Origin of the sequence: Aeromicrobium phragmitis, assembly GCF_003674095.1 — a bacterium.
Classification (GTDB): domain Bacteria; phylum Actinomycetota; class Actinomycetes; order Propionibacteriales; family Nocardioidaceae; genus Aeromicrobium; species Aeromicrobium phragmitis.
On the sequence record NZ_RDBF01000009.1, the window covers coordinates 57,672 to 110,232 of the forward strand.

Below are 52,561 nucleotides of genomic sequence, written 5' to 3' on the forward strand. Positions count from 1 at the left end.
GCGCGCGTGATCATGCAGGACTTCACCGGCGTCCCCTGCGTGGTCGACCTCGCCACCATGCGAGAGGCGATGGCCGACCTGGGCGGCGATCCGAGCAAGATCAACCCGCTCGCCCCGGCCGAGATGGTCATCGACCACTCCGTTATCGCCGACGTCTTCGGTACCCCCGAAGCGTTCGAGCGCAACGTGGAGATCGAGTACGAGCGCAACGGCGAACGCTACAAGTTCCTCCGCTGGGGCCAGGGCGCCTTCAGCGACTTCAAGGTCGTGCCCCCGGGTACCGGCATCGTGCACCAGGTGAACATCGAGCACCTGGCTCGGGTCGTGTTCACGCGTGAGGCCGATGGCTCGGTCGTGGCGTACCCCGACTCCTGCGTCGGTACCGACTCGCACACCACGATGGTCAACGGCCTCGGCGTCGTCGGCTGGGGCGTGGGCGGCATCGAGGCTGAGGCCGCCATGCTCGGTCAGCCGATCAGCATGCTGATCCCGCGCGTGGTCGGCTTCAAGCTGTCCGGCGAGCTGCCCGAGGGCGCCACCGCCACCGACCTCGTGCTGACGATCACCGAGATGCTGCGCAAGCACGGCGTCGTCGGCAAGTTCGTCGAGTTCTACGGTTCCGGCGTGGGTGCCGTCCCGCTGGCCAACCGCGCCACCATCGGCAACATGAGCCCGGAGTACGGCTCCACCGTCGCCATCTTCCCGATGGACGAGGAGACCACGAAGTACCTCGAGCTGACCGGTCGCAGCCCGGAGCAGATCGCCCTCGTCGAGGCTTACGCCAAGGCGCAGGGACTGTGGCACGACCCCGAGCGCGAGCCGCGCTACTCCGAGTACCTCGAGCTCGACCTCGCCGATGTCGTCCCCTCGATCGCCGGCCCGAAGCGTCCGCAGGACCGCGTCAACCTCTGGGACGCCAAGGCCGGCTTCCGCGGCGCCCTGGCCGACTACGTACAGGCCGACGAGACCGGCGGCGACGCGCGCAAGCCGGGCGTGCCGCAGCAGACGGCGTCGTTCGGGGCGGAGACCGGATACGACGAGGCCGTGGCGGAGACGTTCCCCGCATCCGACCCGGTGTCCAGTCACGATGACGGCAAGAGCGCTCCGAAGGACTACCTGTCCTGCGTCCCGGCTGACGGTGGTCGTCCGAGCGATCCCATCGAGGTGACCCTCGAGGACGGCTCGACCTTCACCCTCGATCACGGCGCGGTGACGATCGCCGCGATCACCTCGTGCACCAACACGTCGAACCCCTCGGTCATGATCGGTGCGGCGCTGCTGGCCAAGAAGGCCGTCGAGAAGGGCCTGCAGCGCAAGCCGTGGGTCAAGACGACGCTGGCTCCCGGTTCGAAGGTGGTCTCGGACTACTACGAGCGTTCGGGCCTGACGCCGTACCTCGACAAGCTCGGCTTCAACCTCGTCGGTTACGGGTGCACGACCTGCATCGGCAACTCGGGGCCGTTGATCCCCGAAGTGAGCGCTGCGGTCAACGAGAACGACCTCGCCGTCGTCTCGGTGCTGTCGGGCAACCGCAACTTCGAGGGCCGCATCAACCCCGACGTCAAGATGAACTACCTCGCCTCGCCGCCGCTCGTCGTGGCGTACGCACTGGCCGGCTCGATGGACGTGGACATCACCACCGAACCCCTCGGTGTCGACACCGAGGGCAACGAGGTGTACCTCAAGGACATCTGGCCGAGTCCGGCCGAGGTCGAGGAGGTCATCGCCTCCGCGATGAGCGCCGACACTTTCAAGTCCGAGTACGCCGACGTCTTCGCCGGTGACGAGCGGTGGAAGAACCTGCCGACTCCCGAGGGCGACACCTTTGCGTGGGACGACGAGTCCACGTACGTGCGCAAGGCGCCGTACTTCGACGGCATGGAGCGTCAGCCCTCGCCGGTCGAGGACGTCTCGGGCGCCCGGGTCCTGCTCAAGCTCGGCGACTCGGTCACGACCGACCACATCAGCCCCGCTGGTGCGATCAAGAAGGACAGCCCGGCCGGCCAGTACCTCATGGAGCACGGCGTGCAGCCGCGCGACTTCAACTCGCTGGGCTCGCGTCGCGGAAACCACGAGGTGATGATCCGCGGCACGTTCGCCAACATCCGCCTGCGCAACCAGATCGCGCCGGGCACCGAGGGCGGCTACACCCGTGACTTCACGGCCGGCGGCGAGGTCACCAGCGTGTTCGAGGCCGCGCAGAACTACCAGGCCGCCGGGACCCCGCTGGTCGTCCTGGCCGGCAAGGAGTACGGCTCCGGCTCGTCGCGCGACTGGGCGGCCAAGGGCACGGCGCTGCTCGGTATCAAGGTCGTCATCGCCGAGTCGTACGAGCGCATCCACCGCTCGAACCTCATCGGCATGGGTGTGCTCCCGCTGCAGTTCCCGCAGGGCGAGAGCGCCGAGTCGCTCGGCCTGACCGGTGAGGAGACCTTCTCGTTCTCCGGTGTGACCGAACTCAACGAGGGCCGCACGCCCACGACGGTCAAGGTCACCGCCGAGGGCGAGAACGGCACGGTCGAGTTCGACGCGGTCGTGCGCATCGACACCCCCGGCGAGGCGAACTACTACCGCCACGGCGGCATCATGCCGTACGTGCTCCGCTCGCTGCTCGACAACTGAGCACCGAACCCCGAAGGCCCCGGCGATCGGTCGCCGGGGCCTTCTGGCGTTCTCGCCACCTCCGCCGACGCTCGGACCGCGGTTAACCTGACGGGGTGACGATCCACAGCGACCACCCCTTCGTGCCGCCCGAGTCCGATCGTGACGTCGTGCGCCGGTTCCGCGGCCGTCTCGCGGCGTCCGTCACCGTGGTCGCCACGGGGGAAGGCCGTGATCGCAGCGGCCTGACGGTCTCGTCACTCGTGATCGTCGACGGGCCGAAGTCCCGGGTCGTCGCGTTCGTCGACCCGGACTCCGAACTGGGCGAGGCGGTGGACGTCGGTACCTGCGTCACCGTCTCGCTGCTCACCGACGGCGACCAGTTCCTGGCGGACGCGTTCGCCGGGCTCGCGCCGGCGCCGGGAGGTGCGTTCCGGCTGGGCGACTGGAACGACACCGCTTGGGGTCCGGTGCACGCGCAGCGATCGTGGCTCGGCGCACGCATCGAGGGCGTGCGCGAACTCGGGTACGCGCTCGAGATCGTCGCCGTCGTCGAGCACGCGGAGATCCATGGCGAGGAGGGGCTCGTTCACGTGCGGGGCCGCTATCGCAGCAGCTAGGGTGCGGCCATGGCCAAGCCGTCGATCGACCCACAGCGCTGGCGGCCACCACCCGCCGACCTGTCCGAGCCGGACGTGGCTCACGTGGCTCGCGTCTACCCGGTGTCCGGAAAGGGACCCGAGGACGTTCTTGTGCTGCCCGACGGGAGCGTGCTCACCGGCCTGGAGGACGGCCGAATCGTGCGCATCGATCCGACGAGCGCTCAGGAGCGCACCGTGGTCGACACCGGCGGCCGGCCGTTCGGTCTGGAACGTCATCCCGACGGCGGCGTCGTCGTGTGCGACGGTTTCCGCGGGCTCCTGCATCTCAGCGAGGACGGCACGCTCACGACGCTGCTGGACCGGGTCGAGGGCGTGCCGCTGAAGTTCTGCAACAACGCCGCCGTCGCCGCGGACGGCACGATCTACCTGAGCGACTCGACGCGCAAGTTCGGTCCGTTCGACTGGCGCGCGGATCTACTGGAGCACCGGCCGACCGGCCGGCTGCTGCGCCGCGACCCTGACGGGAACGTCGAGGTCCTACTCGACGGGCTGGCCTTCGCCAACGGCGTGGCACTCACGCCGGCCGAGGACGCGGTCATCGTCGCCGAGACGGCCGGCTACGTGCTTCGACGCGTCGACCTGTCCACCGGCACGGCCACGCAGTTCGGGCCGGTGCTGACGGGATTCCCCGACAACATCGCACTCGGCGACGACGGTCTCATCTGGGTCACGATCGCCTCCCCGCGCGACGCCGCGCTCGACGCCCTGTTGCCGCGCGCCCCCTGGATGCGATCGCTCGTGTGGGCTTTGCCCGACCGCCTGCAGCCGCAGCCGAAGTCGACGATCCACGTGCAAGCCTACGAACCGGAGACCGGCCAGCGGATCCACGACGTGCACACGTCGCACCCCGACTTCGGCATGGTCACCGGCGTCCGCAAGTGCGGCGACCGGGTGTGGCTCGGCAGCCTGGAGTCGCGCGCCATCGCGGCGTTGTCGTGGTGACGGCGCAAGCGCCGGGCTGACCGGGCGCCGTGGGGTCGGCTCGTTACGATGGAGCAATGGCCAGCGTGCTCCGATCCCTCTCCGGTCCCACGGACCTGCGGCGGCTTGGCGACGCCGAACTCACCGAGCTCGCCACCGAGATCCGGCAGCTGCTGCTGGAGTCGGTCGCCGCCAACGGCGGGCACCTGGGTCCGAATCTGGGAGTCGTCGAACTCACCATCGCCCTGCACCGGGTTTTCGAGTCCCCCCGTGATCGGATCGTCTGGGACACCGGGCACCAGTCGTACGTGCACAAGATGCTGACCGGGCGGGCGGACGGCTTCGCCACGCTGCGCCAGGAGGGCGGTCTCTCCGGCTATCCCTCACGCGGCGAGTCCGACCACGATTGGGTGGAGAACTCCCACGCCTCCACGTCGTTGTCGTACGCGGACGGGCTGGCGCGGGCGTACCAACTCCAGGGTCGCGACGATCACGTCGTCGCCGTGATCGGCGACGGCGCACTGACCGGAGGGATGGCGTGGGAGGCGATCAACAACATCGCCGCGGACCCGCAGCGCCGCGTCGTCATCGTCGTCAACGACAACGGCCGCTCCTACACTCCGACGGTCGGCGGCCTCGCGAACAAGCTGACCGAGATCCGCACCAACCCGCGCTACGAGCCGACCCTGCGGGCCATCCGCGAACGGCTCACCTCCGGGCACCGCGTCGGCGAAGTCGCGTACGAGGCCCTGCACGCGATGAAGAAGGGGATCAAGGACGCCCTCGCGCCTCAGGGCATGTTCGAGGATCTCGGCATCAAGTACATCGGCCCGGTCGACGGCCACGATCGCCGCGCTATGGAGCAGGCGCTGCTGGCCGCGAAGCGATTCGGCGGCCCCGTGCTCGTGCACGCCATCACCACCAAGGGCCAGGGGTACGACATCGCCGTGGCCAACGAGAACGATCAGATGCACCAGTCGCATCCGTTCGACCTCGCCACGGGCGAAGTCACCGACGTCGCCCCGGCGGGGTGGACGTCGGTCTTCCGTGACGAGATCGTGCGGATCGCCGACGAGCGCCCGGACGTCGTCGGCATCACGGCGGCGATGTTGTACCCAGTGGGCCTCGATGCGTTCGCCGACAAGTTCCCCGACCGCGTCTTCGACGTCGGCATCGCCGAGCAGCACGCCGCGACGTGCGCCGCGGGTCTCGCCATGGGCGGGCTGCATCCGGTCGTCGCGGTGTACGCCACCTTCCTCAACCGAGCCTTCGACCAGGTGCTGCTCGACGTCGCGCTGCACCGCTGCGGCGTGACGTTCGTGCTCGACCGCGCCGGCGTCACCGGCGACGACGGCGCAAGCCACAACGGCATGTGGGATCTCTCCCTTCTGCAGTTGGTCCCGGGGCTGCACCTGGCGGCACCCCGCGACGGCGCCCAGCTGCGAGAGTTGCTGCGCGAGGCCGTGGACATCGAGGATGCGCCCAGCGTCGTGCGCTTCGCCAAAGGGGCCGTGGGACCCGACATCGACGCGATCGAACGCCTCGGCACCGTCGACGTGCTGCGCCGCGACGAGTCCGCCGAGGTGCTGTTCGTCGGGGTCGGTCCGTTCGCGCAGGTGGCGCTCGACGCCGCAGCCGACCTCGCCGCCGCCGGCATCGCCAGCACCGTGGTCGATCCGCGATGGGTCAAACCACTTGACCCCGCGATCACCGACCTCGCCCGGCGGCACCGGCTCGTCGTCACGGTCGAGGACAACGGCCGCCAGGGCGGCGTGGGCGCCACCGTGGCACAGACCTTGCACGATGCCGACGTGTCCGCCCCCGTGCGGATCCACGCCATCGCCCAGGAGTTCCTCGACCACGCCAAGCGGGGCGTCATCCTGGAGCGCCTGGGGCTGACGGCCGACACCATCGCGGCCGACGCCCGCGCCGCGTTGTCCGGGGTCGGCACGGGGAATAACTCACAGGAGTGAGAGCGTTGACGCCGAAGTGGTTCTCATCGAATCGTCAATCTCGTGACCGCGCGGCCCGGCGGGAGCCCGGTCCGGTCCTGATCCATGTCCTCGAGGGCTTCCTGAGCGCCGGTTCGTCCGCGACCCTCGCGGCAGCGCAGTTGCGCGGAGACGACAGCGAGGTCGTGCACGAGTTCGACCTCGATCCGATCTACGACTACCGCGCCAGGCGCCCGCCGATCGTGTTCGACGGCGACCACTACCGCGACTACGAAGAGCCGCGACTCGCCATCACCCGCGAGCACGACGTCCAGGGCCGCGAGTTCCTGCTGCTGTCCGGCCCGGAGCCGGACTTCGGGTGGGAGCACTTCGTCGCCGAGGTGATCAGCGTCGTCGAACGCGAGAACGTCTCGCTGACCGTCGGCCTCGGCGCGGTGCCGATGGGCGTCCCGCACACTCGGCCGCCGATGATCACGGCCCACGCCACCCGGCCCGAGCTGGTCGACCGTCGCAACCTGTGGGAGGCCGAGATCACGATTCCGTCGTCCGCGCAGGCGTTGCTGGAGTACCGGCTCGGTCAGCGCGGCCACGACGCGATCGGCTACGTGGTGCACGTCCCGCACTACCTCACTCAGGTGGAGTACCCCACCGCCGCGATCGCGCTGCTCGAAGCGCTCGCCGTCCGACTCGGTCTCACGTTCGACCTCGAGACGCTGCGCGCCGCACAGCCCGAGGCCATCGCGCAGATCGACGAGCAGATCGCGGAGCAGCATGGCGAGGATGTGCTGAACGGGCTCGAGCAGCAGTACGACGCGTTCGCGCGCGGGGCGGCCCGGTCGCTGCTGGAGGACGACGACCGACTCCCCAGCGGCGAGGAGCTCGCGTCCCAGCTGGAGCGGTTCCTGGCGCAACACCGAGGCGACGACCAGGGCTGACCGGCCGATAGGATCGGCCTCGTGCCTGCGTCAGTCAACGAAGTCGTCGAACTGCTGGAGCTCGAACCCTTGGAGGTCGGGCTGTTCCGCGGCGCTCAGCCGCGCAACTCCCGGCTGCGCCGCGTGTTCGGTGGCCAGGTGGCCGCGCAGGCGACGATGGCCGCACAACTCACGGTTCCCGACGACCGGCAGCTGCACTCGCTGCACGCGTACTTCATTCTCGGCGGCGATCCTGCCATCCCGATCGTCTACGACGTCGAGAACGTCCGCGACGGACGGTCGTTCACGACGCGGCGGGTCGCGGCGCGCCAGCACGGCGAGATCATCTTCTACATGACCGCGTCGTTCCAGCGCGAGGAGTCCGGCTGGGATCATCAGGACGCGATGCCGCAGGTGCCGGGCCCGGACGAGGCGACCCCCATGTCGGACCTCGTCAAGCTCATCGACGCCGAGTCGGCGGACCAGTGGCATGCCGAGTGGGGTGGCTACGACATGCGGTACGTCGGCGACAACCGCCCAGCCGACGATCCGGCGCGGGAGGCTGTTCCGGCGGTCCAGCGCATGTGGTTCAAGGCCGCCGGCGAGCTGCCGGACGATGAGGCGATTCACAACGCGGCGTTCACCTACTACAGCGACTTCAGCCTGCTCGGCGCGTCGCTGGTGCCACACGGACTCATCATCAATTCGCCCAAGGTCTCGCCGGCATCGCTCGACCACACCATCTGGTTCCACCGACCGTTCCGGACCGATCAGTGGCTGCTGTACGACCAGACCTCGCCGTCCGCCTCGGGCGCTCGCGGCTTCAGCACGGCCAAGGTGTTCACCGAGGACGGCACCCTCGTCGCCTCCGTCGCCCAAGAAGGCCTCATCCGCCAAGCCAAGAAGTAACCCGGGCGGCCCGAGGTGGTCGAGTAGGCCGGAGCCATTGGTCCCTCGTTCCGGTTCCTGAGTAGCCGCGAGGAACGAGCGGCGTATCGAAGGGCGCCGCTACTCGACCACCAACGACTCGGTGGTCGAGTAGGCGGTCGCTCAGCGACCGACATGGAGCCATCGCAGGAGGGGCGTAGCCGCGATGGAGCGAGACCAGGTTGCGTGGGATGTGGTCTCGATACGCGGCTCGTTCCGGTTCCTGAGTAGCCGCGAGGAACGAGCGGCGTATCGAAGGGCGCCGCTACTCGACCACCAACAACTCGGTGGTCGAGTAGGAGGTCGCTCAGCGACCGACGTATCGAGACGTCCGCCGCTACTCGGCCGCGATCCGCGTCAGTGGGGCTCGATGGTGCCGACGAGGTGCGGCACGGGCTTGCGGGCACCTCGGACGCCGAAGACCATCCGGTCGCCCTGCTGCTCCTGTCCGAACACGACCGTATTGGGGAGCACAATGGGCTTCTTGAACTCGACCGTCACGGTGTAGGCGTCCGGCAGTCGCGGGCTCAGGGCAGCGAGGCACTTGGCCTTGGTCCACATGCCGTGAGCGATGTTCCGGGGGAAGCCGAACGCCTTCGCCGTCAAGGGGTACAGGTGGATCGGGTTCCGGTCGCCGGACACCGCCCCGTAGGTCCGACCGAGGTTGCCCGGCAGTTTCCAGTGCACAGGCCCGGTCGGTGCCTCCACTCCCTCCAGTGGGGGAGTCGTGGGCTCGGGGCCGCTGCCCGAAGAGCCGCGGAAGAAGACCGTCATGCTCTCGTCCCACACCAGATCGTCGCCGACCCTCGCCTCGGAGAGCAGTTCGACGAGCTGACCTTTGGGATGCGGCGTCAGGGCTGCGGCCCGCAGCGAGAGGTCGTACGTCTCTTCGGGTGCGATCGGTCGGTGCTGCGTGATCCGGTTGCGCAGATGTACCGCGCCCATCGGGGTGAACGGGAAAGACGTGTCCGTCATCAGTGTCAGGTGCAGGGTATGTGCCGCCAGATGCGGATACGTAACCGGCAGCGCGGGGGAGAGCGGGAAGCCGCAGACCTCGCGGTAGCGCGCCACGTGGGCGGGGTCCGTCGTGACGCCTCGGCGTACGAGCGTGGTGTCGGGAAGGCCCCCGCGCTCATGGCGAATGCCGGGCAGCTTGCCGACGACGGGGATCGCCGGCAAGGCCGCCTTGAGCATCAGCGGGGCGCCCGCGGGCGGAGAGTCGAACGTCCGGGTCGCCATGTCAGGCCCCGAGGAAGCCCTGGCCGCACACGCGCACGACGTTGCCGGTGATGGCGCCAGAACCCGGGTGGCAGTACCAGGCGATCGCCTCGGCGACGTCGACGGGCTGGCCGCCCTGTGAGAGCGAGCTGAGCCGTCGGCCGGCCTCGCGGATGCCGATCGGCATCGTCTTGACCATGTCGGTCTCGATGAACCCGGGTGCGATCGCGTTGACGGTGATGCGCCGGTCGGTGACCCGCGGCGCCAGGTCCTGGACGAACCCGATCACGCCGGCCTTGGCGGTGCCGTAATTGGTCTGACCGTTGTTGCCCGCGATGCCGGCGATGGAGGAGATGCCGATGATGCGGCCGCCCTCGCGCACCAGTCCGCGGCTCAGGAGCTCCTCGGTGATGCGTTGCGGCGCTCCGACGCTGACGTCGATGACCTTGTCCCAGTTCTCCGGCTTCATGTTCTTGAGCCGCTTGTCGCGAGTGATGCCGGCGTTGTGTACGACGATGTCGACCCCGTCGCCGAGCTGGTCGGCGATCGTCGCAGGCGCGTCCTCGGCGGTGATGTCGGCGATGACCGACGTTCCGCCGAGCTCGGCCATGAGCGAGGCGAGGTCGGTCTGCAACGGCGGGACGTCGAGCCCGATGATGCTCGCGCCGTCGCGGTGGAGCGTGCGCGCCATGGCGGCACCGAGACCACGCGAAGCGCCGGTGACGAGCGCGACCTTGCCGGCCAACGGCTTGGCGGGATCCGCCGGTGCGTCGGCGGCGGTCAGCTCAGTCGTGCCGATGCGCACGACCTGGCCGTCGACGAACGTCGATTTGGGGGAGAGCAGGAACTGCAAGGTCGCATCGACGGCGTCGCGCGACTCGGGGGCGACGTAGACGAGATTCGCGGTGCTGCCGTTGGCGCCGATCTCCTTGCCGAGCGACCGCACGAATCCTTCGAGGCCGCGCTGCGCGATGGCTGCGCCCGTGGTCTCCGTGCGCTCCGGGAGGAGGCCGAGCACCACGATGCGCGCCGAGGGAGCGAGCTGGCGGAGCACCGGCGTGAAGAACTGCTGGATGGCGACGAGGCCCTGCGTGGAGTCGATGCCCGTGGCGTCGAAGACCAGGCCCTTGTACCGGCGGCCCTCGGCGCGCACCGTGGTGGTGTCGACGCCCGCGTTCTTGAGCAGCGTGGGGAGCTCGGGGAGCGCGATGCCGTCGTCGGTTCCGCCGAGCAGCACGGTGCCGTCGACGAGCGGGCCTGAGCCGCGCCACCGCTCGAGCTCCGGCGGATTGGGCAGACCGAGGTTCTTGACGAGGAACTGAGCGATCGGGTTCTGAATCAGCGACTGGTAGCGGTCGGTCATCGCGACATCTGTCCTATCTCTCGGATACCATCGGTATCTGAACGCGTTACAGTGACTGTAGCTTGCCGCCCCCGGTGAGTCCACAGCGAGCATCGCCCCTGCGAAGAAAGGTCCTCGTCATGGCGTCTGCGAAGTCAGCCCCTCAGCCCGCCGCCGTACGCCGCGTCGCGGTGATCGGCGGCAACCGCATCCCGTTCGCCCGCTCCAACACCGTGTATTCCGGTGTCTCCAATCAGGAGATGCTGACGGCGGCCCTCAACGGTCTCGTCGAGCGCTTCGACCTGGAAGGCGAGCGCGCCGGCGAGGTCGTGGCCGGTGCCGTGCTCAAGCACAGCCGCGACTTCAACCTCACCCGCGAGACGGTCCTGGGTTCCAAGCTCTCGCCGGCCACTCCCGCGGTGGACATCCAGCAGGCCTGTGACACGGGTATCCAGGCCACGATCCAGGTGGCGAACAAGATCGCCCTGGGCAAGATCGAGTTCGGCATCGCCGGCGGCGCCGACACCACCAGCGACGCCCCGCTGGCGGTAGGTGACTCCCTGCGCAAGATCCTCATCCAGGTCAACGCCGCCAAGGACACCGCCACGCGGCTCAAGCTGCTCAGCAAGATCCGGCCGCATCACCTCGCCCCGGATCAGCCTCGCAACGAGGAGCCCCGCACCGGTCTGTCGATGGGCGACAGCCAGGCGCTCACCGGTCACGAGTGGGGCGTGACCCGCGAGGCGCAGGACGAGCTCGCCGTCGCCTCTCACCGCAACCTCGCCGCCTCCTACGAGGAGGGCTGGCAGGACGACCTCGTCACGCCGTTCCTCGGCGTCGAGCGCGACACGAACCTGCGTCCCGACTCCAGCGTCGAGAAGCTCGCCAAGCTCAAGCCGGTGTTCGGCAAGCAACTGGGGGACGCCGCGACGATGACGGCCGCCAACTCGACCCCGTTGTCCGACGGCGCGTCGACGGTGCTGCTCGCCTCGGAGGAGGAAGCGGCGCGGCGGGGCTGGGAGCCGCTGGCATACGTGACCGACTACGAGACGGCCGCGGTCGACTACGTCAACGGCGGGGAGGGCCTGCTGATGGCCCCCGTGTACGCCGTGCCGCGCATGCTCGAGCGCAACGGCCGCACGCTTCAGGACTTCGACTTCTACGAGATCCACGAGGCGTTCGCGTCACAGGTCCTGACGACGCTGGCCGCCTGGGAGGACGCCGACTTCTGCAAGCAGCGACTCGGCCTCGACACCCCGCTGGGCTCGATCGACCGCAGCAAGCTCAACGTCAAGGGCTCCTCGCTGGCGGCTGCGCATCCGTTCGCGGCGACCGGCGGCCGGATCGTCGCCAACCTCGCCAAGCTGCTGCACGAGAAGGGATCGGGCCGCGGGCTGATCTCGATCTGTGCGGCCGGCGGCCAGGGCGTCGTCGCGATCCTGGAGCGCTGAGCCCGGTCCTGCCGGCGCGTGCTCAGCGCGTGCCGGCAGGACGGCTGGGGCCGATCGCCATGGCGATCAACGACCGTTTCGCGTGTTCGACGACCTCGTCGAACGGCAGATCGTCCATGAACGGCAGGCCCGAATGCAGCGACCGCACGGACTTCTGGAAGTTCACCAGATTGAGCACGCCGAGGCCCTCCGCGTAAAGGATATTCGACATGAGCTGCGGATCGGTCACGGCGAACTCGCCGGCGGCCGTCCCGTCCTCGAGCGCCCGCACGACACGGTTGAGGCACTGGAACATGGCCTGGCCCAGCTCGATGAGTCGCTCCTGGCTGACCTCGTCGACGAGGTCCCTGCCCCGGAAGCGCAGAAGCGCCTGAGCGCAGTCGACGAACGCGGGGTACTCGGCTCCGTAGGCGAAGAACGCGTCAGCCTGGGCGGAGAGGCGTTCGGTGGGGGAGTTCGCGGCGTCGTCCGCCTCGGCGATGCGCGCCTCGAGCTCGCCGAGGTAGTCGACGAGCGTCATCGCGAACAGCTCCTCCTTCGTCGTGAAGTGGCGGTAGATGATCGCGCGATTGATGCCGACCGCCTTGGCGATGTCCTCGATCTGAGCCGCCCGCACGCCGCGTTCGTCGAACAGGCGGCGGGTGGCCTCCACGATCTCGCGGGTGCGGCGCGCGCGCCGTTCCTCCACAGGCATACGGCTCACTGTATCGGCGTCGTTGTCGGTGGCGGTGCGTACGCTGGAGGGTATGAGGTCAGCGGCAGAGATGACGCGCCAGGTGGCGCCGTTCGAGGTCGTCTCGCAGTACGCTCCCGCGGGCGATCAGCCCGCGGCCATCGCGGAGATCACCCGCCGGATCCGCGACGGCGTCCAAGACGTCGTGCTGATGGGGGCGACCGGCACCGGCAAGACGGCCACGACGGCCTGGATCGCCGAGCAGTTGCAGCGACCGATGCTCGTGCTGCTGCCCAACAAGACGCTCGCGGCGCAGTTCGCCAACGAGCTTCGTGAACTGCTGCCCAACAACGCGGTTGAGTACTTCGTCTCGTACTACGACTACTACCAACCCGAGGCGTACATCGCGCAGTCCGACACCTACATCGAGAAGGACTCCTCGATCAACGAGGAGGTCGAGCGCCTGCGCCACTCGGCCACGTGGTCGTTGCTCACCCGGCGCGACGTCGTCGTCGTCGCCACGGTCTCCTGCATCTACGGACTGGGCTCGGCCCAGGAGTACCTCAACCGGATGATCGGGTTCCGGGTGGGCGAAGAGGTCGACCGAGACGAGCTGCTGCGGACGCTGGTCCAGGCGCAGTACGTCCGTAACGACGTCGCTTCCACCCGCGGCACGTTCCGCGTCAAGGGCGACACCGTGGAGATCTTCCCGGTCTACCAGGAGATGGCCGTCCGCATCGAGTTCTTCGGTGACGAGATCGAGCGGCTCATGACACTGCATCCGCTCACCGGCGAGGTGCTGAGTAACGACCAGGAGCTCTACGTCGGTGCCGCGACGCATTACGCCGCCGGGCAGGACGTCATGACCCGTGCCATCGAGGGCATCAAGTCCGAGCTCGAGCAACGACTCGCGGTTCTCGAGCGCGAGGGCAAGCTGCTGGAGGCGCAGCGCCTGCGGATGCGCACCACCTACGACATCGAGATGATGGAGCAGGTCGGCACGTGCTCGGGCATCGAGAACTACTCGCTGCACATGGACGGGCGCGCCCCAGGCACGGCCCCCAACTGCCTCCTCGACTACTTCCCGGATGACTTCGTGCTGGTCGTGGACGAATCACACGTCACGATCCCGCAGATCGGCGCGATGTATGAGGGCGACATGAGCCGAAAGCGCTCGCTCGTCGAGCACGGCTTCCGGCTGCCCAGTGCGATGGACAACCGCCCCTTGAAGTGGCCCGAGTTCCTCGAGCGGATCGGCCAGACCATCTACCTGTCGGCGACCCCTGGTGATTACGAGCGCGAGAAGGTCCGCGGCGACGTCGTCGAACAGATCATCCGACCCACCGGATTGGTCGACCCGGAAGTCATCGTCAAGCCCACCAAGGGCCAGATCGACGACCTCATCGGCGAGATCCGCACGCGGGTCGAGCGCAACGAGCGCGTGCTGGTCACCACGCTCACCAAGAAGATGTCCGAGGACCTCACCGACTACCTGCTCGAGGCCGGGATCCGCACGCGTTATCTGCACAGCGAGGTCGATACGCTGCGACGGGTCGAGCTCCTGCGCGAGTTGCGACTCGGCGAGTACGACGTGCTGGTCGGCATCAACCTCCTGCGGGAGGGCCTCGACCTTCCCGAAGTGAGCCTGGTGGCGATCCTTGACGCCGACAAGGAGGGCTTCTTGCGCTCCAACCGTTCACTCATCCAGACCATCGGTCGCGCGGCGCGTAACGTGTCCGGCCAGGTCATCATGTACGCCGACACGATCACCGACTCGATGGAATCGGCGATCGAGGAGACCAATCGCCGTCGTGAGAAGCAGATCGCCTACAACGCCGAGCACGGCGTCGATCCGCAGCCGCTGCGCAAGAAGATCGGCGATATCACCGACATGCTCGCCCGCGAGGACGCGGACACCAAGAGCCTGCTCGCCGCCACCGGCGACCACCGGCGCAAGGGCGTGGCGGTTCCCCTCGGGCAGTCAGGCGGGTCGGCGGCCGACATGCCGTCGGGCGAGCTCGCCTCGCTCATCGACCAGCTCAACGAGCAGATGCACCAGGCGGCCGAAGAACTCCAGTTCGAGCTGGCCGCCCGGCTGCGCGACGAGATCTCCGATCTCAAGAAGGAGCTGCGCGGCATGCTCGAGGCCGGCGCCTGAGCCTGCTTTCGGCGAGGCGTACTGTTGGTCCGTTGAACGGAGGGGAGTATTCCCTCGTCGCGGCGCCGTCATCACGAGGCTCAGGGGAGCGCTCCGGTACTGCGAGCCGCCGCGGCGGTGGAAGAGACCTCCGGTACCGATAGCAACCGGAGGAATGTTCGTTGAACGTCACGACGCTCGAGTGGGGCATCACCATCGCGATGACGATCGGCATCTTGCTGGTCGACATCCTCGTCATCGCCCGCAAGCCGCACGAACCGAGCACCCGCGAAACGTCGATCGCGTTGTCGATCTACGTCGGCCTGGCCGTCATCTTCGGCATCTGGGTCTGGATGTTCCACGGGCAGGACTACGGCATCGAGTTCTTCGCCGGTTGGCTGACCGAGTACAGCCTGTCCATCGACAACCTCTTCATCTTCATCATCATCATGGCCAGCTTCGGCGTGCCGCGGAAGTACCAGCAGGAAGCTCTGCTCGTCGGCATCATCCTCGCCCTGATCTTCCGGGCCATCTTCATCGCGGTCGGGGCTGTGGCGATCAACAACTTCGCGTGGGTGTTCTACCTGTTCGGGGCGTTCCTCATCTACACGGCCCTCAAACTGGCCACGAGCCACGACGACGATGACGACGGTGAGAACGCGGTCGTCCGCTTCGCTCGCAAGCGCTTCAACATGACCGACCAGTGGTCGGGTCTCACGCTGGTCCTGCGGGAGAACGGCAAGCGCGTCATCACTCCGATGGCCCTCGTCATCATCGCGCTCGGGACGACCGACATCATGTTCGCTCTGGACTCGATTCCGGCGATCTTCGGCCTGACCCAAGAGCCGTACATCGTGTTCACCGCGAACGTCTTCGCCCTCATGGGCCTGCGTCAGCTGTACTTCCTGCTCGGCGGTCTCCTCCAGCGGCTGGTGTTCCTCTCGTACGGCCTGGCGTTCCTGCTCTTCTACATCGGCGTCAAGCTGCTTCTGCACGCCCTGCACGAGAACGAGCTGCCGTTCATCAACGGTGGTGAGCACGTCCCGGTGCCCGAGATCCCGACGCTCTGGAGCCTCGGCGTCATCGTCGTCACGCTGGCGATCACGGCGGTGGCGAGTCTGTGGTACTCGGCGCGCCATCCCGAGAAGACCGTGGAGGTGCCCGAGCCGCCGCGCGGCAACCGGGAGATCTGAGCCTATGCGGATCCTCCCTGAGGGCCATGGGGGGCGAACCCTGATGTGTCTCTGAACACTGCGCCGGATGTGCCGACACAGGGAGTGCTGCGTGTACCGTCGTGCCGTGTCGTTGTTGAAGACCTATAGTGCGCGGATCGGCGGAGCTTTAGCCCGGCGCCACATCCGCAAACGCGGCATTGATCTCTCCCAGATCTCGTTCATCCCGGAGGAGACCAAAGCCCCGCTGCAGCGCACTGGCACCGACCCGTTGCCGCAGCTCGCCCGCTATCGCGAAGACACGCCGCTGCGCAAACTGGATCTGCCGTTCGCCTTCGACGCCTATCTCCTCACGGGATACGCCGAGACCAGGGAAGTCCTGACGGCCCGCGACACGTACTCCAACGACATCCGGCACCTGTTCCGCGGCGACGGCCCGGCGACGTCTGACGACATCGGCGGTCTGGGCTTCACCGACCCGCCACTGCACACGCGGCTGCGCAAGATCGTCACGCCCGAGTTCACGATGCGGCGGCTCGCACGGCTGGAGCCGATGATCCAGCAGATCGCCGACGACGCCCTCGACGGCCTCGAGTCCGCCGGACCGGGTGCCGATCTCGCCAAACACGTCGCCTTCCCCGTGCCGTTCAACACCATCTGTGCCCTGCTCGGCCTCGACTACGAGGACCGTGAGGCGTTCGCGCGGCTCGGGAGCCAGCGCTTCGACGCGACCAACGGCGCCGCGGCCGCCTTCGGTGCCGTCTCGGCTCAGCGCGAGTTCCTGTTCGATGCCGTGGCCCGCCAGCGCAAGGAACCCGGACCGGGACTCATCGGGCAGATCCTCCAGGCCGAGGGGGACATGATCAGCGATGTCGACCTCGCGGGCCTCGCCGACGGGGTGTTCACCGGCGGTTTCGAGACCACGGCCGGGATGATCGCGCTGAGCACGCTCGTGCTGCATCGCGATCCCGCCTATGCCGACCTGGTGCGGTCCGGCAATCGCGAGACGGTCGACCGGGTCATCGAGGAACTGCTGCGGTACCTGTCGGTGGTGCAGGTGGCGTTTCCGCGCTTCGCCAAGCAGGACATGGAACTGTTCGGCACCAAGCTCAAGGCCGGCGACGTGGTGCTGGCGTCGTTGAGCGCGGCGAATCGGGACCCGAAGGTCGCGGGGGAGCGCCCTGACGAGTTCGACCCCTACCGCATCCCGACCAGTGGCCACCTGGCGTTCGGGCACGGAATTCACCGCTGCATCGGTGCCGAACTCGCGCGGATGGAGCTGCGCATCGTGCTGCCCAAGCTCCTGCAGCGCTTTCCCACGCTCGGCATCGCCGTGCCCGAGCGCGAACTCGAGTTCCGTCAGCTGAGCTTCGTCTTCGGGATCGACCGGCTCCCCGTCACCTGGTGACGACGACCGCGATCCGGTTCAAGGTGTGATCACCAGCCGCGTTGGCGCCACTCGCCGAGATGCGGACGCTCTGCGCCGAGGGTGGTGTCGTCGCCGTGACCGGGGTAGACCCACGTGTCGTCGGGGAAGCGGCCGAAGATCTTGGTCTCGACGTCGCCGATGAGGCTGGCGAAGTCCTCGGGGGACCCCGTCTTGCCGACGCCGCCGGGGAACAGGGAGTCGCCGGTGAACAGGTGCACAATGCCGTCGGGATCGTCGTAGGCGAGGGCGATCGAGCCGGGGGTGTGACCGACGAGTTCGATGACCTCCAGCTCGCACGTTCCGACCCGCACCCGAGCGCCTGTGCGCACCCGCAGATCGACGGGGACCGGCAGTGCATCGGCGTCCCCCTCACCGGCGATCGTCTGCGCTCCCGTCGCCTCGACGACCCGGGGGAGGGCCTGCACGTGATCGTCGTGCCGATGCGTGGTGACCACGCGGGCGATGCCGTCGGCGCCGGCGACCTCCAGGAGCCGCTCGGCTTCGTCGGCGGCGTCGACGAGCGCCTGCTCACCGGTCAGGGTGCACCGGAGCAGGTACGCGTTGTTGCTCATCGGCCCGACCGCGAGCTTGGTGATCTGCAGATCGCCCGCATCCTGCACGTCGGCCGGCCCGCCGACCTCGACTCGTCCGCTGTAGGTCATGAGACCGAGGGTATCGGGCTCGGTGTGGGGCAACTCACCGCCGTGGCGCGCTCGCCACGGGAAACTGTCAGTGCGCCTGGTTACGCTGGAACCCGTGGCTGATCGTCTCGTGATTCGCGGTGCCCGCGAGCATAACCTCAAGGACGTCTCGCTCGACCTGCCCCGCGACGCGCTCATCGTGTTCACGGGATTGTCCGGGTCGGGCAAGTCGTCATTGGCCTTCGACACGATCTTCGCCGAAGGGCAGCGCCGGTACGTCGAGTCGCTCTCGGCCTACGCCCGTCAGTTCCTCGGTCAGATGGACAAGCCCGACGTCGACTTCATCGAGGGGCTGTCCCCAGCCGTCTCGATCGACCAGAAGTCCACGTCGCGCAACCCGCGCTCCACCGTCGGCACCATCACCGAGGTCTACGACTACCTGCGCCTGCTCTACTCGCGGGCGGGCCGTGCGCACTGTCCGACGTGCGGCGAGCCGATTAGCCGGCAGACGCCGCAGCAGATCGTCGATCGCATCATGGAGGGCGAGGAGGGCACCCGGTTCCAGGTGCTCGCTCCGGTCATCCGCGGGCGCAAGGGCGAGTACACCGAGCTCTTCCGCCAACTCCAGCAGCAGGGGTTCAGCCGGGTCGTCGTCGACGGCACCGCCCATCTGCTGGCCGACGAACCGCCCACGCTCGCCAAGCAGAAGAAGCACACGATCGACGTCGTGGTCGACCGGCTCACGGTCAAGGCCAGCGCGCAGCAGCGCCTGACAGAGTCGATCGAGACCGCGTTGTCGCTCGCCGACGGCCTGGTGATCGTCGACTACGTCGACCTTCCCGAGGGCGACCTGGCGCGTCACCGCCGGTTCTCCGAGAAGCTCGCCTGCCCCAACGATCACCCGCTGCAGATCGACGAGCTCGAACCCCGCTCGTTCTCGTTCAACGCCCCCTACGGCGCCTGTCCCGAGTGTCACGGGCTCGGCACCCGCATGGAGGTCGATCCCGAGCTGCTGGTTCCCGACCCGGAGAAGTCGCTCGCCGAAGGGGCCATCGCCGCGTGGGCGTACAACCAGGTCTCGGAGTACTTCCTGCGCCTCACCGAAGCGCTGGCCGAGGAGCTCGGCTTCTCGATCGACACGCCGTACATCGAGCTGCCGGGCGACGTGAAGCACGCGCTCATGCACGGGCACGAGACCAAGGTGCACGTGCGCTACAAGAACCGCTACGGGCGTGAGCGCTCGTACTACTCGCAGTTCGAGGGCGCCATCCCGTTCGTTCAGCGGCGATACGCCGAGACGGATTCGGACACCAACCGCGAGCGGCTCGAGGGCTTCATGCGGGAGGTTCCCTGCCCCACGTGCGGCGGCACCCGCCTGAAGCCGGTGATCCTCTCGGTCACGCTCGAGTCGGCGCGTCGCGGCGAGCTCAACATCGCCGAGCTCTGCCACCTGTCGATCGCCGAGGCCGCGGACTTCCTGTCCGACCTCGTCATGAGCGACCGCGAACGTCAGATCGGCGAGCGGGTGCTCAAGGAGATCCACGAGCGGCTGCGGTTCCTGCTCGATGTCGGCCTCGATTACCTCGCGCTCGACCGCGCGGCCGGGTCGCTGTCCGGCGGCGAGGCGCAGCGCATCCGGCTCGCCACCCAGATCGGCGCGGGACTCGTCGGCGTCCTCTACGTCCTCGACGAGCCGTCGATCGGCCTGCACCAGCGCGACAACCACCGGCTCATCGAGACCCTGGTCCGGCTCAAGAACCTCGGCAACACCCTCATCGTCGTCGAACACGACGAGGACACCATCCGCACGTCCGACTGGGTCGTCGACATCGGCCCGGGCGCCGGTGAGCACGGCGGTCAGGTCATCGTCTCCGGCACCGTCGACGAGTTGCTGTCGCACCCGGATTCGCTGACGGGCAAGTACCTGTCGGGCAAGGAGTCCATCCCGGTTCCCGAGAAGCGTCGGCCGCGGGTCGAGGGCCGCGAGCTCTGCGTCCGCGGCGCGCGCGAGAACAATCTGCGCGACATCGACGTCAGCTTCCCGCTCGGTCAGCTGGTCTCCGTCACCGGCGTCTCGGGGTCGGGCAAGTCGACGCTCGTCAACGACATCCTCTACACGTCGCTGGCACGAGCCCTGTACAAGGCGCGCACGATCCCCGGACGGCACACCGGCATCGACGGGGTCGAGAACATCGACAAGGTCATTCACGTCGATCAGTCGCCGATCGGGCGCACCCCGCGGTCCAATCCGGCCACCTACACCGGTGTCTTCGACCACGTGCGCAAGCTGTTCGCGCAGACCCCCGAGGCCAAGATGCGCGGTTACCAGCCCGGGCGGTTCTCGTTCAATGTCAAGGGCGGCCGCTGCGAGGCGTGCCACGGCGACGGCACCATCAAGATCGAGATGAACTTCCTGCCCGACGTCTACGTTCCGTGCGAGGTCTGCCACGGCGCTCGCTACAACCGCGAGACGCTCGAGGTGCACTACAAGGGCAAGACCATCGCCGAGATCCTCGACATGCCGATCGAGGAGGCCGTCGACTTCTTCGAGGCCATTCCGGCGATCGCCCGGCACCTGCGCACGCTCGTCGACGTCGGCCTGGGGTACGTCCGACTCGGTCAGCCGGCTCCGACGCTGTCCGGCGGCGAGGCGCAGCGCGTCAAGCTCGCCGCAGAGCTGCAGAAACGATCGACCGGACGCACGATCTACGTGCTGGACGAGCCGACCACGGGTCTGCACTTCGAGGACATCCGCAAGCTCCTCGGTGTGCTCCAGCGCCTCGTCGACACCGGTAACTCGGTTCTGGTCATCGAGCACAACCTCGACGTCATCAAGGCCTCGGACTGGATCATCGACATGGGCCCGGAGGGCGGCAGCGGCGGCGGCATGGTCGTCGCCGAAGGCACGCCCGAGGAGGTCGCGGCGAACCCGGACAGCCATACCGGCCGCTTCCTCGCGCCGTTGTTGGCGTGATGCCGCGTGGCTGATCCGGCGACCTACCGCCCTCGGCCCGGTGAGATCCCGACCGATCCGGGCGTCTATCGCTTCCGTGACGCCGAGCGGCGTGTCATCTATGTGGGCAAGGCCAAATCCCTGCGGCCGCGGCTGAGTTCGTACTTCCAGGACATCGCCAATCTGCATCCGCGCACCCAGCAGATGGTGACGACCGCGGCATCGGTCGAGTGGACGGTGGTGGGCACCGAAGTCGAGGCGCTCGCCCTCGAATACTCCTGGATCAAGGAGTTCGACCCGCGCTTCAACGTCAAGTACCGCGACGACAAGTCCTATCCGTGGCTGGCCGTCACCGTGGGGGAGGAGATCCCGCGGGTCCAGGTCATGCGCGGCGCCCAACGCAAGGGGGTGCGGTACTTCGGGCCCTACGGTCACGCCTGGGCGATCCGCGACACGGTCGACACCCTGTTGCGCGTCTTTCCCATGCGCTCGTGCTCGGCGGGCGTCTACCGCCGCGCCAAGGCGATCGGGCGCCCGTGCCTGTTGGGCGACATCGGCAAATGCTCGGCGCCATGCGTGGGCCGCGTCAGTCCTGACGAGCACCGCGAGATCGTCGACGACTTCCTCGCTTTCATGGGCGGTCAGACCGCGGGCTTCACGAGGCGGATCGAGCAGCAGATGCGCGAGGCCGCGGGCCGCCAGGAGTACGAGCTGGCCGCCAAATACCGTGACGACCTCGCCGCGTTGCGGCGGGTGCTCGAGAAGCAGACGGTGGTGCTCGGCGACGGTACGGACGCCGATGTCTTCGGTTTCGTCGACGACCCGCTCGAGGTCGCCGTGCAGATCTTCTCGGTGCGCGGCGGACGGGTGCGCGGACAGCGCGGTTGGGTGGCCGACAAGGAGGACGACGCAAGCCTCGCCGACCTCGTGCAACACGCGCTCATGACGCTCTACCAAGACGCGGCCGAGTCGGCGATTCCCAAGCAGATCCTCGTCCCCGAACTGCCCACCGACCTCGAGCCGGTCGAGGCGCTGCTCAGCGAGCGTCGTGACGGTCCGGTGCGGATCCGGGTCCCGCAACGCGGCGACAAGAAGCGCCTCATGGAGACGGTCGAGCAGAACGCCAAACAGGCGATGGCCCGGCACAAGCTCAAGCGCTCGAGCGATCTCACCGCCCGCAGCCAGGCGCTCGAGGAGATCCAGGTCGCGCTCGGGTTGTCCGAGCCGCCGCTGCGGATCGAGTGCTTCGATATCTCGAACCTCCAGGGCACCGAGATCGTCGCCTCGATGGTCGTGTTCGAGGACGGGCTCCCGCGCAAGTCGGAATACCGCCGGTTCACCGTGCGACACGAGGGTCAGAGCGATGTCGCCGCGATGCACGAGGTCATCACCCGACGCTTCGAGAACTACCTGCGTGCCCGAGACCGGCAGGGCGACGAGGAACCGGGCATCGACCCCGAGACCGGAAAGCCCCGCAAGTTCGCATACGCGCCGTCCCTCGTCGTCGTCGACGGCGGACCGCCGCAGGTCGCGGCGGCGCAACAGGCGATGGACGAACTCGGCATCAGCGGTGTCGCGCTGTGCGGACTGGCCAAGAAGCTCGAGGAGGTCTGGCTCCCCGACGACGAGGACCCGGTCATCCTCCCGCGCACGAGCGAGGGGCTGTACCTGCTGCAGCGCGTCCGTGACGAGGCCCATCGGTTCGCGATCAGCCACCACCGCACCCGGCGCAGCAAGTCGATGGTGCAGAGCCTCCTCGACCCCGTCCCGGGCCTGGGAGAAACGCGCCGACGTGCGCTGCTCAAGCACTTCGGTTCCCTCAAGCGGTTGCGGACGGCGAGCGCCGAAGAGATCCAGGCAGTACCGGGAATCGGTCCGGCTACGGCACAATCGATCGTGCAAGCCCTTGCGGAGAGCCGGCCCGGACCGGCGATCGACACCCGCACAGGGGAGATCCTCGACGACGACGGGAATCGGCAGTGAGCAGCATCAACGAGTTCGTGCTGGTGACCGGAATGACCGGTGCCGGTCGGGGCACCGCGGCCAAGGTGCTCGAGAAGCTCGGCTACTACGTCATCGACAACCTTCCCGCACCGATGATCTCCGATGCGGTCGCGACCATCCTCAAGGCCGACGACATCGACCGCTTCGCGCTGGTCGTCGACGCCCGGTCGCGCAACTTCTTCGGTGCTCTGGTCGAGGAGGTCGAGCGGGTCAAGGAGGCGGGTGTCGCCGTACGCATCCTCTACCTCGAGGCCGCCGACGAGGTGCTCGTCCGGCGCCAGGAGGCCGCCCGACGGCCCCACCCGCTGAGCCACGAGGGACGGCTGATGGACGGGTTCCTCCGCGAACGCGAGCTCCTTCGCGATGTGCGCGCCGCGGCCGACATCGTCATCGACACCACGCGCTTGAACGTGCACCAGCTCGCGCAGCGGATGCAGGCGGCCTTCGACGCGCCGCAGCGCCACGGTCTGCGCGCGACGATCGTGTCGTTCGGCTTCAAGTACGGCGTCCCCATCGACGCCGACATGGTCGCCGACATGCGCTTCCTGCCCAATCCGTACTGGGTCGACGAACTGCGCCCGCTCAGCGGCTTGGACCAGCCGGTCTGGGAGTACGTCGAGAAGCAGCCGCGTTCGGCGGAGTTCCTCGACAGCTACGTCGATCTCATCGCGCTGCTGACCGACGGCTTCCTGCACGAGGACAAGCACTTCCTGACCGTCGCCGTCGGGTGCACGGGCGGTCGGCACCGCAGCGTCGCGATGTCGGAGGCGCTCGGCCGCCGGTTGCGCTCGCATGGCGTGAGCACTCTCGTTGTCCACCGCGACCTGGGGAGAGAATGAGCCCCCGCGTCGTGGCCCTCGGGGGCGGTCACGGCCTCGCCGCGAGCCTCGCGGCGCTGCGCCGCGTCACCGAGGACCTCACCGGCATCGTCACGGTCGCCGACAACGGCGGCTCATCCGGCCGGCTCCGCGAGGAGTTCGGCATCCTGCCGCCGGGGGACCTGCGGATGGCGCTGGCCGCACTGTGCCGTGACGACGAGTGGGGCCGCACGTGGGCCGACATCCTGCAGCATCGGTTCAGCGGCGACGGCCCACTCGCCAACCACGCCCTCGGCAATCTGCTGCTCGCGGCCACCTGGGACCAGCTCGGCGACACCGTCAAAGGGCTCCATCTCGTCGGCGAGCTCCTCGGTGCCCAGGGGCGCGTGCTGCCGATGGCGTCGGTGCCCCTCAACATCGAGGCTGATGTACGTTCGCGCGACGTTCCCGAGGACATCACCGTCGTGCGAGGTCAGGCGCAGGTGGCGAAGGCCGACGGCCAAGTGCTCGCGGTCCGCCTGGACCCGGCCGATCCGCCGGCGTGCCCGGAATCCGTGGCCGCGATCGACGACGCCGACTGGGTCGTGATCGGCCCGGGGTCGTGGTTCACGAGTGTCATGCCCAATCTGCTCGTGCCGAGCCTGCGCGCGGCCCTGGTGCGCACGACGGCTCGCCGCGTCCTGGTGCTCAACCTCGTGGCGCAGCCGGGTGAGACGGAGGGCCTCACCCCGTCCAACCACCTCGACGTGCTCGCCGCCCATGCCCCCGACCTTCGTCTCGACGTCGTCGTGGCCGACGCCGCGATGGTCGACGACGACCCGCTCATCGTGCCGGCGGCGGCGCGGCTGGGCGCGCGGCTGGTGTGCGCCGAGGTCGCCTCGCATGCCGATCGCGACCAGCACGACCCGGAGAGGCTCGCGACGGTCTTCGCAGGAGTTTTCTCCACAGCTAGAGTGAACGCAGCATTCGACGAGGAGGAAACGCGCACATGGCCATGACGGCACAGGTCAAGTCAGAATTGGCGCAAACGCCGATCACGAAGTCCTGCTGCCGCAAGGCCGAGGTCTCCACGATCCTGCGATTCGCCGGGGGGCTGCACATCGTGGCGGGCCGCATCGTCGTCGAGGCCGAACTCGACACCGGTGCCGCCGCGCGACGGTTGCGCAAGGACATCGCCGAGGTCTACGGCCATGACAGCGAGATGCTCGTCCACCAGAACGGCGGCATCCGCAAGGGCACGTCCTATGTGGTGCGGGTGGCCAAAGACGGTGACGCCCTGGCCCGCCAGACCGGCGTCGTCGACGGCAGCGGCCGCCCGATCCGCGGGCTCCCCCCGCAGGTCGTCTCCGGCGCGTCGTGCGATGCCGTCGCGGCGTGGCGGGGGGCCTTCCTCGCCCGGGGGTCGCTGACCGAACCCGGTCGCTCATCCGCTCTCGAGGTGACGGCGCCCGGCCCGGAGGCGGCGCTGGCGCTCGTCGGCGCGGCTCGCCGGCTCGGCATCCAGGCCAAGGCTCGGGAGGTGCGTCACGTCGACCGAGTCGTCATTCGCGACGGTGAGGCCATCGGCGCCCTGCTCACCCGGCTCGGCGCCCACGAGACGCTGCTGGCGTGGGAGGAGCGGCGGATGCGCCGCGAGGTCCGCGCCACCGCCAACCGGCTCGCCAACTTCGACGACGCGAATCTGCGACGTTCGGCCCGCGCTGCGGTCGCCGCCGGCGCTCGTGCCCACCGCGCTCTGGAGATCCTGGGCGACGACGTGCCCGACCATCTGCGTATGGCCGGCATGCTTCGGGTGGAGCACCGCCAGGCGAGCCTGGAGGAGCTCGGTCAGCTGCACGAACCGCCGTTGACCAAGGACGCGATCGCCGGCCGTATCCGCCGGCTCCTGGCCATGGCGGATAAGCGGGCCAACGAGATGGGCATTCCCGACACCGAGGCCGGTCTGAGCGAGGAGATCCTGCCCGAGGCCTGACGGGCGGGACACGCCGCGGTACCGGAGCCCAGTAGTAGGGTGGGGACGTATCCGACCTTCACCTTCGATCGCAGGAGTACCGCGTGACTATTCGCGTAGGCATCAATGGTTTTGGCCGCATCGGCCGCAACTTCTTCCGCGCTGCCCGCGCCGCCGGCGCCGACATCGAGATCGTGGCCGTCAACGACCTCACGGACAACAAGACGCTGGCCACGTTGCTCAAGTACGACTCGATCCTGGGTCGTCTGGACGCGGACGTGACCTACGACGACGAAGCGATCTACGTCGGCGAGCAGAAGATCGCCGCGTTCGCGGACCGCGATCCGGCCAACCTCGACTGGGCGAGCGTCGGCGTCGACGTGGTCGTTGAGTCGACCGGCTTCTTCACCGACGCCACCAAGGCCAAGGCGCACCTGCAGGGCGGCGCCAAGAAGGTCATCATCTCGGCACCGGCCAAGAACGAGGACCTCACCATCGTCATGGGCGTCAACCATGACCTGTACGACCCCGAGCAGCACACGGTCATCTCGAACGCCTCCTGCACCACCAACTGCCTCGCCCCGATGGCGAAGGCGCTGCACGAGGGCATCGGCATCGAGAAGGGCCTGATGACCACGATCCACGCCTACACGCAGGATCAGAACCTCCAGGACGGTCCGCACTCGGATCTGCGCCGCGCCCGCGCCGCCGCACTCAACGTCGTCCCCACCTCGACCGGTGCCGCGAAGGCCGTCAGCCTCGTGCTCCCCGAGCTCAAGGGCAAGCTCGACGGCTTCGCGATGCGTGTCCCGGTGCCCACCGGTTCGGCCACCGATCTCACGTTCACCGCCAGCCGCGAGACCTCGGTCGAGGAGATCAACGGCATCCTCAAGGCCGCCTCCGAGGGGGCGCTCAAGGGCTTCCTCACCTACAGCGAGGACCCGCTGGTCTCGACCGACATCGTCACCGACCCCGCCTCCTGCATCTTCGACGCCGGTCTCACCAAGGTCATCGGCGACCAGGTCAAGGTCGTGGGCTGGTACGACAACGAGTGGGGCTACTCCAACCGTCTCGTCGACCTCGTCGCCCACGTCGGCGCCTCGCTCTGAGACGACGAGGAGACCACGACACGTGAAGACGATCGACGAGCTCGGCGATCTGACCGGTAAGCGCGTTCTCGTCCGCAGTGATCTCAACGTGCCGCTCGACGGCACGACGATCACCGACGACGGCCGCGTGCGCGCGAGCGTTCCCACCATCGAGCGGCTCGCGCGCGCCGGCGCGAAGGTCCTCGTGACGGCCCACCTAGGCCGCCCAAAGGGCGTTCCGGACCCGGCGTTCTCCCTGCGTCCGGTGGCCGAGCGGCTCGGTGAGCTGCTCGGACAGCCGGTGTTGTTCGCCAACGACACCGCTGGTGCGGAGGCGCAGCGGATCAGCGCCGCCATGGACGACGGCGACGTGGCGGTGCTGGAGAACGTCCGCTTCAACCCGGGCGAGACCAGCAAGGACGACGCCGAACGCGGTGCCTTCGCCGATCAGCTCGCCGCGCTCGCCGACGTCTTCGTCTCCGACGGCTTCGGGGTCGTCCACCGCAAGCAGGCCAGCGTGTACGACATCGCCACCCGTCTGCCGGCCGCCGTGGGCGGCCTCGTGCAAGCCGAGGTCGCCGTCCTCGAGCGACTGACCGCGACGCCGGACCGCCCGTACGCGGTCGTGCTCGGCGGCTCCAAGGTCTCCGACAAGCTCGGCGTCATCGACAACCTCCTGGAGAAGGCCGACACGCTGCTCATCGGTGGCGGCATGGTCTTCACATTCCTCGCCGCCCAGGGTCACAGCGTCGGCAGCAGCCTGCTGGAGTCCGACCAGATCGACGTGGCCCGCGGGTACATCGAGCGTGCTGCGGAGAAGGGGGTCGAACTCGTGCTGCCGACCGACGTCGTCGTCGCGCCCCGCTTCGAGGCCGACGCCCCGGCCACGACGGTCGCCGTCGACGCGATCCCCGACGACCAGATGGGCCTCGACATCGGCCCGGACTCGGCCGCCGCCTTCGCCGAGCGGATCCGCGGGGCCCGCACGGTGTTCTGGAACGGCCCGATGGGGGTCTTCGAGATGCCCGCCTTCGCCGCGGGCACGAAGACGGTCGCGCAAGCGCTCACCGAGGTCGACGGTCTGTCGGTCGTCGGCGGCGGCGACTCGGCCGCGGCCGTGCGCCAGCTGGGCTTCACCGACGACCAGTTCGGCCACATCTCCACCGGTGGCGGCGCCAGCCTCGAGTACCTCGAGGGCGCGACGCTTCCGGGTCTCGCCGTCCTGGACGGAGCGGACGCATGAGCACGCGGACGCCGCTGATGGCGGGCAATTGGAAGTCCAACCTCAACCACCACGAGGCCGTCGTCCTCGTGCAGAAGCTGGCGTGGACGCTGTCGGACAAGAAGCACGACTACGCCAAGTCTGAAGTCGTCGTGGTTCCTCCGTTCACCGATCTGCGCAGCGTGCAGACGCTCGTGGACGGCGACCGGCTGCAGATCCGCTACGGCGCGCAGGACGTGTCTCAGCACGACGGCGGCGCCTACACCGGCGAGATCTCCGCGGCGATGCTCGCCAAGCTGGGATGCTCGTACGTGGTCGCCGGACACTCCGAACGCCGCGAATACCACCGGGAGACCGACGAGATCGTCAACGCCAAGACGGTCAAGACCCTGGCTGCCGGTATGACGCCCATCGTCTGCGTGGGTGAGGGCCTCGACGTCCGCCAGGCCGGCGAGCATGTCGGCTACACCCTCGGCCAGATCGACGGCTCGCTCGCCGGTCTCGCCGCCGAGCAGGTCGCGGGTCTCGTGATCGCCTACGAACCGGTGTGGGCGATCGGCACCGGTGAGGTCGCGACTCCCGAGGACGCCCAGGAGGTCTGCGCGGCGATCCGGGGACGGCTCGCCGAGACCTGGGGTGACGACACCGCGGCCTCCACGCGTATCCTGTACGGCGGATCGGTCAAAGCCGCGAACGTGGCTGCGATCATGGCCAAGCCCGATGTCGACGGGGCCCTGGTCGGTGGCGCGAGCCTTCAGGCCGAGGAGTTCGCGGCGATCGCCCGGTTCTATGACCTGCCGGACCTCTCGTCCGGCGCCTGACGGAGGAGCGACACGTGATTCTGACCTTCTCGATCCTGCTGGCTCTCAGCAGCATCTTGATGATCGTCCTGGTGCTGATGCACAAGGGCCGCGGCGGTGGTCTGTCGGACATGTTCGGCGGCGGCGTCTCGAGCTCGCTCGGTGGTTCGTCGGTCGCCGAGCGCAACCTCGACCGGATCACGGTCGGCGTCGCGCTCGTGTGGGTCGTGTGCATCTTCGCGCTCGGGCTGCTGCTGAAGGTGAGCGCCTGATGGGCGCCGGTGGTGCCATCCGCGGCAGCCGCATCGGCGCCGGACCCATGGGCGAGGCCGAGCGCGGCGAAGCCGCTCCGCGGCAGACCGTCGTCTACTTCTGCGCCAAGGATCACCGCACGACGCTCCAGTTCTCGATCGAGGCGGAGGTTCCCGACGAATGGGACTGCCCCCGCTGCGGGCTGCCGGCGAGCCGCGATGCCGAGAACCGTCCCGACGCGCCCAGGATCGAGCCGTACAAGACGCACCTGGCCTACGTGAAGGAGCGTCGCAGCGAGGAGGAGGCGTCGGCGATCCTCGCCGAAGCGCTCGAGTCGTTGCGCACCAAGCGCAAGACCGGCGAGATCATCTTCTGACGCTGGGCCGCGCGGCGGCGCGGTACCACTCGGCGAGCAATAGCGCCATGACGACGACGTCGACGGCGTCGCCGCCGTAGTACATGAGTTGCGCACCCACCCGCCCGTCGGCAATGCCGGCGGGCGGGTTCGCGTAGAGCCACTTGGCCAGGATCGAATGCGCCGCGACGAACGCGATGAGCACGCCTGCCCGAGTGCCGAAGGACGCCCGCGGCGCCGGATCCGGCCCGACGAGAGAGACGGTGAACAGGAACCCGGCGACCACCAGATGTGCGTGCACGAGGACGTAGACCGGTGTCGACTGGTGCATCAGCGCGAACAGATCGGTCGTGTACAGCACCCACAGGCCACCGCCGTTGAGTAGCGCGGTGACCACGGGATGCGTCAGCACCCGGACCGACGGACGACGTAGTAGTCGGGTGAGGGCGCGCGCCCGTGCGAGGGTCAGCGCCCGCAGCGCCAGGGTCACCGGTGCGGCGAGGACCAGCAACAGGGGCCCGAGCATGCCGATCAGCAGATGGGCGACCATGTGCGCGGCGAAGTTCGTGTGGGCGGCGTCGGCTATCGGTCCCACCAGTCCGGCGGCGACGCACGTTACCCCGGCGCACCAGGCAGCGATGCGGTGGAGCGGCCACCGCCCGCGTCGACGACTGCGTACGACGCCCGTGGCATAGATCGCCAGACTCAGCACCGCGAGAGCGACGACGAGAACGTCGGCGGCGGCCGGTCCGGAGGGAGCGCCGTGGTGGTGCATCCGGTCAGCGCGGCCGTGCTGGTCGGGTGAATCGGAGGGTGATGAGCCCGGCGACCAGGAGGGCGATGGCCGTTCCGATCCACACGGCGTCGTACAGCAGGAGGTCGACGCCGTAGCGGATCTGATGAATGCGCAGGATCTTGTGGTTGAGCACGCCGTCGAGCAACTGGAAGCCGCCGATGCCGGCGAGGACTGCGCCGGTCCAGCGGCTCCAGCGCACCTCGCCGCGGCGGCGGACGTCGGCGAGCAGGAAGAGTCCCGCGATGGTGATGAACCATCCGAAGGCGTGGAAGAAGCCGTCTGCCACCAGCCCGACGTGGGGAGTGGAGCGATCGTAGAAGTGGTGCCACTGCAGCCAGAGATGGAAGATGAACAGGTCGATCATCGACGCCGCGATGCCGGCCCCGAACAGCGCACCGGCGGCCACGATCCGGCGATCGGTGGCGCTCTCGGTGCTCGTCATGGGCCCGGTCAGCGGGGGAGCCGGCTCGCGCTGTCGGTGTCGAGGAGCCAGAGGGTCTCGTCGACACCCCGGACTCCGGCTGCCGGTGCGTCCTCGACCGGGGAACCGGCGAGGGCGGCCGCCACCGCGGCGGCTTTGTCCTCACCGGCTACGACGAACCACACGGCGGTCGCGGAGTTGAGCACGGGGTAGGTCAGGCTCAGCCGCTCCGGCGGCGGTTTGGGGGAGCCGTCGACGCCGACCACTCGGCGCTGCTGCTCGCCGAGCTGAGGAAAGCCAGGAAACAACGAGGCGACATGCGCGTCAGGGCCGACACCGAGCAGGACGAGATCGAAGGAATCGGGTAGTCGCGCGGCGTAGGCGTCGGCGGCCTCGTCCTTCGAGGCGTACTCCCCGGCGGCGGGCATCGCGTGGATGCGTTCCTCGGGGATCTCGAATCGCGTGAGGAACGCCTCGCGGGCCTGTTTCTCGTTGCGATCGTCATCGTCGGCCGCGACGTACCGTTCGTCGCCCCAGTAGTAGTCGACCTCGCGCCAGAGCGAGACCGGGCCGATCAGCTGGCGAAGGACCTCGTTCGCGATGGTGCCACCGGTCAGGACGAGGCGCGGTCGGCGACCGGTGCTGCGCTGCACCTCGTCGACCCGCTCGGTGAGTCGATGGGCGACGGCGCGGGCGAGGGCGTCACGGTCCTCGAGAATCTGGACGGTCATACGTGCTCCAAGAGGTGGTCGATCGTCTCGGCGTAGATTTCGTCGGGGTCCAATCGGCGCAGGTCCTCGGCGAGCAGCTCGGCGAGCGAACGCCGTCCGAGCGGCACGACGCGCGACGACGATCCCGGAACACGGAACTCACAGCTCGCCTCGTCGAGTCGGGTCAGCTCGATGCTGCCGACCTGTGTCTGCAGGCTCACGCGGGAGATCTGAGTACCCGGGCCGTACTCGTGCTCGATCGGAACGCCCAACCGCGATGACAGCCAGGCTACGAGGAGCACGGCGGCGGGGTTGTCGCGGTCGCTGACGACCGTTCCGCCCGAGACCGTACCGGTCGCCTGGTCCAGCGCCGCGGCCAGCAGCGCGCGCCACGGGGTGAGCCGGGTCCAGGACAGGTCGGTGTCGCCCTCGGCGTAGTGCCGGGCGACGTTGCGCAGTGCCCGCACCGGATTGGCGGTGCTCTCGGCATCGGTGAGGCGGCGCCGCGCCAAGCGGCCGATCGGGTCCTCGGCCGGGTTCGCGGGGGCGTTACTCGGCCACCAGATGACGACCGGCGAGTCCGGAAGCAGCAGCGGGAGCACCACCGATTCGGCGTGATTGGTCAGTTTGCCCGCGATCCGCAACAGGATCGACTCGCCCGAGGAGGACTCGCCGACCCGCACCTTCGCGTTGAGCCTGGCCTTGCCGCGGGCGTCGCCGATGACGACGCCGATGATGCGGGCCGGGTGCTCCATCGACAGCGTGGTGGCCGTCTTCATCGCATGCGCGACGTTCTCGTCGTCGGTCACGACGAGCAGGGTGAGCACCATGTCCATCGCCGGGCTCCCGGCGCCGGACCGGGCGCGGACGAGGGCGCGGGCGATCTCGCCGGCGTTGGTCTCGGTGAGTGCGATCTCCATCAGGGGCGCCTCCAGGTCCGTCCGTCGCGGGCGATCATCTCGTCGGCCGATCTCGGGCCCCACGTGCCCGCCGGATACGTGTCGATCGTGCGCTGGCGTCGCCAGTGGTTGATGACCGGGTCGAGGATCTTCCAGGAAAGCTCGACCTCCTCCTGCTGGGGGAACAGCGGGGGATCACCGAGCAGGACGTCGAGGATGAGCCGTTCGTAGGCTTCGGGGCTGCTTTCGACGAAGGCACCGCCGTAGGCGAAGTCCATGTTGACGTCGCGGATCTCCATCGTGGTGCCCGGCACCTTCGAGCCGAAGCGCAACGTCACCCCCTCGTCGGGTTGGATCCGCATGACCAGGGCGTTCTGTCCCAGTTCGGTGACGTCGTGCTTTCGGAACGGCAGGTGCGGGGCTCGTTTGAACACCACGGCGACCTCGGTGACCCGACGACCCAGGCGTTTGCCGGTACGCAGGTAGAACGGCACACCGGCCCACCGGCGGGTGCCGATGTCGATCCGCATCGCAGCGTAGCTCTCGGTGCGGGAGTCCTCGGGAATTCCCTCCTCGTCGAGGTAGCCGTCGACCTCCACTCCACCGGCCCAACCGGCCACGTATTGACCCCGGGCGGTGTGCTTGGTGAGATCGGCCGGGGCGCTGGCATTCGCGAGGATCTTCTGCTTCTCCAGGCGCAGGCTGTGCGCGTCGAACGACACCGGCTCCTCCATGGCGGTCAGCGCCATGAGCTGAAGGAGGTGGTTCTGGATGACGTCGCGTGCAGCGCCGATGCCGTCGTAGTACCCGGCTCGCGATCCGATGCCGATGTCCTCGGCCATCGTGATCTGGACGTGGTCCACGTAGTGGCTGTTCCAGACCGGCTCGAACATCCCGTTGGCGAACCGCAGCGCCAGGATGTTCTGGACCGTCTCCTTGCCGAGGTAGTGGTCGATGCGGAACACCGAGCTGCGTTCGAACACGTCGCCGACGAGGCGGTTGAGCTCCTTGGCGGACGCGAGATCGTGGCCGAACGGCTTCTCGATGACGACCCGGCGCCAGCCCTCGCTGGAGGTGGCGAGACCGTGCTGCTTGATCTTGGACACGACCGTGGGAAAGAGCCCCGGGGGGATCGAGAGGTAGAAGGCGTGGTTGCCGCCCGTGCCCTGGTCGCGGTCGAGCTCGGCGAGTGTCTCGGCCAGCTGCTTCCACGCCGCATCGTCATCGAACTGGCCGGGAACGAAGCGGATGCCGGCGGCCAGCTGCTTCCAGACGGTCTCGCTCCACTCGGTGCGGGCTCCCGCCTTGGCGGCGTCCTTGATCATCGAGGCGAACGTGCCGTCCCCGAAATCCTGGCGCGCGAAGCCGACCAGCGCGAAGCCGGGCGGCAGAAGTCCCCGGTTGGCGAGGTCGTAGATCGCCGGGATCAGCTTCTTGCGGGCGAGATCACCGGTGACGCCGAACATGATCATGCTGCACGGGCCGGCGATGCGGGGAAGGCGGCGGTCACGAGGGTCGCGCAGCGGATTGGTCACGCCAGAACGCTCCTGAGTCGTGCGAGTGCGTTGGTGGTGTCGGTGAGGTGGAGCCGCAGCACCGGCCGGTCGTGGTCACGCAGGACGGCCGCGTCTCCCTCGGCCTGGGAGCCGATGAAGTCGCCGAAGCTGAAGTCGCGGCCGGGAATGTCCAGATCCTGCTGCGGAACGTCGGTCAGCTGCAGGAAGACGCCGTGCGGCGATCCGCCCTTGTGGTACTGGCCGGTGGAGTGCAGGAAGCGGGGCCCCCAGCCGAACGTCACCGGACGTCCGAGCCGTTCGGCGAGGGCGTCGCGCACGCGGGCGAAATCCGCGTGCGTCCACCGATCCAGGTACGCCTGAACCGCCAGGTATCCCGAGGACGTCAGTTCGGAGAAGAGGCGCTCGAGCGCGCTCTGGAGGTCGTCAGCCTCGGTACCGAACAGCTCGATGTCACCGTCCACGGCATCGGGGGACGGGCGATCGCCGCCCCCACCGAGAAGCTCGCGTGCCGCCTGTTTGGCGCTCTCGACATCGGGCTGGTCGAAGGGATTGATTCCCAGGATGCGGCCGGCGACGGGAATCGCGGTCTCCCACAGGAGGAATTGCGCGCCGAGCGTTCCGTGAACGGTTGCTGCCCACGCGCCGTCCGGTATCTCGCGGCTGCCGGTGACCACGAGCACCGAGTCGCCCGAGTGGGAGGCGAAATTCGGCGAGGTGACGCTGGCGACCACGACCGGGAGAATGCCGGTGCCGTCCTTGCCGGTCGATTCCGCGACGAGTTGTTCGGCCCAGTCGCCGAGGCCGACGCCGGAGGTGTCGGCGAGGACGAGCTTGTCGGCGTGGTCGAGCGCGGCCACGCCCAGCAGGACCCCGAGGCGCAGCCCGGGGTTGTCCGCGGAGTCGGACGCGAGGACGTCCTGCACGGCCGCAGCCTCGTCCAGGAGCTGGCCGATGGGGGCGCCGGCGAGCCCGCTGGGGACGAGGCCGAACGCGGTCAGGGCCGAGTAACGGCCTCCCACGCTCGGGTCGGCCTGGAAGACCTCATAGCCCGATTCCCGTCCGATCTCATCGAGCGGGGAGCCCGGATCGGTGACCACGATGATCCGTTCGGCTGGATCGATTCCTGCGTCCGTGAAGGCCTTCTCGAAGGCGCGACGCTGGCTGTCGGTCTCGACGGTCCCGCCGGACTTGCTGGAGACGACCACGGCGGTCCGGTCGAGCTCGGCGATCGCGGCCCGGACCATGTCCGGGTGCGATGAGTCGAGGACGACGAGGTCCACGCCCGCGGCCCGGCAGATCACCTCCGGTGCGAGGGAGGACCCGCCCATGCCGCACAGCACGATCCGTGAGACGCCCCGGTCGAGCAACGTCGCCCGCAGTCTCTCGATCCGCGGAACGAGTTCACGCGAGCGCTCGGCGGCCGCGGTCCAGCCCAATCGTCGCGCCGACTCGTCCTCGGCCTCCGGCCCCCACAACGTGGGAACCTCGGCGAAGATCTGCGAGGCGATGCGAGCCTCGACGGCATCCTCGAGCGCCGAGGTGAAGCCTTCGGTGAGCCGGGCCCGCTCGACGACCCCGGCGGTGTCCCCGTTCACGGTCAGGCCTTGTCCAGCTCGGCCTGGACGGTCTCGACGAGCTCGGCCCATGAGGCGTCGAACTTCTCGAGCCCCTCGATCTCCAACCGGTCCACGACCTCGTCGTAGGAGATGCCCTGCTTCTCCAGCGCCGCGAGCACATCGCGCGCGTCGTCGTAGCGTCCCGTCACGGTGTCGCCCGTGATCTCGCCGTGGTCGGCGAAGGCGAGCAGTGTCTTCTCCGGCATGGTGTTGACACTATCGGCGACGACGAGCTCCTGCACGTAGAGCGTGTCCGGGTACGCGGGGTCTTTGACGCCCGTGGACGCCCACAGGGGCCGCTGCGGCTTGGCGCCCTGCCGCAGCAGGGCCTGGGCGCGCTCGGAGGAGAACACCTGGACGAAGGCCTCGTGGGCCAGTCGGGCGTTCGCGATCGCCGCCTTGCCACGCAGCGGGCTGTCCTCGGGAAGGCGTCCGTCGACCTCCGAGTCCACTCGGCTGACGAAGAAGGACGCCACCGAGGCGAGACGACTGAGGTCGCGGCCCTCGGCAGCGGCCTGCTCGAGGCCGTACAGGTACGCATCCATGACGTCGCGGTAACGCTCCAGGGAGAAGATCAGCGTGACGTTGACGCTGATACCCCGGGCGATGGTCGCCGCGATCGCCGGCAGGCCCTCGCGGGTGGCGGGAATCTTGATGAAGAGGTTGGGCCGGTCCACGCGCTCCCACAGCCGCTGTGCGAGATCGACGGTGCCGTCGGTGTCATGAGCCAGGCCCGGCTCAACCTCGATGGACACCCGGCCGTCGACGCCGTCGGTGCGGTCGTAGACCGGACGCAGGATGTCGCAGGCGCGCTGGACGTCGGTGCACGTCAGCTCGAAGATGGCGGTGTCGACGTCGGCGCCGTTCGCCTTGAGTTCGCGCACCTGGGGCTCGTAGCGCTCACCCTTCGCGAGTGCGGAGGCGAAGATCGTCGGGTTGGTGGTGACCCCGACGACGTGCTTGCTCTCGACGAGATCGGCGAGGTTGCCGGTCTCGATCCTCTCTCGCGACAGGTCGTCCAACCAGATCGAGACGCCTGCCTCACTCAGTGCCGCAAGCCGTTCGCTCATGGGGTTTCCTCCCGTTGGTCGTGTCAGTGGGTCGTATCCGGCAGCACCGGACCGGTGGGTCGCGCCGCGAAGGGGACGCCGGCGTCGGAGGTGACCGCGCCCATCGACTCCTTCGCTGCCGCCACCGCGGCCTCGGCCGTGACGCCGAACTTCTCGTACAAGGTCGCGAACGCCGCGGACGCGCCGAAGTGCTCGATGCTGACGATGCGGCCCGCATCGCCGACGACATCGCGCCAACCGAGGGCGACGCCGGCCTCGATCGCCACCCGGGCCCGCACCTGCGGCGGAATCACGCTATCGCGGTAGTCGCTGCTCTGCTCTTCGAACCACTCGCGGCACGGCATCGACACGACACGGGCCTGGATGCCCTCATCGGCCAGCAGCGCACGCGCCTTGACCGCGATCTGCACCTCCGAGCCGGTGGCGACGAGCACTACGTCCGGCGTGCCCTCGGTGTCGAGGAGGACGTAGGCGCCCTTGGCCGCCTCGGACGCCGGCGCGAAGCCGTCGGTGCCGCGGGGGAAGACCGGCAGGTTCTGCCGGCTCAGTGCCAGTGCAGCGGGGCGGTGGTGACGCTCGAGGACCGTCCGCCAGACGGCGACCGTCTCGTTGGCGTCGGCGGGCCGGACGACGTCCAGCCCCGGGATGGCCCGGAGCGCGGTCAGGTGCTCGATCGGCTGGTGCGTCGGACCGTCCTCGCCGAGGCCAATGGAATCGTGCGTCCAGACGAACGTGACCGGCAGTTCCTGCAAGGCGGCGAGGCGAACGGCCGGCCGCATGTAGTCGCTGAAGACCAGGAACGTGCCACCGTACGGACGCGTGGGTCCGTGGAGCGCGATGCCGTTGAGGATCGCGCCCATCGCGTGTTCGCGGATACCGAAGTGGAGGACACGGCCGTACCAGTCGCCACTGAACTTCTTGGTGGACCATTCGGGTGGGATGAACGACGGTTGGCCCTTGGGCGTCGTGTTGTTCGAGCCGGCGAGGTCGGCCGAACCGCCCCACAGCTCGGGAAGCACCGATGCGGCGGCGGTGAGGAACTCGCCGGACGCGACGCGGGTCGCCACGCCCTTCTCGTCGGCGTCGTAGGTCGGCAGTTGGTCGGCCCAGCCCTCGGGGAGTTCGCGGTTCTGCAGCCGCTGGAACAACGTGTAGCGATCCGGTTCGCCGGCGGCCCACGCATCGAACCGCTCCTGCCAATCGGCCTGCAGGCGTTCGCCGCGCGTGCGGGCGTCGCGGGTGTGCGCGATGACGTCGTCGTCCACGGGGAACTGTCGATCCGGATCGAAGCCCAGGATCTCCTTGGTGGCGCGCACTTCGTCGTCGCCGAGCGCGGAGCCGTGGGCGGCGCCGGTGTTCTGGGCGTTGGGGGCGGGCCAGGCGATGATGCTGCGCAGCACGATGAGGCTCGGCCGGTCGGTGACCTGTTCCGCGGCCTGGTACGCGTCCCACAGGGCGTGGATGTCCTCGCGGTACTCGGCACCGTCATGGGTCCAGTCCACGGTCTGGACGTGCCACCCGTACGCCTCGTAACGCTGAGCGACGCTCTCGCTGAAGGCGACATCGGTGTCGTCCTCGATGGAGATCTTGTTGTCGTCGTACAGCACGGTCAGGTTGCCGAGCTTGAGGTGACCGGCGAGCGAGGAGGCCTCGCCGGAGACGCCCTCCTGCATGTCACCGTCGGAGGCGATGACGTAGACGTGGTGGTCGAAGACGCTCTCGCCCGGAGCCGGGTCCGGGTCGAAGAGTCCGCGCTCGCGGCGGGCCGCCATGGCCATGCCCACGGCATTGGCGACGCCCTGGCCCAGCGGACCCGTGGTGACCTCGATGCCCGCGGTGTGGCCGTACTCGGGGTGACCGGGCGTCTGGCTGCCCCAGGTCCGGAGCGCCTGCAGATCGCTGAGTTCGAGTGGGTACCCGGCCAGGTAGAGCTGGATGTACTGCGTCAGGCTGGTGTGGCCGCAGGAGAGGACGAAGCGATCGCGGCCGGCCCAGTGCGGATCGGCCGGGTTGTGCCGCATCAGCTTCTGGTAGAGCAGGTAGGCCGCGGGCGCGAGGCTCATCGCGGTACCGGGATGGCCGTGGCCGGCCTTCTGCACGGCGTCGGCGGCGAGCAGTCGCGCCGTGTCCACCGCCCTCCGATCGAGGTCGTTCCACTCAAGTTCGGACGGTCCAGCGCTCACAAGCCTCACTCCAACATCGGTCGGTAGATCCGGTCACTCCGAGCCTACTCCGCGCGAGTTAGACTCATCAGGTGACTTCCGTCGAACCCGAGACCTCCGTCGCCGGCACGTCGCATCCGCGGAAGCACCGCTCTGCCGTGGCCGATGTCGTGAAGGCCTACGTCGCGTTGACGAAGCCGCGCATCATCGAACTGCTGCTGGTGACCACGCTGCCGGTGATGTTCCTGGCGGCACGCGGAGTCCCGTCGTTCGGCCTTGCCGCCGCCACGATGATCGGCGGCACCCTGGCAGCGGCCAGCGCCAACGCGCTCAACTGCGTCGTCGACGCCGACATCGACACCAAGATGCGTCGCACATCGCGCCGCCCACTGCCGCGGCACCAGGTCGGCACCCGCAACGCGCTGATCTTCGGCCTCGTGCTCGGTGTTCTGGCAACGGTATGGCTCGGCGTTCTGGTCAACTGGCTGTCGGCGTGGCTCGCCCTCGCAGCCAACGTCTTCTACGTCGTCGGATACTCGATGGTCCTCAAGCGCCGCACGAGCCAGAACATCGTGTGGGGCGGCATCGCCGGTTGTTTCCCGCCGCTGATCGGCTGGACGGCCATCACGAACGAACTCGCCTGGGCTCCGTTCGTGCTGTTCCTCATCGTCTTCTTCTGGACGCCGCCCCACACCTGGGCACTCGCGATGCGGTACCGCGAGGATTACGCGGCCGCCGACGTTCCGATGCTTCCCTCCGTCGCTCCGGCCGCCGAGGTCGGGCGGCAGATCGTGCTGTACACCTGGGCGACCGTGATCACGTCCCTCGCGGTGTGGCCGGTCGCCGACACCGGCTGGTTCTACCCTGCCGTGGCGATCGTGCTCGGCATCGTGTTCCTCGCCGAGGCCTACGACCTCCGCGGTCGTGCCCGCGAGACCGAGCAGCTGTCGGTCATCAAGCCCATGCGCCTGTTCCATTTCTCCAACGCCTATCTGGCGTTGCTCTTCGTCGCGGCGGCGCTGGACCCGTTCGTCGGCTGAGCCCGCGTTAGGCTCGGGCCATGCGCTCCGCGATCACCTGGCTCGTTGTCGGCGCCGTTCACGCCGTGGCGTGGTTGCTCTGGCCCGCGGCGCTCGATGCCCCGGCCTGGTGGATCTGCGCCGCCGTCACCTCTCTTGTCCTGGTCAGCGCGGCCGCTCTGGTGTTGCCGCGCCGGGACCTCCCGACGATCAGCCTCGCCTCGGCCGCCGGAGTGACGGTGGGATGGGCTTCGGTCGCACTCCCGTCGGGCGACGTGAGCCTGGAGTGGAGTCTCGCCGCCATCGGCGTCTTCGTCGCGGCCGCCGTGGCGGCGGCGCTGCTCGGCGGGCTCATCGTCGGCCTCCGCGAGCGTCGCACCGCGCCACCGCGATGAACCTCGCCGTCGAGGCGGTCGGTCCCGAGGACTGGCGCCGGTGGCGTGAGTTGCGGTTGCGGGCGCTCGCCGAGGATTCGGCGGCGTTCGCCCGCAGCGCCCACGGCTGGATCCGCGGAGGCGACACCGAGGAGCGCTGGCGTGAGCGCCTCGCTGGCGACGACCGATTCTTCATCGCGTCGGACCGTGGAGTCGATCTCGGGATCGTGGGAGCCTCACCGCGCGGCGATGGCAGCGTGGAACTGATCTCGATGTGGGTGGCAGGCACCCGACGCGGGCGCGGCATCGGCCGGATCCTCGTGCAGCGGGTTCTCGAGGTCGCGCAGACCCGGCCAGTGGTGCTCCGCGTCATGGCCGACAACGCCTCGGCGGTGGGCTTCTACCTCGCGATGGGTTTCGCCTTCGACGGCGCGGTCCCCGATGAGGAGGGCACTCTCACGATGCGGCGACCGGCTCCCGGTCTCGGCTCGGGCTGACCGCGACGACGAGATGAGTGGCCGCCGCGAGCAGCACCGCGCCGCCGACGAGATGCGCGGCCACGAGCGCGATGGGCAGGTCGGTGAAGTACTGCACGTAGCCGATGAGTCCTTGCGCCAGCTCGACGATGAGCAACGTGAGCGCAGCCGTCCGAGCCTGATGGCGTCGCAGCCGCCAGACCACGATCACCGTCAGCACGACGAGCACCCATACGGAGGCCGCGTGGATGCGGCTCCACAGCTGCGGGTCGAGTCCGTTGCGCGGCGCGTCGACGTCGCCGGCGTGCGGGCCGCTGCCGGTCACCACCGTGCCGAGGTAGATCGCGGCGAGGAGGACGCCGTAGGCGGCGTACAGGATGGTCCGGGTGAGATCGTCGACGCCGAGTCCCCCGCCACCGCGCACCTTCACGAGCAGCACCGTCGACGCGACGACGAGACCCATGGACAGCAGCAGGTGCAGGGAGACGACCCACGGGTTCAATTGCGTCAGCACCGTGATGCCCCCGATGACGCCTTGGAACGGAATGCCGAGCGCCATCACGAGGGTGAGCCGGCGCAGCAGCGGCGTCGCGCCGCGCCAGCGCCACACGGCGACGAAGGTCGCGATCGCCACGGCGATCAGGACATAGGTGAGCAGCCGGTTGCCGAACTCGATCGCTCCGTGCCAGCCCAGCGAGCTGTGCGGCACGAAGGACTCGTCGGTGCACTTGGGCCAGGTCGGGCATCCGAGGCCCGAACCGGTGAGGCGCACGAGCCCGCCAGTGAGGATGATCACGGTGTTCGCGGCGAGCGAGGCCCACGCCCACTTCTCCACCGTCGCACGGCGGATATCGGTGGGCCTGAGAAGTTCCTTCACTCCCATGTGAAACTCCTGGTGGTGAGGAGGCCGGCGACGGCCGTCCAGCCGGCGAGGACGGCGAGCGCCGACCAGTGCGGGGCGCCGGCGGCGAAGGTGTCGCGTAGCCCTTCGGCCAGTGCGGCCGACGGCAGGAGTGCGAGCACCGACTGGGCGGCATCGGGATAGCGGTCCAGCGGGACCAGCACGGCCCCGGCGACGAGCAGGACGACGTAGACGAGATTGGCCAGCGCCAATGTCGCTTCAGCGCGCAGTGTGCCGGCGATGAGCAGCGCGAGGGAACCGAACGCCGACGTACCGAGCACCGCCAAGAGCGCGAGCCAAAGCCAGGGAAGGACTCCCGCGGCCGGTTCCCAACCGAGGAGTAGCGCCACGCCGCTGAGCAGCGCCAGCTGGGCGACCTCGACGAGGACGACCGCCGTGATCTTCCCGATCACCAGACCCGAGCGCGGCAGCGGCGAAGCGCCCAACCGCTTGAGCACGCCGTAGCGGCGTTCGAACCCGGTGGCGATCGCGAGCGAGGTGAACGAGGTGGAGAGGACGGCCAGCGCGAGGACGCCCGGTGTGATGACGTCGATCGGCCGACCAGGGCCGAGGTCGACGATGCGGTCCGAGCGTGTCCCCGCAAGCAGCAGGATCAGCGGAATGACGATGGTGAGGAGCACCTGCTCGCCGTTGCGCAGCAGCAGTTTGAGTTCCATCGCCGTCTGCGAGCGCAGCATCGCGCCTCGTGGCGCAGCGCCGGGAGCGGGGGAGAGGTCGAGGGGCGTCATCGCAGCGCCTTCCCGGTGAGCTCGAGGAATCGGTCCTCGAGGGACTGGCGCTCCACGAGCATGGATTCGACCAGGACGTCCTGATCGCCGAACCAGCGCGCGACCGCGGTGACCAACGGGGGACACACGTCGCCGGTGACGACGTACTGACCGGGGACCGGCTCCTCGATGGACGACCCAGCGGGGAGTCGGTCGGCGATCGGGCCCAGGGCGAGACCGGGGCGCGCCGTCACGCGGATCGTATTGCGCGATCCGTCGCCGGAGAGCTCGCCGGGGGACCCGGACGCGATGACGCGGCCCGAATCGACGATGTGCACGAAGTCCGACAACACCTCGGCCTCGTCCATGAAATGCGTCGTGAGGACGGTGGTGACGCCGTGCTCACGCAGTTCGGCGACGAGATCCCAGGTGGCTCGCCGGGACTGGGGGTCGAGTCCGGCGCTCGGCTCGTCGAGGAACAGCAGCTCGGGACGGCCGACGATCGCCATGGCCAGGCTCAGTCGCTGGCGTTCCCCACCCGAGAGTCTGCGGTAGCTGGTCCGCGCGAACGATGACATGCCGAGCCGTGCGATGAGCGCCGAGACGTCGAGCGGATGCGCATGCAGGGACGCCATATGCCGCAGCATCTCCTCGGCGCGCACCCCGAGCCAGGCGCCTCCGGACTGCAGCATGACGCCCACGCGCGGGCGGAGTTCGGCCGCGTCGGCGACCGGGTCGAGGCCCAGTACCCGTACGCGTCCGCTGTGCGGGCGGCGGAAGCCCTCGCAGGTCTCGATGGTCGTGGTCTTGCCCGCACCGTTGGGACCGAGGATCGAGGTGACCGTGCCGGGCTCGACGCGAAGACTGAGCCCGTCGACGGCGGTGACGTCGCCGTACCGCATGACGAGGTCGGTGACTTCGACGGCAGCGTGCGACACCCGGACATTCTAGGCGGGGCACTGCAACGGCCGGTCGGCGGTCCCGGCGCCCTCACGACGGTAGAGTCCCCTGCCATGAACAGCGTTCGCGCGACGCCGGGCACCTTGCGACGGGGTGCTGCCGACCGGCCCGAACCTCTCAGGAGCATCCGATGACCCTCCCCGTGAACCCGCCGGTGCGTCCGATGCTGGCCAAATCCGTCAAGGGTGTCCCCGCGCCGGACTCCGTCGACGGCGGGCTCGTCTACGAGCCCAAGTGGGACGGCTTCCGCGCCATCGTGTTCCGCGACGGTGAGGACGTCGAGATCGCCAGCCGTTCCACCAAGCCGCTGACGCGGTACTTCCCCGAGATCGTCGCAACGGTGCGCGCCCAGCTGCCCGAGCGCTGTGTCGTGGACGGGGAGATCGTCATCGACATCGACGGCCGGCTGGACTTCGACGCGCTCAGCCAGCGCATCCATCCGGCCGACTCGCGGGTCCGGATGCTTGCGGAGCAGACGCCGGCGCGGCTCGTCGCGTTCGATCTGCTGGCGCTGGGCGACGAGTCGCTCATGGCCGAGCCCTTCTCCGTGCGGCGCGAGCGGCTCGTCGCCGCCTTGGGGAACGCCGAGGACCCGGTTCACGTGACCCGGGTGACCGACGATGCGGCCGAAGCCGAGCAGTGGTTCGAACAGTTCGAGGGCGCGGGTCTCGACGGCGTCGTCGCGAAACCCCTCGCCGAGCCCTACGCGCCGAACGGGCGGGTCATGCTCAAGGTCAAGCACGCGCGCACGGCCGATGTCGTGGTGGCCGGCTATCGCCTCCACAAGACCTCGACCGCGAGTCGGCCGCTGCTCGGTTCGCTGCTGCTCGGCCTCTACGCGGGGGACGGCCGGCTCCAGCACGTCGGGGTCGCGGCCTCATTCTCGGAGCGCCGTCGCGCCGAGCTCGTGGAGGAGCTCGCGCCGCTGGTGGTCGCCGAGGGCGAGCCGCACCCGTGGGCCGAGTGGCGCGACGAGTCCGCGCACGCCGGAGGGCGGCTTCCGGGCGGCCAGAGCCGGTGGAGCGGCACGAAGGACCTCTCCTTCATCCCGTTGCGTCCCGATCGCGTGGCCGAGGTCGGCTACGAGCACATGGAAGGCGTCGGTGACTCCGCCCGCTTCCGCCACACAGCGCAGTTCAAGCGCTGGCGTCCTGACCGTGAACCCGCCTCGTGCACGTACGAGCAGCTCGAGGAAGTCGCCCGCTACGACCTCGGTGACGTCCTGCTCTGAGTCGGCGCCTCAGGTGTCCGCGCGCGCCTTCGAGGGCTGCACGCGCTTCGGTTCGCCGGGCATCTTGGGGTAGTCCGGCGGGTACGGCATGTCGCCTTCGCCGTTCTCCTCGTCGCGGGCGTACCACTCGAGCAGGGTCTCCAGGCCGAACACCTCGTCGTCGATGGAGGCCCACGGGTCGGGTCGCTGAGCGAGGAGGTCCGGGACCGTCGTGAGATTGAGGGTCCGCGGCTCGTCGAGGTCGAACAGTTCGTCCCAGGTCAGGGGAGTGGACACGGGGGCGCCGGGCTTCGGACGCAGGCTGTAGGCACTCGCAATGGTGCGGTCGCGGGCGTTCTGGTTGAAGTCGACGAAGATCTTCTCGCCGCGCTCCTCTTTCCACCACTTGGTCGTGACACCGTCGTCGCGACGCTCGAGCTCACGTCCGAAGGCCAGCGCGGCATGGCGGACGTCCGTGAACGTCCACTCCGGGCGAATGCGCACGAACACGTGGACCCCGCGGTTGCCGCTGGTCTTGACGTAACCCCGCACCCCGATCTCCTCGAGGAGTTCCTTGGCCACCCGGGCGACGCGCTGAGCGTCGTGGAAATCGGTACCCGGCTGCGGGTCCAGGTCGATGCGGAGCTCATCGGGCCGGTCCACATCGCGGCGCCGCACCGGCCACGGGTGGAAGGTGATGGTGCCCATGTGCGCGGCCCAGGCGGCGACAGCGATCTCGGTGGGGCAGATCTCGTCGGCTCGACGACCCGAGGGGAAATGGATGCGGACCGTCTCCAGGTAGTCCGGAGCTCCCTTGGGCACCCGCTTCTGATAGAACGCGTCACCGTGGTTGTCCTGGCGCGTCGACAGCGTCATGCCCTCGCGCACGCCCTTCGGCCAGCGCTCGAGAGTGGTGGGTCGCTCGTCGAGGGCCCGCATGAGGCCGTCCCCGACGGCCACGAAGTACTCCACGACCTCCAGCTTGGTGATCGCGGGAGTGATGTCCGTCGCCTCGTAGATGATCCGGTCGGGGCTCGACACGCGGACGGTGCGCCCGCCCGCCTCGACCTGTGCTGCCGTGGTGGCCATGCTTCACCGTATCGTCGTCGCGGCGCCGCGGCAGCCACATGCAGCCGGTAAGGCGAACCTTCGTTGAACGGCCGGAATGAATAACGGCACACTGGTGTTGTGAAAAACATGCGGGTACCCGAGGTGACGTCGTCGACCGACGACGCTCCCACGCGCCTGCGTGTCGCCCAGTGCCTGCTGTCGCACGGCGCATCGACCGCCGCCCAGCTGGCCGAGCGGCTCGATCTCACTCCCGCGGCCGTCCGCCGGCACCTGGATGCGCTGCTCGAGCAGGGCCTCATCGAGCCGCGCGAGCAGCGGATCGTGGGTCAGCGCCGCCGGGGCCGTCCCGCCCGCGTCTTCGTCCTGACCGACGCAGGTCGCGACCAGTTCGAGCACTCGTACGACGCGCTCGCCGCCGAGGCGCTGCGCTACCTGCACGAGACGGGCGGAGACGACGCTGTCAAAGCGTTCGCCCGCCACCGCCTCGGCATTCTCGAGGAGCGGTACCGCGCTGTCCTGGAGGGCGTCGAGTCCTTCGAGGAGCGCGCCCGTCTCCTCGCCCAAGCCCTGACCGACGACGGTTACGCCGCGTCCGTCAGCAGCTCGCCGGCCGGCGAGCAGATGTGCCAGCATCACTGTCCCGTGGCTCACGTCGCGGGGGAGTTCCCCCAGTTGTGCGAAGCCGAGACCGAGTTGTTCGCCGACCTGCTCGGCACGCACGTCCAGCGACTCGCCACCATCGCCCACGGCGACGGCGTGTGCACCACCCACCTGCCCAAGGCGCCGGTGACAGAGATTCCGCAAGCCCCCACACAAGAGAGGGTGTCGTCATGACCACGACGCACGAGACCAACCAGATCGAGGAGCTGAACCCCGGTCTGAAGGAGGTCGGCAACTACGAGTTCGGCTGGGCCGACCCCGACATCGCGGGTGCCAGCGCGCAGCGCGGTCTGAGTGAGGCCGTCGTCCGGGACATCTCGGGTAAGAAGAGCGAGCCGGACTGGATGCTCGAGCGCCGTCTCAAGGGCCTCAAGCTGTTCGAGCGCAAGCCCATGCCGACGTGGGGCGCCGACCTCACCGACATCGACTTCGACAACATCAAGTACTTCGTGCGCTCCACGGAGAAGCAGGCCACCACGTGGGACGAGCTTCCCGAGGACATCAAGAACACGTACGACAGGCTCGGCATCCCCGAGGCCGAGAAGCAGCGTCTCGTCGCCGGTGTCGCCGCGCAGTACGAGTCCGAGGTCGTCTACCACCAGATCCGCGAGGACCTGGAGGAGCAGGGCGTCATCTTCCTCGACACCGACACGGCGCTGCGGGAGCACCCGGAGATCTTCGAGGAGTACTTCGGCACCGTCATCCCGACCGGCGACAACAAGTTCTCGGCGCTCAACACCGCGGTGTGGTCCGGCGGCTCGTTCATTTACGTGCCCAAGGGTGTCCACGTCGACATCCCGCTGCAGGCCTACTTCCGGATCAACACCGAGAACATGGGCCAGTTCGAGCGCACGCTGATCATCGCCGACGAGGACTCTTACGTCCACTACGTCGAGGGGTGCACCGCGCCGATCTACAAGAGCGACTCGCTGCACTCGGCCGTCGTGGAGATCGTCGTCAAGAAGAACGCCCGCGTGCGGTACACGACGATCCAGAACTGGTCGAACAACGTGTACAACCTCGTCACCAAACGCGCCACGTGCGAAGAGGGCGCCACGATGGAGTGGGTCGACGGCAACATCGGCTCCAAGGTCACGATGAAGTACCCGGCCGTCTACCTCATGGGCGAACACGCCCGCGGCGAGACGCTGTCGATCGCCTTCGCCGGCTCCGATCAGTACCAGGACACCGGCGCCAAGATGGTGCACGCGGCTCCGCACACGTCGAGCTCGATCCTGTCCAAGTCGGTGGCGCGTGGCGGTGGCCGCACCTCGTACCGCGGCCTGCTCCAGGTCCTCGACGGTGCCGAGGGTTCGGCCAGCACGGTCAAGTGCGACGCGCTGCTCGTCGACCAGATCAGCCGTTCGGACACGTACCCGTACGTCGACGTGCGTGAGGACGATGTGACGCTCGGTCACGAGGCCACGGTCTCCAAGCTCAGCGACGACCAGCTCTTCTACTTCATGTCGCGCGGCATGGAGGAGGACGAGGCCATGGCGATGATCGTGCGCGGCTTCGTCGAGCCGATCGCCCGTGAGCTGCCGATGGAGTACGCCCTCGAGCTCAACCGTCTGATCGAACTGCAAATGGAAGGAGCGGTTGGTTAATGACCGCCACCGTGGAGAACGTCGCGAACGCTCTGGAGCTCGAGCATGTGGAATCCCACCTGCACCCCGAGCCGTCCTACGACCTCGCGGCGCATCCCGTTCCCAGCGGCCTGGAGGAGATCTGGCGGTTCACTCCCCTCAAGCGCCTCCGCGGACTGTTCGACGGCGCGGCTTCCGACGCGCACCTCTCCTGGGAGAACGACCTGCCCGAAGGTGTCACGCTCGGTGAGCTGAGCACCGAGGAGGCGAAGGCGCTCTCGGTGAGCGCGCCGTTCGACCGCCTCGGTGCGCTCGCCGTGGCGAACGCCGGCGGCGCGGTGCTGCTGGACATCCCCGCCAACGCCGAACTCGATCGTCCCGTGCGTCTCACGATGCGCGGTGACGCCGCCGACACGCTGGTCTGGGGCCATGTCGTGATCCGGGTCGGTGCTCACGCCAAGGCCACCGTCCTGGTCGATCACGTCGGCTCGGCCACGTACGACGCGTTCACGCAGGTCGTCGTCGGCGACGGGGCCAAGCTCGACCTCGTCTCGCTCAACGACTGGGAGGACGACGCGGTCCACGCCGAGCAGATCAACCTGCGTGCCGGCCGTGACAGCGAGGTCCGGGTCTTCGAGTTCAGCCTCGGCGGCGACCTCGTCCGCACGAGCCTCAACGTCGACTACGCGGGTCCCGGTGGCAGCGTCGACCTGCTCGGCGTGTACTTCGCCGACGCCGGCCAGCACATCGAGCATCGCCAGTTCGTCGACCACACCGCGCCCAAGACCCGCAGCAACGTCGAGTACAAGGGCGCGCTGCAAGGCCAGGACGCGCACACCGTGTGGATCGGCAACGTCCTGATCCGGAAGGTCGCCGAGGGCATCGAGACCTTCGAGCAGAACGACAACCTGGTGCTCACCGACGGAGCCAAGGCCGACTCGGTGCCGAACCTCGAGATCGAGACGGGCGACATCGCCGGCGCCGGCCATGCGTCCACGACGGGCCGCTTCGACGATCAGCACCTGTTCTACCTGCAGAGCCGCGGCATCGAGGAGACCGAGGCCCGTCGCCTCGTCGTCCACGGCTTCTTCAACGACATCATCCGCCGGATCGGTGTCGAGGACCTCCAGGAGCGGCTCATCTCGGCCATCGAGGACGAGCTCGCGACGGTCGTCGGGCGGCTGGAGTCCTGATGGCATTCCAGGAAGCAGCCAAGCTGGCTGACGTCCCCGAGGGCGCGGCGCTGGCCGTCGAACTCGGCGGCGTCGACCTTGCGCTCGTCAAGCAGGGCGACACCGTCTACGCGATCCAGGACTGGTGCTCCCACGCGGAGATCCCGTTGTCGGACGGCGACGTCGAGGGATGCACGATCGAGTGCTTCCTCCACGGCTCGCGCTTCGACCTCCGCACCGGCGAGCCGCTCGGCCTGCCCGCCACCGAACCCGTGCCCGTGTACCCCACCAAGATCGAGGGAGAGACCGTGTGGGTCGACCTCCCCGACGAAAGCGAGAACTGACAGATCATGTCCACCCTTGAGATCAAGAACCTCCACGTCTCGGTCGAGACCGACGACGGCGCGAAGGAGATCCTGCGCGGCGTCGACCTCACCATCAAGTCCGGCGAGGTCCACGCGATCATGGGCCCCAACGGCTCGGGCAAGTCGACGCTCGCGTACTCGATCGCCGGGCACCCGAAGTACACGGTGACCGACGGCGAGGTGCTGCTCGACGGCGAGAACATCCTCGAGCTGACCGTCGACGAGCGCGCCCGCGCCGGCCTCTTCCTGGCCATGCAGTACCCGGTCGAGGTCCCCGGCGTGTCCGTCGCGAACTTCCTGCGCACCGCCAAGACCGCCATCGACGGCGAGGCCCCGAAGCTCCGTACCTGGGTCAAGGACGTCAACTCCGCGCTCGAGCGCGTGACGCTGGACCCGACCTTCGCGCAGCGCAGTGTCAACGAGGGCTTCTCCGGAGGCGAGAAGAAGCGCCACGAGATCGCCCAGCTGGAGCTGCTCAACCCGAAGTTCGCGGTGCTCGATGAGACCGACTCCGGTCTGGACATCGACGCACTGCGGGTCGTGTCCGAGGGCGTCAACCGCTACACGAGCCAGGGCGACCGCGGCCTGCTGCTGATCACCCACTACACGCGCATCCTGCAGTACATCCAGCCCGACTACGTGCACGTCTTCGTGGCCGGCAAGCTCGCGGAGTCCGGTGGACGTGAGCTCGCCGAGCAGCTCGAGTCCGAGGGCTACGACAAGTACGTCAAGGCGGCCGCAGCACTGTGACCCGGACCCAGGGCTACGACGTCGAGGCGATCCGCAAGGACTTCCCGGTCCTCGCGCGATCGGTCGCGGGCGGGCACCCGCTCGTGTATCTCGACAGTGCCAACACCTCGCAGAAGCCTCGACAGGTCGTCGAGGTCATCGAGCGGCACTACCTCGAGCACAACGCGAACGTCGCCCGAGCCATGCACCAGCTCGGTGCGGAGGCCACGGCGGCGTTCGAGGGTGGCCGGGACAAGGTCGCGCAGTTCATCGGCGCGCCCTCGCGCGACGAGGTGATCTTCACCAAGAACGCCTCCGAGGCGCTCAATCTCGTGGCGCGCGTGCTCGGCGACGCCGGCACCGTGGGCCCTGGCGACGAGATCGTCATCTCGCAGATGGAGCACCACTCCAACATCGTGCCGTGGCAGTTGCTCGCCGAGCGCACGGGCGCGACGCTTCGCTGGTTCGGCGTCACCGATGAGGGGCGGCTCGACCTCGACGACCTCGACACGCTGGTCAACGAGCGCACCAAGATCGTCTCGCTGACGTGGGTGTCGAACATGCTCGGCACGATCAACCCGCTGGACGTCGTCATCGCGCGCGCCCATCAGGTCGGTGCGCTCGTGGCGGTCGACGCCTCGCAGGCCGTGCCGCAGATCCCGGTCGACGTGGCGTCGCTCGGCGCCGACTTCGTCGCCTTCACCGGGCACAAGATGGTCGGTCCGACGGGCATCGGCGTGCTGTGGGGTCGCTACGACCTGTTGGCGTCGCTTCCGCCGTTCCTCGGCGGCGGCGAGATGATCGAGACGGTGACGATGGAGCGCAGCACGTTCGCTGCTCCACCCCACCGGTTCGAGGCGGGCACGCCGCCGATCGCCCAGGCCGCCGGTCTGGGTGCGGCGGTCGACTACCTGTCCGCTCTCGGCATGGAGAACGTCGCCGCACACGAGCAGGCGATCACCGCGTACGCGCTCGAGCGACTGCAGGAGATCGACGGTCTGACGATCGTCGGGCCCCGGGAGCCGGTCGATCGTGGGGGAGCGATCAGCTTCGCGCTCGACGGTGTGCACCCGCATGACGTCGCGCAGCTGCTCGACTCCCGCGGCGTCGCGGTCCGGGCCGGTCACCACTGCGCCAAGCCGGCGCACCGCCGCTTCGGTGTCCAGTCGACGACCCGTGCGTCGTTCTACCTGTACACGACCGAGGCGGAGATCGACGTGCTGGCTGAGGCGATCCGCCACACCCAGCGGTACTTCAAGGTGAACTGAGATGGACGTCGACGCGCTGTACCAGGAGATCATCCTGGACCACTACAAGAACCCGCACGGGGCTGGCCTGCGCGAGCCCCACGAGGCGGAGGTGCACCACGTCAACCCGACGTGCGGTGACGAGATCACCCTGCGCGTGCACCTGGACGGCGACACCGTCGCCGACGTCTCGTACGACGCGGAGGGCTGTTCGATCAGTCAAGCCTCGGCGTCGGTGCTCTACGACCTGCTGGTCGGCAAGTCCGTGCCGCAGGGGCTCGCGGTGCTGGATGCCTTCTCGGAGGTCATGCACGGTCGCGGCCAGGTGGAACCCGACGAAGAGGTACTCGAGGACGGCATCGCCTTCGCCGGCGTCGCCCAGTTTCCGGCACGTGTGAAGTGCGCACTGCTGAGCTGGATGGCGTGGAAGGACGCCGTCTCCCAAGCCGTCTCCGATCCGAAGGAGCAGTGAGACCCATGACCACCGACCATTCCGACCTGCCCGAGGTCGACCTCGCCCCGAAGCCGACGAGCTCGGACGACGTCATCGAGGCCATGAAGGATGTCGTCGACCCCGAGCTCGGGATCAACGTCGTCGATCTCGGCCTCGTCTACGGGGTCCACATGGACGAGCACAGCAACGCCGTTCTCCAGATGACGCTGACCTCGGCGGCTTGCCCGCTCACCGACGTGATCGAGGATCAGACCCGGGCGGCGCTGGACGGCATCGTCAACGACTTCCGGATCGACTGGGTCTGGATGCCGCCGTGGGGTCCGGACAAGATCACCGACGACGGCCGCGAGATGCTGCGCGCCCTCGGCTTCAACATCGGCTGACCTACTCCGGTCCGCGACTCGACCACTTGCCCGGTCGTTGGTGGTCGAGTAGGAGGTCGCTCAGCGACCGACGTATCGAGACCGGGTTGTGTGGCGTGGTCTCGCTCTGTCGCGGGCGCTCGACCGCTTCAGCCGGTTCGGTGGTCGAGTAGGAGGTCGCTCAGCGACCGACGTATCGAGATCACGCTCTCGTCTGATGGTCTCGATACGCGGCTCGCAGAGCTCGCCGCTACTCGACCATCTACAGCAGCGCTCTCACTCGTTGCGGTTCCTGAGTAGCCGTGAGCAACCAGCGGCGTATCGAAGGGCGCCGCGACTCGACCGCTTCAGCCGGTCGTTGGTGGTCGAGTAGGAGGTCCGGTCGTTGGTGGTCGAGTAGGAGGTCGCTCAGCGACCGACGTATCGAGATCACGCGCTTGTCTGATGGTCTCGATACGCGGCTCGCAGAGCTCGCCGCTACTCGACCATCTACAGCAGCGCTCTTGCTCGTTGCGGTTCCTGTGTAGCCGTGAGCAACCAGCGGCGTATCGAAGGGCGCCGCGACTCGACCGC

General features: G+C 68.6%; 48 protein-coding genes (1 of these 48 running past the window's edge). 32 read left to right on the plus strand and 16 right to left on the minus strand.

Features of this window, described 5'->3' with window-relative positions; translation table 11 throughout:
* The 6 genes from D9V41_RS12210 to D9V41_RS12235 all read left to right on the plus strand — a co-directional run.
* Nucleotides 1-2,622 carry the 3' portion of an aconitate hydratase gene (locus D9V41_RS12210; protein ID WP_121794855.1) on the plus strand. 246 nt of this gene lie to the left of the window's left edge, so 2,622 of the gene's 2,868 nt are visible here — the last part of the coding sequence; its start codon lies beyond the left edge, outside the window; the stop codon is at nucleotides 2,620-2,622.
* A 95-nt stretch (nucleotides 2,623-2,717) separates the two neighbouring features.
* Nucleotides 2,718-3,221, plus strand: a complete 504-nt coding sequence (locus D9V41_RS12215) for a flavin reductase (RefSeq protein WP_121794856.1) — start codon at nucleotides 2,718-2,720, stop codon at nucleotides 3,219-3,221.
* A gap of 9 nt (nucleotides 3,222-3,230) precedes the next feature.
* On the plus strand, nucleotides 3,231-4,205 hold the full coding sequence (locus D9V41_RS12220; protein ID WP_243697253.1) for an SMP-30/gluconolactonase/LRE family protein: 975 nt from the start codon (nucleotides 3,231-3,233) through the stop codon (nucleotides 4,203-4,205).
* A gap of 56 nt (nucleotides 4,206-4,261) precedes the next feature.
* Entirely contained in the window at nucleotides 4,262-6,157 is a 1,896-nt protein-coding gene (dxs, locus tag D9V41_RS12225) for a 1-deoxy-D-xylulose-5-phosphate synthase (RefSeq protein ID WP_121794857.1), read from the plus strand.
* Nucleotides 6,158-6,162: 5 nt separating this feature from the next.
* Nucleotides 6,163-7,071 carry a proteasome assembly chaperone family protein gene (locus D9V41_RS12230; protein WP_121794858.1) on the plus strand — a complete coding sequence of 303 codons (909 nt, stop codon included), beginning with the start codon at nucleotides 6,163-6,165 and terminating at the stop codon, nucleotides 7,069-7,071.
* Nucleotides 7,072-7,092: 21 nt separating this feature from the next.
* Nucleotides 7,093-7,959, plus strand: a complete 867-nt coding sequence (locus tag D9V41_RS12235) for an acyl-CoA thioesterase (RefSeq protein WP_121794859.1) — start codon at nucleotides 7,093-7,095, stop codon at nucleotides 7,957-7,959.
* A gap of 375 nt (nucleotides 7,960-8,334) precedes the next feature.
* On the opposite strand, the gene D9V41_RS12240 is transcribed toward D9V41_RS12235, so the two are convergent.
* Together D9V41_RS12240 and D9V41_RS12245 are read right to left on the minus strand one after the other, a co-directional pair.
* Nucleotides 8,335-9,216: a MaoC family dehydratase gene (locus D9V41_RS12240; RefSeq protein ID WP_121794860.1), complete on the minus strand. Its 882-nt coding sequence runs from the start codon at nucleotides 9,214-9,216 to the stop codon at nucleotides 8,335-8,337.
* 1 nt (nucleotide 9,217) lies between these two features.
* The gene (locus tag D9V41_RS12245; protein WP_121794861.1) at nucleotides 9,218-10,558 is read right to left on the minus strand and encodes a 3-oxoacyl-ACP reductase; all 1,341 of its coding nucleotides are present in this window, start codon (nucleotides 10,556-10,558) and stop codon (nucleotides 9,218-9,220) included.
* A gap of 119 nt (nucleotides 10,559-10,677) precedes the next feature.
* Here D9V41_RS12245 and D9V41_RS12250 point away from each other — a divergent pair, with 119 nt between their 5' ends.
* A complete protein-coding gene (locus tag D9V41_RS12250) occupies nucleotides 10,678-11,988 on the plus strand; it encodes an acetyl-CoA C-acetyltransferase (protein WP_121794862.1) in 1,311 nt (436 codons plus the stop codon).
* A 22-nt stretch (nucleotides 11,989-12,010) separates the two neighbouring features.
* On the opposite strand, the gene D9V41_RS12255 is transcribed toward D9V41_RS12250, so the two are convergent.
* Nucleotides 12,011-12,682 (minus strand): TetR/AcrR family transcriptional regulator, encoded by a 672-nt coding sequence (locus D9V41_RS12255; RefSeq protein WP_121794863.1) that lies wholly within the window; start codon nucleotides 12,680-12,682, stop codon nucleotides 12,011-12,013.
* Between the two features lie 70 nt (nucleotides 12,683-12,752).
* On the opposite strand from D9V41_RS12255, the gene uvrB reads away from it, so the two are divergent.
* The 3 genes from uvrB (at nucleotide 12,753) to D9V41_RS12270 (ending at nucleotide 17,378) form a co-directional block, all read left to right on the plus strand.
* Nucleotides 12,753-14,819, plus strand: a complete 2,067-nt coding sequence (gene uvrB, locus D9V41_RS12260) for an excinuclease ABC subunit UvrB (protein ID WP_133434183.1) — start codon at nucleotides 12,753-12,755, stop codon at nucleotides 14,817-14,819.
* 161 nt (nucleotides 14,820-14,980) lie between these two features.
* Entirely contained in the window at nucleotides 14,981-15,991 is a 1,011-nt protein-coding gene (locus D9V41_RS12265) for a TerC family protein (protein WP_121794865.1), read from the plus strand.
* Nucleotides 15,992-16,097: 106 nt separating this feature from the next.
* Nucleotides 16,098-17,378, plus strand: coding sequence for a cytochrome P450 (locus tag D9V41_RS12270; protein ID WP_243697254.1), 1,281 nt, complete (start codon nucleotides 16,098-16,100; stop codon nucleotides 17,376-17,378).
* Nucleotides 17,379-17,407: 29 nt separating this feature from the next.
* Here D9V41_RS12270 and D9V41_RS12275 read toward each other — a convergent pair whose 3' ends face one another.
* Nucleotides 17,408-18,061 (minus strand): MBL fold metallo-hydrolase, encoded by a 654-nt coding sequence (locus tag D9V41_RS12275; RefSeq protein WP_121794867.1) that lies wholly within the window; start codon nucleotides 18,059-18,061, stop codon nucleotides 17,408-17,410.
* 94 nt (nucleotides 18,062-18,155) lie between these two features.
* Here D9V41_RS12275 and uvrA point away from each other — a divergent pair, with 94 nt between their 5' ends.
* The 10 genes from uvrA (at nucleotide 18,156) to D9V41_RS12325 (ending at nucleotide 29,504) form a co-directional block, all read left to right on the plus strand.
* Nucleotides 18,156-21,014: an excinuclease ABC subunit UvrA gene (uvrA, locus tag D9V41_RS12280; protein ID WP_121794868.1), complete on the plus strand. Its 2,859-nt coding sequence runs from the start codon at nucleotides 18,156-18,158 to the stop codon at nucleotides 21,012-21,014.
* Nucleotides 21,015-21,020: 6 nt separating this feature from the next.
* Nucleotides 21,021-22,976: an excinuclease ABC subunit UvrC gene (gene uvrC / locus D9V41_RS12285; protein ID WP_121794869.1), complete on the plus strand. Its 1,956-nt coding sequence runs from the start codon at nucleotides 21,021-21,023 to the stop codon at nucleotides 22,974-22,976.
* Nucleotides 22,973-23,836: an RNase adapter RapZ gene (gene rapZ / locus D9V41_RS12290; RefSeq protein ID WP_121794870.1), complete on the plus strand. Its 864-nt coding sequence runs from the start codon at nucleotides 22,973-22,975 to the stop codon at nucleotides 23,834-23,836. Before uvrC ends, rapZ begins: the two co-directional genes overlap by 4 nt.
* Complete coding sequence (locus D9V41_RS12295; protein WP_121794871.1) at nucleotides 23,833-24,813, plus strand: gluconeogenesis factor YvcK family protein; 981 nt, start codon at nucleotides 23,833-23,835, stop codon at nucleotides 24,811-24,813. Before rapZ ends, D9V41_RS12295 begins: the two co-directional genes overlap by 4 nt.
* A complete protein-coding gene (gene whiA / locus D9V41_RS12300; RefSeq protein WP_121794872.1) occupies nucleotides 24,804-25,787 on the plus strand; it encodes a DNA-binding protein WhiA in 984 nt (327 codons plus the stop codon). The genes D9V41_RS12295 and whiA overlap by 10 nt, the downstream gene beginning before the upstream one ends.
* Nucleotides 25,788-25,870: 83 nt before the next feature.
* Entirely contained in the window at nucleotides 25,871-26,875 is a 1,005-nt protein-coding gene (gap, locus tag D9V41_RS12305) for a type I glyceraldehyde-3-phosphate dehydrogenase (protein ID WP_121794873.1), read from the plus strand.
* Nucleotides 26,876-26,897: 22 nt separating this feature from the next.
* Complete coding sequence (locus D9V41_RS12310) at nucleotides 26,898-28,097, plus strand: phosphoglycerate kinase (RefSeq protein ID WP_121794874.1); 1,200 nt, start codon at nucleotides 26,898-26,900, stop codon at nucleotides 28,095-28,097.
* Nucleotides 28,094-28,897, plus strand: a complete 804-nt coding sequence (tpiA, locus tag D9V41_RS12315; protein ID WP_121794875.1) for a triose-phosphate isomerase — start codon at nucleotides 28,094-28,096, stop codon at nucleotides 28,895-28,897. Before D9V41_RS12310 ends, tpiA begins: the two co-directional genes overlap by 4 nt.
* 14 nt (nucleotides 28,898-28,911) lie before the next feature.
* The gene (gene secG, locus D9V41_RS12320; RefSeq protein ID WP_121794876.1) at nucleotides 28,912-29,148 is read left to right on the plus strand and encodes a preprotein translocase subunit SecG; all 237 of its coding nucleotides are present in this window, start codon (nucleotides 28,912-28,914) and stop codon (nucleotides 29,146-29,148) included.
* The gene (locus D9V41_RS12325) at nucleotides 29,148-29,504 is read left to right on the plus strand and encodes an RNA polymerase-binding protein RbpA (RefSeq protein WP_121794877.1); all 357 of its coding nucleotides are present in this window, start codon (nucleotides 29,148-29,150) and stop codon (nucleotides 29,502-29,504) included. The genes secG and D9V41_RS12325 overlap by 1 nt, the downstream gene beginning before the upstream one ends.
* Here D9V41_RS12325 and D9V41_RS12330 read toward each other — a convergent pair.
* From D9V41_RS12330 to tkt, 8 genes are read right to left on the minus strand one after another with little or no spacing between them, the layout of a single operon-like run.
* Nucleotides 29,494-30,258, minus strand: coding sequence for a cytochrome c oxidase assembly protein (locus D9V41_RS12330; RefSeq protein ID WP_121794878.1), 765 nt, complete (start codon nucleotides 30,256-30,258; stop codon nucleotides 29,494-29,496). The genes D9V41_RS12325 and D9V41_RS12330 overlap by 11 nt on opposite strands.
* A gap of 4 nt (nucleotides 30,259-30,262) precedes the next feature.
* The gene (locus D9V41_RS12335) at nucleotides 30,263-30,721 is read right to left on the minus strand and encodes a DUF2243 domain-containing protein (protein WP_121794879.1); all 459 of its coding nucleotides are present in this window, start codon (nucleotides 30,719-30,721) and stop codon (nucleotides 30,263-30,265) included.
* An 8-nt stretch (nucleotides 30,722-30,729) separates the two neighbouring features.
* Complete coding sequence (gene pgl, locus D9V41_RS12340; protein WP_121794880.1) at nucleotides 30,730-31,431, minus strand: 6-phosphogluconolactonase; 702 nt, start codon at nucleotides 31,429-31,431, stop codon at nucleotides 30,730-30,732.
* Entirely contained in the window at nucleotides 31,428-32,330 is a 903-nt protein-coding gene (locus tag D9V41_RS12345; protein WP_121794903.1) for a glucose-6-phosphate dehydrogenase assembly protein OpcA, read from the minus strand. The genes pgl and D9V41_RS12345 overlap by 4 nt, the downstream gene beginning before the upstream one ends.
* A complete protein-coding gene (gene zwf, locus D9V41_RS12350) occupies nucleotides 32,330-33,844 on the minus strand; it encodes a glucose-6-phosphate dehydrogenase (protein WP_121794881.1) in 1,515 nt (504 codons plus the stop codon). The genes D9V41_RS12345 and zwf overlap by 1 nt, the downstream gene beginning before the upstream one ends.
* Nucleotides 33,841-35,421 carry a glucose-6-phosphate isomerase gene (locus tag D9V41_RS12355; RefSeq protein WP_243697255.1) on the minus strand — a complete coding sequence of 527 codons (1,581 nt, stop codon included), beginning with the start codon at nucleotides 35,419-35,421 and terminating at the stop codon, nucleotides 33,841-33,843. Before D9V41_RS12355 ends, zwf begins: the two co-directional genes overlap by 4 nt.
* A 2-nt stretch (nucleotides 35,422-35,423) precedes the next feature.
* A complete protein-coding gene (gene tal / locus D9V41_RS12360) occupies nucleotides 35,424-36,512 on the minus strand; it encodes a transaldolase (RefSeq protein WP_121794883.1) in 1,089 nt (362 codons plus the stop codon).
* A 23-nt stretch (nucleotides 36,513-36,535) separates the two neighbouring features.
* Nucleotides 36,536-38,644, minus strand: coding sequence for a transketolase (tkt, locus tag D9V41_RS12365; protein ID WP_243697256.1), 2,109 nt, complete (start codon nucleotides 38,642-38,644; stop codon nucleotides 36,536-36,538).
* A 122-nt stretch (nucleotides 38,645-38,766) separates the two neighbouring features.
* Between tkt and D9V41_RS12370 the strand changes: the two genes are divergently transcribed.
* From D9V41_RS12370 to D9V41_RS12375, 3 genes are read left to right on the plus strand one after another with little or no spacing between them, the layout of a single operon-like run.
* Complete coding sequence (locus D9V41_RS12370) at nucleotides 38,767-39,714, plus strand: heme o synthase (RefSeq protein ID WP_121794885.1); 948 nt, start codon at nucleotides 38,767-38,769, stop codon at nucleotides 39,712-39,714.
* Between the two features lie 20 nt (nucleotides 39,715-39,734).
* Complete coding sequence (locus D9V41_RS17840; protein ID WP_166376027.1) at nucleotides 39,735-40,088, plus strand: hypothetical protein; 354 nt, start codon at nucleotides 39,735-39,737, stop codon at nucleotides 40,086-40,088.
* On the plus strand, nucleotides 40,085-40,564 hold the full coding sequence (locus tag D9V41_RS12375; protein ID WP_166376028.1) for a GNAT family N-acetyltransferase: 480 nt from the start codon (nucleotides 40,085-40,087) through the stop codon (nucleotides 40,562-40,564). Before D9V41_RS17840 ends, D9V41_RS12375 begins: the two co-directional genes overlap by 4 nt.
* On the opposite strand, the gene D9V41_RS12380 is transcribed toward D9V41_RS12375, so the two are convergent.
* The 3 genes from D9V41_RS12380 to D9V41_RS12390 are packed head-to-tail and all read right to left on the minus strand — an operon-like array spanning nucleotide 40,524 to nucleotide 43,110.
* Entirely contained in the window at nucleotides 40,524-41,426 is a 903-nt protein-coding gene (locus tag D9V41_RS12380) for a COX15/CtaA family protein (RefSeq protein ID WP_121794887.1), read from the minus strand. The genes D9V41_RS12375 and D9V41_RS12380 overlap by 41 nt on opposite strands.
* Entirely contained in the window at nucleotides 41,417-42,193 is a 777-nt protein-coding gene (locus tag D9V41_RS12385) for an ABC transporter permease (RefSeq protein WP_121794888.1), read from the minus strand. The genes D9V41_RS12380 and D9V41_RS12385 overlap by 10 nt, the downstream gene beginning before the upstream one ends.
* Entirely contained in the window at nucleotides 42,190-43,110 is a 921-nt protein-coding gene (locus tag D9V41_RS12390; protein WP_243697257.1) for an ABC transporter ATP-binding protein, read from the minus strand. Before D9V41_RS12390 ends, D9V41_RS12385 begins: the two co-directional genes overlap by 4 nt.
* A gap of 152 nt (nucleotides 43,111-43,262) precedes the next feature.
* Between D9V41_RS12390 and D9V41_RS12395 the strand changes: the two genes are divergently transcribed.
* The gene (locus tag D9V41_RS12395; protein ID WP_121794889.1) at nucleotides 43,263-44,363 is read left to right on the plus strand and encodes an ATP-dependent DNA ligase; all 1,101 of its coding nucleotides are present in this window, start codon (nucleotides 43,263-43,265) and stop codon (nucleotides 44,361-44,363) included.
* A 9-nt stretch (nucleotides 44,364-44,372) separates the two neighbouring features.
* On the opposite strand, the gene D9V41_RS12400 is transcribed toward D9V41_RS12395, so the two are convergent.
* Nucleotides 44,373-45,431 (minus strand): DNA polymerase domain-containing protein, encoded by a 1,059-nt coding sequence (locus D9V41_RS12400; RefSeq protein ID WP_121794890.1) that lies wholly within the window; start codon nucleotides 45,429-45,431, stop codon nucleotides 44,373-44,375.
* Between the two features lie 108 nt (nucleotides 45,432-45,539).
* Here D9V41_RS12400 and D9V41_RS12405 point away from each other — a divergent pair, with 108 nt between their 5' ends.
* Genes D9V41_RS12405 through D9V41_RS12440 form a run of 8 tightly spaced genes read left to right on the plus strand, consistent with a single transcriptional unit; the run spans nucleotide 45,540 to nucleotide 52,009 of the window.
* The gene (locus D9V41_RS12405; protein ID WP_121794891.1) at nucleotides 45,540-46,247 is read left to right on the plus strand and encodes a helix-turn-helix transcriptional regulator; all 708 of its coding nucleotides are present in this window, start codon (nucleotides 45,540-45,542) and stop codon (nucleotides 46,245-46,247) included.
* Nucleotides 46,244-47,680 carry a Fe-S cluster assembly protein SufB gene (gene sufB, locus D9V41_RS12410; RefSeq protein WP_121794892.1) on the plus strand — a complete coding sequence of 479 codons (1,437 nt, stop codon included), beginning with the start codon at nucleotides 46,244-46,246 and terminating at the stop codon, nucleotides 47,678-47,680. Before D9V41_RS12405 ends, sufB begins: the two co-directional genes overlap by 4 nt.
* Nucleotides 47,680-48,852: a Fe-S cluster assembly protein SufD gene (sufD, locus tag D9V41_RS12415; RefSeq protein ID WP_121794893.1), complete on the plus strand. Its 1,173-nt coding sequence runs from the start codon at nucleotides 47,680-47,682 to the stop codon at nucleotides 48,850-48,852. The genes sufB and sufD overlap by 1 nt, the downstream gene beginning before the upstream one ends.
* Nucleotides 48,852-49,175 carry a Rieske (2Fe-2S) protein gene (locus D9V41_RS12420; RefSeq protein WP_208006848.1) on the plus strand — a complete coding sequence of 108 codons (324 nt, stop codon included), beginning with the start codon at nucleotides 48,852-48,854 and terminating at the stop codon, nucleotides 49,173-49,175. The genes sufD and D9V41_RS12420 overlap by 1 nt, the downstream gene beginning before the upstream one ends.
* A 6-nt stretch (nucleotides 49,176-49,181) precedes the next feature.
* Nucleotides 49,182-49,946, plus strand: a complete 765-nt coding sequence (sufC, locus tag D9V41_RS12425; protein ID WP_121794894.1) for a Fe-S cluster assembly ATPase SufC — start codon at nucleotides 49,182-49,184, stop codon at nucleotides 49,944-49,946.
* Nucleotides 49,943-51,193, plus strand: a complete 1,251-nt coding sequence (locus tag D9V41_RS12430) for a cysteine desulfurase (protein ID WP_121794895.1) — start codon at nucleotides 49,943-49,945, stop codon at nucleotides 51,191-51,193. Before sufC ends, D9V41_RS12430 begins: the two co-directional genes overlap by 4 nt.
* A 1-nt stretch (nucleotide 51,194) precedes the next feature.
* Nucleotides 51,195-51,644, plus strand: a complete 450-nt coding sequence (gene sufU, locus D9V41_RS12435) for a Fe-S cluster assembly sulfur transfer protein SufU (RefSeq protein ID WP_121794896.1) — start codon at nucleotides 51,195-51,197, stop codon at nucleotides 51,642-51,644.
* Nucleotides 51,645-51,649: 5 nt separating this feature from the next.
* Entirely contained in the window at nucleotides 51,650-52,009 is a 360-nt protein-coding gene (locus D9V41_RS12440) for a metal-sulfur cluster assembly factor (protein ID WP_121794897.1), read from the plus strand.
* Nucleotides 52,010-52,561 lie beyond the last annotated feature (552 nt).

Bases quoted from the DNA above. Each gene is read 5' to 3' on its own strand.
- sufU (WP_121794896.1), top strand. From the start codon at position 51,195: ATGGACGTCGACGCGCTGTACCAGGAGATCATCCTGGACCACTACAAG.
- D9V41_RS12345 (WP_121794903.1), bottom strand. From the start codon at position 32,330: ATGGAGATCGCACTCACCGAGACCAACGCCGGCGAGATCGCCCGCGCC.
- dxs (WP_121794857.1), top strand. From the start codon at position 4,262: ATGGCCAGCGTGCTCCGATCCCTCTCCGGTCCCACGGACCTGCGGCGG.
- sufC (WP_121794894.1), top strand. From the start codon at position 49,182: ATGTCCACCCTTGAGATCAAGAACCTCCACGTCTCGGTCGAGACCGAC.
- uvrB (WP_133434183.1), top strand. From the start codon at position 12,753: ATGACGCGCCAGGTGGCGCCGTTCGAGGTCGTCTCGCAGTACGCTCCC.
- D9V41_RS12420 (WP_208006848.1), top strand. From the start codon at position 48,852: ATGGCATTCCAGGAAGCAGCCAAGCTGGCTGACGTCCCCGAGGGCGCG.
- D9V41_RS12405 (WP_121794891.1), top strand. From the start codon at position 45,540: ATGCGGGTACCCGAGGTGACGTCGTCGACCGACGACGCTCCCACGCGC.
- tpiA (WP_121794875.1), top strand. From the start codon at position 28,094: ATGAGCACGCGGACGCCGCTGATGGCGGGCAATTGGAAGTCCAACCTC.
- sufB (WP_121794892.1), top strand. From the start codon at position 46,244: ATGACCACGACGCACGAGACCAACCAGATCGAGGAGCTGAACCCCGGT.
- D9V41_RS12400 (WP_121794890.1), bottom strand. From the start codon at position 45,431: ATGGCCACCACGGCAGCACAGGTCGAGGCGGGCGGGCGCACCGTCCGC.
- whiA (WP_121794872.1), top strand. From the start codon at position 24,804: ATGGCCATGACGGCACAGGTCAAGTCAGAATTGGCGCAAACGCCGATC.
- pgl (WP_121794880.1), bottom strand. From the start codon at position 31,431: ATGACCGTCCAGATTCTCGAGGACCGTGACGCCCTCGCCCGCGCCGTC.
- D9V41_RS12295 (WP_121794871.1), top strand. From the start codon at position 23,833: ATGAGCCCCCGCGTCGTGGCCCTCGGGGGCGGTCACGGCCTCGCCGCG.
- D9V41_RS12220 (WP_243697253.1), top strand. From the start codon at position 3,231: ATGGCCAAGCCGTCGATCGACCCACAGCGCTGGCGGCCACCACCCGCC.
- D9V41_RS12325 (WP_121794877.1), top strand. From the start codon at position 29,148: ATGGGCGCCGGTGGTGCCATCCGCGGCAGCCGCATCGGCGCCGGACCC.
- tal (WP_121794883.1), bottom strand. From the start codon at position 36,512: ATGAGCGAACGGCTTGCGGCACTGAGTGAGGCAGGCGTCTCGATCTGG.
- D9V41_RS12245 (WP_121794861.1), bottom strand. From the start codon at position 10,558: ATGACCGACCGCTACCAGTCGCTGATTCAGAACCCGATCGCTCAGTTC.
- D9V41_RS12275 (WP_121794867.1), bottom strand. From the start codon at position 18,061: ATGACCTACAGCGGACGAGTCGAGGTCGGCGGGCCGGCCGACGTGCAG.
- D9V41_RS12380 (WP_121794887.1), bottom strand. From the start codon at position 41,426: ATGGGAGTGAAGGAACTTCTCAGGCCCACCGATATCCGCCGTGCGACG.
- D9V41_RS12330 (WP_121794878.1), bottom strand. From the start codon at position 30,258: ATGCACCACCACGGCGCTCCCTCCGGACCGGCCGCCGCCGACGTTCTC.
- D9V41_RS12335 (WP_121794879.1), bottom strand. From the start codon at position 30,721: ATGACGAGCACCGAGAGCGCCACCGATCGCCGGATCGTGGCCGCCGGT.
- D9V41_RS12375 (WP_166376028.1), top strand. From the start codon at position 40,085: ATGAACCTCGCCGTCGAGGCGGTCGGTCCCGAGGACTGGCGCCGGTGG.
- sufD (WP_121794893.1), top strand. From the start codon at position 47,680: ATGACCGCCACCGTGGAGAACGTCGCGAACGCTCTGGAGCTCGAGCAT.
- D9V41_RS12395 (WP_121794889.1), top strand. From the start codon at position 43,263: ATGACCCTCCCCGTGAACCCGCCGGTGCGTCCGATGCTGGCCAAATCC.
- D9V41_RS12255 (WP_121794863.1), bottom strand. From the start codon at position 12,682: ATGCCTGTGGAGGAACGGCGCGCGCGCCGCACCCGCGAGATCGTGGAG.
- D9V41_RS12240 (WP_121794860.1), bottom strand. From the start codon at position 9,216: ATGGCGACCCGGACGTTCGACTCTCCGCCCGCGGGCGCCCCGCTGATG.
- D9V41_RS12250 (WP_121794862.1), top strand. From the start codon at position 10,678: ATGGCGTCTGCGAAGTCAGCCCCTCAGCCCGCCGCCGTACGCCGCGTC.
- D9V41_RS12440 (WP_121794897.1), top strand. From the start codon at position 51,650: ATGACCACCGACCATTCCGACCTGCCCGAGGTCGACCTCGCCCCGAAG.
- D9V41_RS12385 (WP_121794888.1), bottom strand. From the start codon at position 42,193: ATGACGCCCCTCGACCTCTCCCCCGCTCCCGGCGCTGCGCCACGAGGC.
- D9V41_RS17840 (WP_166376027.1), top strand. From the start codon at position 39,735: ATGCGCTCCGCGATCACCTGGCTCGTTGTCGGCGCCGTTCACGCCGTG.